Below are 55,009 nucleotides of genomic sequence, written 5' to 3'. Positions count from 1 at the left end.
CCAACGGCCTCACCGACGCCCGTCACCACCTCTACTGGGCGGAGGAGGCGCACTACACGGGCCCCCCACAGGACGCCTTCGAGTCCTCACGCCGTGAGTGGGTACCGCTGAAACTGGTCCCGGACATGATCGCCCGGGGTGAGGTGCCCGCGGCGAACATGGCGGCCGCGCTGCTGATGCTGCACCATCTGCGGCTGGGCTGAGGAGCCGGGTGTGCGTGGAGCCGGCCCCGGGGTGTCCGGGACCGGCTCCACGCGGCGCCGCCGGCCGGGTCAGCCGTACGGGTAGAAGCCCGAGCCCGTCTTGCGGCCGAGCCGGCCCGCGTCGACCATGCGCTGGAGCAGCGGGGGAGCGGCGTACAGCGGCTCCTTGTACTCGGCGTACATCGAGTCGGCGACCGAGGCCACGGTGTCCAGGCCGATCAGGTCCGCGAGCTTCAGCGGACCCATCGGGTGGGCGCAGCCCATCTCCATGCCGTTGTCGATGTCCTCCCGGCTCGCGATGCCCGACTCGAACATCCGGATCGCGGAGAGCAGATACGGGATCAGCAGCGCGTTCACGACGAACCCGGACCGGTCCTGGGCGCGGATCGGGTGCTTGCCCAGCACGTCCTGCACGACGGCCTCGGCGCGCGCGATCGTCTCGTCCGACGTGGTCAGCGCCGGGATCAGCTCGACCAGCTTCTGGACCGGGGCCGGGTTGAAGAAGTGGATGCCGATGACCCGGTCCGGGCGCGAGGTCGACACCGCCAGCTTCACCAGCGGGATGGAGGAGGTGTTGGAGGCGAGGATCGCGTCCTGCCGGGTCACCACCTGGTCCAGGACCTGGAAGATCTCCGTCTTGACCTGCTCGTTCTCCACGACGGCCTCGATGACGAGGTCGCGGTCGGCGAACTCCCCGAGGTCGGTGGTGAAGCTCAGGCGGCCGAGGGTCTCGTCCCGCTCCTGCTCGGTGATCTTGCCGCGTTCGGCGGCCTTCGACAGGGAGTTGTGCAGCCGGGTGCGGCCGATCTCCAGCGCCTCGCCGGTGGTCTCGGCGACCTTCACTTCGAGGCCGCTGCGCGCGCACACCTCCGCGATACCTGCGCCCATCTGGCCACAGCCCACCACCCCGACGCGTGCAATGTCGGCCATAGAGTCCGTCACCTCGTGCCTTTCGCTGTTCTCCGTATCGCAGGGTCCCGTCTGATTCCGGTGCCCGCCTCGACCCCACGACGTTACTCCGCGAGCCCACCCCGATGACCTGCGGGTCATCCGGCTACGGAAGGGCATCATCCTGTTACCTACAGCGATGGAGGTGGTGGTCGACGTGAAGGGACGAGTGTGGCGCATGCGACGTAGAGGAATGACCCGGCGGTCGCTGGTGGCGAGTGCGGCCGGACTGGTGGCGGCGATGGCGACGGGCGGTGACGCGCTCGCCTCGCAGACGGCCCGGGCCGCAGGGGGAGGGGACGGCGGCGAGGACCGGTTCGCGCGGGGTGAGCTGCGCGGCATGTGGATCGCCACGGTCGCCAACCTGGACTGGCCCTCCAAGCCCGGCCTGACGGCGGCGGCCCAGCAGGCCGAGCTCGTCGCCCATCTGGACCGGGCGGTCGAGCTGCGGCTCAACGCGGTGGTGCTCCAGGTCCGGCCGGCCGCGGACGCCCTGTGGCCCTCCCCGCACGAGCCGTGGTCCGCCTGCCTCACCGGGGTCCAGGGCAAGGACCCGGGCTGGGACCCGCTCGCCACCGCCGTCCGCGAGGCGCACGACCGGGGGCTCGAGCTGCACGCCTGGTTCAACCCGTACCGGGTGGCCAACCACACCGACCCCACCCGCCTGGCGGCCTCCCACCCGGCCCGGCTCAACCCGGAGTGGGTCCTGCCGTACGGCGGGAAGCTCTACTACAACCCCGGGTTGCCGGAGGTCCGCCGCTTCGTCCAGGACGCCATGCTGGACGCCGTGCGCCGCTACGCGATCGACGCGGTGCACTGGGACGACTACTTCTATCCGTATCCGGTGGCCGGTGAGGAGTTCAAGGACGACGCCGCCTACGAGCGGTACGGCTCCGATTTCCCGGACCGGGCGGCCTGGCGCCGCGACAACGTGGACCGGCTGGTGCGCGAGATGGGCGGACGCATCCGGGAGACCCGGCAGGGCGTCCGGTTCGGCATCAGTCCGTTCGCCGTCTGGCGCAACAAGGACACCGATCCGCTCGGCTCCGACACCCGGGCCGGGGTGGAGACCTACGACGACCTGCACGCCGACACCCGCAAATGGGTTCAGGAGGGGTGGCTCGACTACATCTGCCCGCAGATCTACTGGCACATCGGCCTCGCCTCCGCCGACTACGCCAAGGTCCTCGCCTGGTGGAGCGCGACCGTGCGCGGCACAGGCGTGGGGCTGTACGTGGGGGAGGCGCTGTACAAGGCCGGTGACCCGGCCCAGCCCGCTCCCTGGCAGGACCCGGCCGAGCTCTCCCGCCACCTCACCCTCGCCCGGGACCACGAGGAGGCGGGCGGGCACATCTTCTTCTCCGCCAAGCACGTGGCGGCGGACCGGATCGGCGCGATGGCCCGGGTGGTCGCCGACCACTACCAGGACCGGGTCCGCGCGCCGCGCTGACCGTCGTGTGCGGGGGGCCGGAGCCGCTCGGACTCCGGCCCCGGTCCTGGTCCCGCTACCGTGGCTGCCGGCCCTGGGGCGCCTCGATGTGCTGGACGACGCTGTCGGGTCCCGGGGACATCAGGTGTTCGTGGCCGTCGGGGAAGCGGAGGCGGTACGGAGGGGCGCCCCCGTCCCCGAGCACTTCGATGATCTCTGCGACCCGGTCGTGCCGTCCCACGGTCCTGCCGTGCATCAGCAGCCGGTCGCCCGCGTGTGCCTCCATCGGGAGTGACCTCCTCAGGGGTGGCGGTCCGCCTGTCGTCACGGCCCAGTCTATGACCGTACGGGCCCGGTTTCCCCCGCTGGCCGGGGACGGGCCGCCCTGCTCCGGCCCGTCCGCTGGGTGGCGGCGATACAGACCAGCACCGCCACCGCCGCGAGGGGGGCCGCCGCCGACACCTCCTCGCCGAGCACCAGGAAGGACCACGCCAGCGTCAGCAGGGGCTGCGCGAGTTGCAGCTGGCTGGCCCGCGGGACGCCGATCTCGGCCATGCCCCGGTACCAGACGTACAGCCCGAAGAAGGTCGACCCGGCGGCCACCCAGACCAGGCCGAGGACGCCGTGCGCGGTGAGGTGGACCGGCTCCAGCGGCAGCGCCACGGCGCTGCCCGCCAGCGCGAGCGGCAGGCACAGGATCAGCGCCCAGCCGATCACCTGCCACCCCGGCATCACCCGGGCCAGCCGACCGCCCTCCGTGTACCCGGCGGCGCACACCAGCAGGGCGCCGAACAGATACGCGTCGCCCGAGGTCAGGGCGCCCCCGCTCTGCTGCACGGTGAAGCCCATGACGACGGCCGCACCGGCCAGCGCCGCGACCCAGAACGCACGGGAGGAGCGTTCCCCGGTACGCAGGGAGCCCAGCACCGCCGTCGTCAGCGGCAGCAGGCCCACCACCACGGCGGCGTGCGAGGTGGTGGAGGTCTGCAGGGCCAGGGTCGTCAGCAGCGGAAACCCCACCACCACGCCGCCCGCCACCACCGCGAGCCCGCCCCAGTGGCGGCGCGCGGGCACCGGAGCCCGCACCGCCAGCAGGAAGCCGCCGGCGATCAGGGCGGCGAGGGTGGAGCGCACGGCGACGAGGGACCAGGGGCCGAAGCTCTCCAGGCCCCAGGCGGTGGAGGGGAAGGTGAGGGAGAACGCGATGACGCCGAGCGCGGCGAGCAGGGTGCCGCGGCGGGTGGGGCCGGGGTCCCGCGCGGTGGCGCGGGGGCCGGCGGCCGCTCGGGAGACGTCCGCCTCCACCGCGGGGCGCCGGCCGCCCGCAGCCGACGCGCGGGAGGTCTCAGGGCCGGTGACCGCTATCGTTCCCGGTGCGGTAGCGCTATCCTGTGCTCTCATGCAAGAGCGTAGCAGCGTCACCGAACTGGCCGCATCCCTCCGGGCTGAGCTCAACCGCTACTCACCAGGTGGAAAGCTGCCGTCCAGCCGTGCGCTCGTCGAGCGCTTCCGGGTCAGCCCCGTCACCGTCTCGCGCGCCATCGCCCAGCTCGCCGCCGAAGGCCTCGTCACCACCCGCCCCGGCTCCGGCGCCTTCCGGGCCGAGCCCCGCGCCGAGCTCCCCGTCCCCGGTGACACCTCCTGGCAGGAGGTGTCGCTGAGCGGCGACGGCGGATCCGAGGTCGTGCCCCGTACCGTCGACGCCTCCGGGGTCCTGGCCACCCTCGCCGCACCGCCGCCCGGCACGATCGAGTTCAACGGCGGCTACCTCCACGCCTCCCTCCAGCCCGAGCGGGCCCTTTCCGCCGCCCTCGCCCGGGCCGGCCGCCGCCCGGGCGCCTGGGGCCGTCCGCCCACGGACGGACTGCCCGAACTGCGGTCCTGGTTCGCCCGCGAGATCGGCCCGGCCGTCTCCGGCGCCGACGTCCTGATCACCGCGGGCGGCCAGAGCGCGCTGGCCACCGCGCTGCGCGCCCTCGCCCCGCCCGGCGCCCCGGTCCTCGTGGAGTCCCCCACCTACCCCGGGATGCTCGCGGTCGCCCGTGCCACGGGGCTGCGCCCGGTCCCCGTCCCGATGGACGCGGACGGGGTCCGGCCCGAGCTGCTCGCCGACGCCTTCCGCGCCACCGGGGCCCGGGTCTTCGTCACCCAGCCGCTCTTCCAGAACCCCACCGGAGCCACCCTCGCCCCCGCCCGCAGGCCCGAGATCCTGGCGATCGCGCGGGCGGCCGGCGCGTTCGTCGTCGAGGACGACTTCGCCCGGCGGCTCGTCCACGAGGACGCGGGCCCGCTCCCGGCACCGCTGGCCGCGGCCGACCCGGACGGCGTGGTCGTCCACGTCTGCTCGCTCACCAAGGTCACCTCGCCCAGCCTCCGGGTCGGCGCGCTGGCCGCCCGGGGGCCGGTCCTCGAACGCCTGCGCGCCATCCAGGTCGTCGACAGCTTCTTCGTCCCGAGGCCGCTCCAGGAGGCCGCGCTCGAACTCGTCGGCTCCCCGTCCTGGGGCCGCCACCTGGCCGCGGTGGCGGCGGAACTGCGCCACCGCCGTACGGTGATGGCCGCCGCCCTCCGCACCGAACTGCCCGCGCTCACGCTGCCCCACGTCCCGGCGGGCGGCGGCAGCCTCTGGTTCCGCATCCCGGCCACCGGCGCCGGAACGGGCCCCGACGAGGCCGCCATCGCCTCCGCCGCCCTGCGCGCCTCGGTCGCCATCGCCCCGGGCAGCCCGTACTTCTGCGCCGAGCCGCCGGCCGGCCACGTACGGCTGAGCTTCGCCGCGGTCTCCGGCGCGGCCGAGATCGCGGAGGGCGTGCGCCGGCTCCGTACCGCGTACGACGGACTCCGGGCACCGGGTGCCTCCGGCGGCTGACCGGGCAGGCCCGTACCTGGGCGGCGCCTCCGTAAACCCCGGGCGGGCGCCGCGTCCGGAAATCGACGGGGCACGCCTGCCCACCCCGTGGCCCTCTTGACCGGACACCCGTTCGGCACCACCATCCGGCCATGACGCATCCGGCCATGACGCTTCGGGTCACCCTGGTCGCGGCGGCGCGCACCTCGCCCCGCCTGGCCGAGCGCTTCGACGACGACCGGCCGCTCGACCATGCCGGCTGGCACGAGGTGCAGCTCGTCGCCCACACCCTGGTCCCGCTCGGGGCGGCCGAACTGCGTTACTGCTCACCCACCCCGCGCAGCCGCGCCACCGGCGACGTGCTGGGCTACGCCCCGATGGCGCAGCCCGCCCTGCGGGACTGCGACATGGGCCGCTGGCGCGGTATGACCCTGGCCGAGGCCGCCGCCCGGGAACCCGCCGCCGTCGACGCCTGGCTCGCCGACCCGGGCAGCGCCCCGCACGGCGGGGAGTCCCTTCTCGGCTTCATCGGGCGGATCGGGGGCTGGCTGGACACCCGGCCGGCCTGTGACGGGTTCATCGTCGCGGTCGCCGAACCGGCGGTGATCCGGGCGGCCCTCGTCTACGCGTTGAACGTGCCGCCGTCGGCGTACTGGAGCATCGACGTCCGCCCGCTCTCCACGATCACGCTCGCCGGGGCGCCCGGCCGCTGGAGTCTGAGCCTGGAGTCCGGCATCCGCTGACCCCCGTCCGGCTCGCGCCCTTCCCTCCGGTCCGACCGGTCGGTACGTTGCGGGGGCATCGGTCCTGCCCGCATCGAAGGAGGCCACGTGCCGCAGATCCACGGCCATTGCGACGACCGGTTCGCCGCGGTCCGCGCCGCCTTCGAGGAGAACTTCACGACCCGAGGCGAACTCGGCGCGGCCGTCACCGTGCTCGCCGACGGTATACCGGTGGTGGACCTCTGGGGCGGCTGGGCCGACGAGGCACGCACCCGGCCGTGGGAGCGGGACACCCTGGTCAACGTCTGGTCCACGGGCAAGGGACCCACCGCGCTCTGCGCCCACATCCTGGCCGACCGGGGGCTGCTCGACCTCGACGCCCCCGTCGCCGCGCACTGGCCGGAGTTCGCGGCCAACGGCAAGCAGTGCGTCCTCGTACGCCACCTCCTCTCACACCGCTCCGGGGTCGCCGGCGTGGGCACACCCCACACCCTGGACGAGCTGTACGACTGGGAACTGACCTGCGCCAGGCTGGCCGCGACCGCCCCCCTGTGGGAGCCGGGAACCCGGTCGGGCTACCACGCGATCTCGTACGGGTTCCTCGTCGGCGAGGTGGTCCGCAGGGTCAGCGGGGTGCTGCCGGGGGAGTTCCTGCGCCAGGAGGTGACCGGCCCGCTCGGGATCGACTTCACCTTCGGCCTCCCGGAGCAGGAGACCCAACGGCTTGCCGAACTCGTCCAGGAGCGCGCCGACCGCGCCGCCCAGGCCGCGCTCCTGGCCCGGATGGCACCGGTGGCCGTCGCCTCCCTGCTCAACCCGCCCACCGGCCGGGCCGCCGCCAACACGCCCGGGTGGCGGGCCGCCGAGATCCCCGCCGCCAACGGCCATGGCACCGCCCGCGCGGTCGCCGCGCTCTACGGCATCCTCGCCGGACGCGGCAGCATCGGCGGTCATCGCGTCCTCTCCGAGCAGGCCGCCGAACGCGTGCGCGAGGGGCAGGGCGCCTGCCGCGACCTCGTCCTCGGCGACGCCTTCGCCCACGAGACGGAGATCGCCCTCGGCCTCTGGCTGAGCGGCCGCAACCGCTCCTACGGGCCCAACCCGCGGGCGATGGGCCACGACGGGGCGGGCGGCTCCTGCGGACTGGCCGACCCGGAAGCCGGCCTCGCCCTCGGCTACGTCATGAACCGCATGGGCTCCGGTGTCGCCGACGACCCGCGGAAAAGGGCCCTGGTCGACGCGGTCTACGCGGCCCGCCGGGACGCCGCCCGGGGGTGAGGGGGCGCGGCATCCACGGCGCCGGACCCAACCCGGGTTTCGCCTGCGGTTGCCAGGAATGTGAGGATGTCACCATGACAACCAAGGTCTACTTCGACATCACCATCGACGACGCGCCCGCAGGGCGGATCACGTTCAACCTGTTCGACGACGTCGTCCCCAAGACGACGGAGAACTTCCGCGCCCTCGCCACCGGTGAGAAGGGCTTCGGCTACGCCGGCTCCTCCTTCCACCGCGTCATCACCGACTTCATGCTCCAGGGCGGGGACTTCACCCGCGGCGACGGCACCGGCGGCAAGAGCATCTACGGCGAGAAGTTCGCCGACGAGAACTTCAAGCTGAAGCACGACCGCGTGGGCCTGCTCTCGATGGCCAACGCAGGACCGAACACCAACGGCTCGCAGTTCTTCATCACCACGGTGCTCACCCCGTGGCTGGACGGCAAGCACGTGGTCTTCGGCGAGGTCGCCGACGACGACAGCCTGGCCCTGGTCCGCAAGATCGAGGCGCTCGGCTCCTCCAGCGGCCGCACCCGCGCCAAGGTCACCATCGCCGAGTCCGGCGTCCTCTGACCGACGCGGGGCCCTCGGGCCCGGCAGACGGGAAGCCCGGCCGACGCACCGCGTCGGCCGGGCTTCCCGTTCCTCGTCCGCTGCCGTCAGCTCGACCGGGCGGCGCGCTCCGCGTTGCGCTCCTTGATCCGGGCGGCCTCCTTGCGGACCTCCCCCTGGGTGGCGCGCTCCTTCCGGAGCCACTCGGGCATCTCGTCCTTCAGCGCGTCGACCTGCTCGGTGGTGAGGGCGTCGGTGACCCCGCCGCGGGCGAGTCCCGCGATGGAGATGCCGAGCTTCGCGGCGACCACCGGACGGGGGTGCGGTCCGGTGCGGCGCAGCTCGACCAGCCACGCGGGCGGGTCGGTCTGGAGGGCGTTGAGCTCGGTGCGCGAGACGGCACCCTCCTGGAACTCGGCGGGGGTGGCCTGGAGGTACACACCCAGCTTCTTCGCCGCGGTGGCGGGTTTCATGGTCTGGGCGGTCTTGTGCGACGTCATGGGTCCAGGGTATCGACCATGGGACAAACCTCCGACCACCGACCGAGGGCCCACCAGCGACCGAGGGCCCGGCTGCCGGCCGAGGGCCCGGCCGCCGGCCGACGGCCCGGCCACCGGCGGGGCGGGCGGCCACCCACCGGCCGAGGGCCTGGCCGCCAACCGAGTGCCTGACCGCCGGCCGAGGGCCCGGCCACGACCGACGGCCCGCCACCGGCCGACGGCCCGCCACGGCCGACGGCCCGGCCACCGTCGGGGCGGGCGGCCACCGGCGGGGCGGGCGGCCACCGACCGGTAGCCTGAACCCGTGACCGGCTCCGTTGATCCCTCTGCTGCTCCCTCGTCCTTCAGGCTCGCGTACGTCCCCGGTGTGACGCCGGCCAAGTGGGTGAGGGTCTGGCACGAGCGGATGCCCGGCACCCCCCTGGAGCTCGTCCAGATTCCGGCCGCCGACGCCTCGCGGCTGCTGGCGGACGGCGGGGCGGAGGCCGGACTCGTACGGCTGCCGGTCGACCGGGACGTCCTCAGCGCGATCCCCCTCTACACCGAGACGACCGTCGTGGTGATCCCCAAGGACCACGTCGCCACGGCGGCGGAGGACGTGACGCTCACCGATCTGGCCGACGAGATCGTCCTGCACCCGCTCGACGACGTCCTCGACTGGGAGACCCTCCCCGGCCGCCCCGCGATCGAGCGCCCCGCCACCACGGCGGACGCGATCGAGCTGGTGGCGGCGGGCGTGGGCGTGCTCCTCGTCCCGCAGTCCCTGGCCCGTCTGCACCACCGCAAGGACCTCACCTACCGGCCGGTCCTCGATGCCTCCGAGTCCCGCGTCGCCCTGTCGTGGCCGCAGGAGGAGCCCACCCCCGATCTGGTGGAGGAGTTCATCGGCATCGTCCGGGGGCGCACGGTCAACAGCACCCGGGGCCGCGCGGCCACCCCGCCGCAGCCGAGGGCGAAGGAGAAGGCGAAGGCCGAGCGGGCCGGTACGGGCGGCGGCACCGGGCGCAAGCCCGCCCCGGGCAAGCAGGCGGGCACCGGCCGACGCGCGGGCGCCCCCAAGGGCGGCCGGTCGGGTCAGGCGGGCGGCAAGCGCGGAAAGCCGCGCGGCCGGTAGCACTCCGGGTCAGGCGGGCGGCAAGCGCGGAAAGCCGCGCGGCCGGTAGCACTCCGGAGGTACCCACCACCCCGGTCCGCGGCGCCGCGAGGGGATCACCGGCCCCGGCTCGCCCCGAGGCGCCACCCCACGGCGCCGCTCTCGTTGGTGAGGTAACCGCCTTTACCGCAGGGGAGCGTCCGTCCGATGCGAAGCATCCGCAGTACCAAGCACCTCGGCCTCGTCGGGATGCTGCTGATCGCCGCGGCCTTCGCCGGGCTCCAGCTGACGGCCGTCACCGGACGGGCCTCGCCCGACACGAAGAACTACCTCTCCTACGCCCTGTCCCTCAGCGGCGAGAGCCGGGCCGAGTCGGGCCGCCGGGCCATCGCGTACTCCTGCGACAGCGCCCAGCACGCACCCCTGAACACGATTCCCTGGACGAGCAGGAAGGTCTCCGAGGAGTCGGAGGCCCAGTGTGTGCGCCGACTGGGCGACGCGGTCGCCCACTGGTCCCGCAACGGCAACACCTCGGGAATGATCGCGCCCTTCGCGAACCATCGCTTCATGGCCATCTTCGAGGCCCGCCCCGGGTATCCGCTGTTCCTGGTCCCGTTCGTCACCCTGTTCGGCGCGGTGTGGGGCCTCTGGCTCGCCGGTCTCGTCGTCGCGCTGGCCGGAAGCGTCTGCGTCCTCCTCACCCTGCGCCGCGCGGGCGCGTCCTGGCGCGCGGGGCTGGCCGGGCAGGCGCTGTACCTCGCTCTGCCCACCGGCACGGTCGCCATGAACCCGCTGAGCGACGGGCTCTCCCTGGCTCTGGGCACGGCGGTCGTCCTCGGGTGCACTCTGCTCCCGCTGGACCGCCCCCGTACGGGTGTGGCGCTCGTCGTGGGCGGCCTGGCCCTGATGTTCCTGGTGCGCTACTCGCAGGCGCTGCTCCTGGCAGCAGCGCTGACGGTCGGATTCGCCCTCTGGTGGGGGTGGCTGCGCCGATGCCGCCGGCCGGCGGGTCGGACGGGCCGGGCGGCGGTACTGTGCGGGCTCCTGGCGGTCTCCGTCTACGCTGGCGCTCATCTGCTCTCCTGGCCGATGGGGCAGGACAGCGCCCAGGACCTGCTGACCGACCATTACCGGCGGCCCGATCTGCCCAACCCCTGGCCCGAGTTCTTCGCCCAGGAGCGGGTCTTCTGGACGGCCTGGCTGCGCCGCCAGGTCACGTACCCCGTACTCCCCGTCCTGCTCGCCCTCTCCGTCCTGGCGCTGTGGAAGCGGCGGTCCGTGCTCCTGCCGGTGGCCCTCGCGGCGGCGGCCGCCGGTCTCCTCAACCAGGCGGGCCACCCGAACCTGGACCAGCTGCTCGGTCACCGGCTCATCGTGTTCGTCTGGCTGCTGCCCGTCCTGGCGATTCCGTTGCTGCTGGACAGCCCCGCGCACCGGCCGCGTACGCCGGACCCCGGGTGGACCTCACCCCTTGACGGCCTCCGCGATCCGCTGGGCCGCCCCGGCGGGCGGGAGGCGCGCGGCGTCGATGACCTCAGCCTCGCTGTGCGGCCACGTGCGGGCGGCCTCGGCGTAGGGCTCGGGGTACCGCAGCCGGAACGGTGAAGGGCCCCAGCATGGTGTCGCCCTCCGCGGCGCTCGGGGTCGGGCAGCGGCGATTCTGATGCCCGAGGGTGAGCGGCGATGGCGGCTCAGCTCGGCTTCTCACCGCCAACCGTGCACGGACTCCGACGGAGCCCTCCTCCCCCTGAGGCCTGTCCCTCGAAGGACCTTCGGAGGCCAAAGGATCGGCCGCCCGACCGGTCGGCACCCATTGCATAAAAGTGCAGCGCTGCGTATAGTCATGCCATCGACGAGGAGGGTTCCGATGGTGGTACGCGCAGCGGTTGCAGGGGCGAGCGGATACGCCGGCGGTGAGCTGCTCCGACTCCTGCTGGCGCACCCCGAGGTCGAGATCGGCGCTCTCACCGGGCACTCCAACGCCGGGCAGGCGCTCGGCTCGCTCCAGCCGCATCTGCGGCCGCTGGCCGGGCGGGTGCTGGAGCCCACCACCGCCGAGGTCCTCGCCGGGTACGACGTCGTCTTCCTGGCGCTGCCGCACGGGCAGTCCGCCGCCGTCGCCGAGCAGCTCGGGGACGACGTGCTCGTCGTCGACATGGGGGCCGACTTCCGGCTCAAGGACGCCGGTGACTGGGAGAAGTTCTACGGGTCCCCGCACGCCGGGACCTGGCCCTACGGGCTGCCCGAGCTGCCGGGCGGGCGGGCCGCGCTCGCCGGGTCCAAGCGGATCGCCGTGCCCGGGTGCTACCCGACCGCGGTGTCCCTAGCGCTCTTCCCGGCCTACGAAGCGGAGATCGCCGAGCCGGAGGCCGTGATCGTCGCCGCGTCCGGCACCTCCGGGGCGGGCAAGGCGGCCAAGCCGCATCTGCTCGGCTCCGAGGTGATGGGGAACATGACCCCGTACGGCGTCGGCGGCGGACACCGCCATACGCCCGAGATGATCCAGAACCTCAGCGCCGCCGCCGGTGAGCCGGTCACCGTCTCCTTCACGCCCACCCTCGCGCCCATGCCGCGCGGCATCCTCGCCACGTGCAGCGCGAAGGCCAAGCCGGGCGTGAGCGCGGAGTCCCTGCGCGCGGTGTACGAGAAGGCGTTCGCGGACGAGCCGTTCGTGGACCTCCTGCCCGAGGGGCAGTGGCCCGCCACCGCCGCGGTGTACGGCTCCAACGCCGTACAGGTCCAAGTCGCCCACGACCCGGCCGCCGGACGGATCGTGGTCATCTGCGCCATCGACAATCTCGCCAAGGGCACCGCGGGCGGCGCCCTGCAAAGCATGAACATCGCCCTCGGACTTCCCGAGGACACAGGTCTCACGACGATCGGAGTTGCACCGTGAGCGTCACGGCAGCACAGGGATTCTCGGCGGCGGGCATCGCCGCGGGGATCAAGGAGAGCGGTAACCCGGACCTGGCCCTCGTGGTCAACCACGGACCGCGTCGCGCCGCCGCGGGCGTCTTCACCTCCAACCGCGTCAAGGCCGCCCCGGTGCTCTGGTCGGAGCAGGTCCTCAAGGGCGGCGAGGTCACCGCCGTCGTCCTCAACTCCGGTGGTGCCAACGCCTGTACGGGACCCCAGGGGTTCCAGGACACGCACGCCACCGCCGAGAAGGCCGCCGAGGTGCTGGAGGGCCACAGCGCGGGCGAGGTCGCCGTCGCCTCCACCGGGCTCATCGGCATCCTGCTCCCCATGGACAAGCTGCTCCCCGGCATCGAGAAGGCGGCCGCCGCGCTCAGCGAGCACGGCGGTGAGAAGGCCGCCATCGCCATCAAGACCACCGACACCGTGCACAAGACGGCCGTCGCGGGCGGCGCGGGCTGGACCGTCGGCGGCATGGCCAAGGGCGCGGGCATGCTCGCCCCGGGCCTCGCCACCATGCTCGTCGTCCTCACCACCGACGCCGATGTGGAAGCCCCCGCGCTGGACACCGCCCTGCGCGACGCCACCCGCACCACCTTCGACCGGATCGACTCCGACGGCTGCATGTCCACCAACGACACCGTGCTGCTGCTCGCCTCCGGCGCCAGCGGCATCACCCCGGAGCAGGGGGCGTTCGCCGAGGCCGTACGGGCCGTCTGCGACGATCTCGCCCGGCAGCTCATCGGGGACGCCGAGGGCGCCTCCAAGGACATCCGGATCGAGGTGATCAACGCGGCCACCGAGGACGACGCCGTCGAGGTCGGCCGGTCCATCGCCCGCAACAACCTGCTCAAGTGCGCCATCCACGGCGAGGACCCCAACTGGGGCCGGGTCCTCTCCGCGATCGGCACGACGAAGGCCGCCTTCGAGCCGGACCAGCTCAACGTCGCCATCAACGACGTCTGGGTCTGCAAGAACGGGGGAGTGGGCGAGGACCGCGACCTGGTCGACATGCGCTACCGGGAGGTCAAGATCACCGCCGACCTCGCGGCGGGCACCGAGTCCGCCGTCATCTGGGCCAACGACCTCACCGCGGACTACGTCCACGAGAACAGCGCGTACAGCTCATGAGCGCCGCGCGGAAGCACACCGCACTCCCGAAGGCGCAGATCCTCATCGAGGCGCTGCCCTGGCTGACCCGGCACAACGGCAGGACCGTCGTCATCAAGTTCGGCGGCAACGCCATGATCGACGAGGAGCTGAAGGCCGCCTTCGCGCAGGACGTCGTCTTCCTGCGCCACGCCGGCCTCAAGCCCGTCGTCGTGCACGGCGGCGGCCCGCAGATCAGCGCCCAGCTCGACAAGCAGGGCCTGGTCAGCGAGTTCAAGGCCGGGCTGCGGGTCACCACCCCCGAGGCGATGGACGTGGTCCGGATGGTGCTCGCCGGACAGGTCCAGCGCGAACTGGTCGGCCTCCTCAACCAGCACGGCCCCCTCGCCGTCGGCATGACCGGCGAGGACGCCCACACCATCACCGCCACCCAGCACCGGCCCACCATAGACGGCGAATCCGTCGACATCGGCCGGGTCGGCGAGATCACCGCCATCGACACCGGGGCCATCCAGGCCCTGCTGGACGACGGCCGCATCCCGGTCGTCTCCTCCATCGCCCGCTCCGCCGACGACCACCACGTCTACAACGTCAACGCCGACACCGCGGCCGCCGCGCTCGCCGCCGCCCTGAACGCCGAGACGCTCATGGTCCTCACCGATGTCGAGGGGCTCTACGAGGACTGGCCCAACAGCGACGACGTGATCAGCCGGCTCACCGCGAGCCAGCTGGAGAAGCTGCTGCCCGAGCTGTCCAGCGGCATGGTCCCCAAGATGCAGGGCTGTCTGCACGCCGTGCGCAACGGCGTCGAGACCGCCCGCGTCATCGACGGCCGGGTCCAGCACTCGATCCTGCTGGAGATCTTCACCGACGAGGGCGTCGGCACGATGGTCGTGCCGGACGCCCCCATCGCCGTACACACAGGGCCTGAACAGGGGGAATCATGACCGGCACAGATGCTGCGGGACTCACCTCGCGCTGGCGGGGCGCGCTGATGGACAACTACGGCACGCCCCGCCTGTCGCTCGTCCGCGGTGCGGGCGCGTACGTCTGGGCCGAGGACGGCACCCGCTACCTCGACTTCGTCGGCGGGATCGCGGTCAACGCCCTCGGCCACGCCCACCCCGCCGTCGTGGAGGCCGTCGCCACCCAGATCGCCTCGCTCGGCCACGTATCGAACCTGTTCATCGCCGAACCGCCGGTCGCGCTCGCCGAGCGGCTGCTCCAGCTCTTCGGCCGCCCCGGCCGGGTCTTCTTCGCCAACTCCGGCGCCGAGGCCAACGAGGCCGCCTTCAAGATCGGCCGGCTCACCGGGCGCACCCACATGGTCGCCACCGACGGAGGCTTCCACGGCCGGACGATGGGCGCGCTCGCCCTCACCGGCCAGCCGGGGAAGCGGGAGCCGTTCGCCCCGCTGCCCGGGGACGTCACGCATGTGCCGTACGGGGACGTGGACGCGCTGCGGGCCGCGGTGACCACCGAGACCGCCCTGGTCATCATCGAGCCGATCCAGGGCGAGAACGGGGTCGTCGTCCCGCCCAAGGGCTACCTGGAGTCGGCCAGGGAGATCACCCGCGCGACCGGCACCCTCCTCGTCCTGGACGAGGTCCAGACCGGGATCGGCCGCTGCGGCCAGTGGTTCGAGCACCAGGCCCACCAGGGTGTGGAGCCCGACCTCGTCACCCTCGCCAAGGGGCTCGGCGGCGGCCTGCCCATCGGTGCGACCGTCGCGTTCGGACCGGCGGCCGGCCTGCTGAAGCCGGGTCAGCACGGCACGACGTTCGGCGGCAACCCGGTGGCCTGCGCCGCCGGACTCGCCGTCCTGGACACCCTCGCGGCCGACGGGGCGCTCGACGACGTCAAGCGGCTCGGCGAGAAGATCCGCGACGGCGTGGAGGCGCTCGGACACCCGCTGGTCTCCCATGTCCGCGGCAGCGGGCTGCTGCTGGGTATCGTGCTCACCGGACCCCTCGCACCGCAGGTGCAGCAGGCGGCCCAGGGAGCCGGCCTCCTGGTGAACGCGCCCGCCCCCGATGTCGTACGGCTCATGCCGCCGCTGATCATCGGTGACGCGGAGGTGGACGCGCTCCTGGAGATCCTGCCGAGCGCTCTCGACGCGGCACACGGGGACGGACGATCCGGAGCATGACCCTCCGGAGAATGAGGCGACGACGATGACCGAGGCGCAGGAGACCGAGCACGGCGGACCGTCCGTGCCGCAGACCCGCACCGCCCGCCACCGCCGGATCGTGGACATCCTGAACCGGCAGCCGGTCCGCTCGCAGAGCCAGCTGGCCAAGCTCCTCGCCGACGACGGGCTGAGCGTCACCCAGGCGACGCTCTCCCGCGACCTCGACGAGCTGGGCGCGGTCAAGATCCGTAACACCGGCGGCGAGCTGATCTACGCGGTGCCCAGCGAGGGCGGATTCCGCACCCCGCAGGCGCCGTTGGGCGGCTCGGCCAAGGAGGAACGGATGCGCCGGCTCTCGGCCGAACTGCTCATCTCGGCGGAGGCATCGGCCAACCTCGTGGTGCTGCGTACGCCACCGGGCGCCGCCCAGTTCCTCGCCTCGGCCATCGACCAGGCCGAACTGCACGACATCCTCGGCACCATCGCGGGCGACGACACGCTGATGCTCATCAGCCGCGACCCGAACGGCGGCCAGGCGCTCGCCGACCACCTGCTGAGGCTCGCTCAGAACGACCGCTGAGCCTTTTCTAGTAGCGCGTGATCGCGGTCGGGCCCGAGGAGGTCCCGACCGCGATGTGCGGCCGCCGTCCAGGTTCGGCCCAGGCGAGGATCCTCGCCATCGCGTCCGCGGGGACGGAGACGCAACCGGCCGTCGCCCCGCGCCCGTTCACATGCAGGAAGATCCCGGCGCCCCGGCCACGTACCGGTCGCTCGTAGTTGAACCCGATCACCAGCGCGCGGGCGTACTGCGTGCCGTAGGTGACCAGGTGCTCGGCCTCGTCCGCCCGGCAGTCGGCGGGGCGCGGTTCCACCCAGCGGTTGTACGCGCGCGAGGCGTTGTCCTGGCACCACCAGGAGCCCTCGTTCACCTTCCGGTAGGGATACGTGGTCCCGGCCGGGGCCTCCTCGATGCCGAAGGCGTACGGCAGGTCGTACAGCCCGGTCGGCGTGGTGCTGGTGCCCTGTTCGCGACCCCTGCCCTCGGCCAGCCCCTTCGCCCCGAACCGCGCGGGCGCGGACCCGGCCTTCACCCACCTGTGCCCGCGCCGCTCCCACCAGGTCACCGTGCCGGTCGTGGCGGCGGTGTCCGGGGCCTCGGCGGTGATGAGCTGGGAGCCGCCGCCCGTATCCGCCAGCCGGTACGGGAGGGGAGGGCCGTCAAAGGGCCCGGCCCCCAGCGAGCCGGTGGCCAGGGTGAGGAGTACGGCGAGGGTCAGCAGAGGTCGGCGCATGCTCCGGACCGTACGGCGGCCGGGGCCGACGGCCCACCGGACCTGCTCCGTACGGCCCACCGGACCTGCTCCGTACGGCCCAGCGGCGCACTCCGCGAGGGGCGGGCCCGGGCTCACCCCACGAGCCCCGCCGCCCGCAACAGCCGCGCCGCCGCGACCCGCACCGCGCGTGGCCGCCCCGGCGCGGTCCGCTCGCGCAGCAGGGCCTCCGGAATCCTCGCGGCGTCCGGCAACAGGGCCCGGGTGGCCGCCCGCACCACCGCCGGACTCGGGTCGTCCAGCGAGGGCGTCAGCCGCTCCCGCGCCACCGCGTCCAACGCGCGCAGACCGGTGATCGCGTGCAGGCGCACGGCGGGCAGCGGGTGCTCCACCAGCGCCCACAGGGTCCCGGCGTCCGTCGCACGGTCCCCGCACTCACCGAGCCCCGCCGCGGCTCCCGGGTGCGCGCCCGGCTCGGCACACAGGGCGCGGTAGCGGGGCAGCGGGTCGATGCCGCCCTGCCGCAGCACATAACGGGCGCAGGCGCGTACGACGGCGGAGCGGTCGGCGAGGAACGGCTCCGCCTCGCGGTGGAGCCCGGCCCGGCGCAGCGCGGTCACCCCGGCGGCGCGCACCCGGGGAGCGCGAGCCGTCAGCAACCGGTCGAGCACGGCGGCCCCGTCCCCGGCCGGCCCGGTCTCCTCCGCGCGGCCACCGGCTCGTGCGGCTTTCCCGCTCGCGTCCTTTCTGCCCCCGGCCCGCTCCGGCACGGCGGCGACGGCGGCCTCCGCGCAGAGATCCTGGAGAGTGACGTCACCGCAGGTCGCGGCCGCGGTGGCCAGCTCCGTCGGGGTCAGCAGCCCTCGCTCCACCGCGATCCGGTACGCCAGCCGGTACGTCGCCCGGTCCGGGTGGGCCAGTAGCGCCACGACGTCCGCCCCCGGACCCTCCCGCAACGTCCCCTCCAGCAGCGCGCGGGCGAAATCGCCCTGGGCCCGCCGGGACAGCCGCAGGATCAGCTCCGAGTGCGGAAGCAGTTCGCCCGCGGACAGCCCACCGAGCAGCGCCCGGGCCCGTTCGCGTACGGGCTCCACCCAGTCGGCGCACCGCACCACCAGGAGCGGGTGCAGCTCCGGCCCGGCGTCGAACCCCTTCAGTGCCGCCTCCCGGACCCGCCCGTCCGGGTCGCACAGGGCCAGCGCGGGCGGACGGGGCGGCGGGGGAGCGGGCCGGGGGCCGAACAGTGCGGACAGGCGGGGCCACCGCGGCTGCTCCGTGGGGGGCAGGAACCAGGGAGGGCGGGCACGAGCCCGTACGGCGATGTCGAAGGCGACCCACGCCTGTGCCGCCCCGGCTTCCGCCGCCCCGGCTTCCGCCGCCCCGGCTTCCGCCGCCCCGGCTTCCGCCGCCCCGGCTTCCAGGGCCTCGGCCGGCGGAACTCCCTCGGACACCCGCGCCACGGCCTCCAGGGCTCTGCCCCCACCGCTGCTGTTCATCGCGGCCCCTCCCCGTCGTCAGCTGTTGATGCTAGGGCCCTTCCGGCCAAGGAGCACTGGAGATTTCCGCCCGTACGACCGCTCCCACCGCACCGGAGCTGCCGCTTTGACAAAACATACGGAGCACCGCATAGTTATACCCATCAGTGATTGCACCGTAAGGAGAAACCCGTGACCGAGCGCGTCGTACTCGCCTACTCGGGCGGCCTGGACACCTCCGTCGCCATCGGCTGGATCGCCGAGGAGACGGGCGCCGAGGTCATCGCCGTTGCCGTGGACGTCGGCCAGGGCGGCGAGGACCTGGACGTCATCCGCAAGCGCGCGCTCGCCTGCGGTGCCGTCGAAGCCGAGGTCGCGGACGCCAAGGACGAGTTCGCCGAGGAGTACTGCCTCCCGGCGATCAAGGCCAACGCGCTCTACATGGACCGCTATCCGCTGGTCTCGGCCCTCTCCCGGCCGACGATCGTCAAGCACCTCGTCGCCGCCGCCAAGAAGCACGGCGCCGGGATCGTCGCCCACGGCTGCACCGGCAAGGGCAACGACCAGGTCCGCTTCGAGGCCGGCATCTCCGCGCTCGGCCCCGACCTGAGGTGCATCGCCCCGGTCCGCGACTACGCGATGACCCGGGACAAGGCGATCGCCTTCTGCGAGGAGAAGAACCTCCCGATCGCCACCACCAAGAAGTCCCCGTACTCCATCGACCAGAACGTCTTCGGACGGGCCGTCGAGACGGGCTTCCTGGAGGACATCTGGAACGCGCCGATCGAGGACATCTACGAGTACACCTCGAACCCCGCCACCCCGCGCGAGGCCGACGAGGTCGTCATCTCCTTCAAGGAGGGTGTCCCGGTCGCCATCGACGGCCGTCCCGTCACCGTCCTCCAGGCGATCCAGCAGCTCAACGAGCGGGCCGGCGCCCAGGGCATCGGCCGGATCGACATGGTCGAGGACCGGCTCGTGGGCATCAAGTCCCGTGAGGTGTACGAGGCGCCCGGCGCGATCGCGCTGATCACCGCCCACCAGGAGCTGGAGAACGTCACCGTCGAGCGCGAGCTGGCCCGCTACAAGCGGCAGGTCGAGCAGCGCTGGGGCGAGATGGTCTACGACGGCCTGTGGTTCTCCCCGCTGAAGCGGGCCCTGGACGGCTTCATCAACGAGGCCAACCAGCACGTCACCGGCGACATCCGGATGACCCTGCACGCGGGCCGCGCCGTCGTCACCGGCCGGAAGTCCGAGGAGTCGCTGTACGACTTCAACCTCGCCACCTACGACTCGGGCGACACGTTCGACCAGTCCAAGGCGCAGGGGTTCATCGAGCTCTTCGGCCTCTCCTCGAAGATCGCCGCCAAGCGCGATCTGCAGGCGTAGTCCGACGCGACCTCGCCCGGCCCTCCCTCGTTGTACAGCCGCCTCCCCGTCGTCACGCGGCAGGGAGGCGGCCGCATATCCGCACCCGGCCCACGCCTTGGCCTTCGCCTTCGTCTTTTGAGGAGCACGCAGTGAGCAGCAACAACGGTGACGTCCGGCTCTGGGGCGCGCGTTTCGCCGACGGACCGGCCGAGGCGCTGGCCAAGCTGTCGGCCTCCGTCCACTTCGACTGGCGGCTCGCGCCGTACGACATCGCCGGCTCCCGCGCCCACGCCCGCGTCCTCAGCAAGGCGGGCCTGCTCACCGAGGATGAGCTGGCCCGGATGCAGGAGGGCCTCGACCAGCTCGAAGCCGATGTCGCGGACGGCTCCTTCACCGGGACCATCGCCGACGAGGACGTGCACACCGCGCTGGAGCGCGGGCTCCTTGAGCGCCTCGGCCCCGACCTGGGCGGCAAGCTGCGGGCCGGCCGGTCGCGGAACGACCAGATCGCCACGCTCTTCCGGATGTACCTGCGCGACCACGCCCGGATCGTCGGCGGCCTGATCGCCGGCCTCCAGGGCGCGCTGGTCGGCCTCGCGGAGGCCCACCCCGATGTGGCGATGCCCGGCCGCACCCACCTCCAGCACGCCCAGCCGGTGCTCTTCGCCCACCACGTGCTCGCCCATGTGCAGTCCCTCTCCCGGGACGCCGAGCGGCTGCGCCAGTGGGACGAGCGGACGGCCGTCTCCCCGTACGGCTCCGGCGCGCTCGCCGGCTCCTCGCTGGGCCTGGACCCCGAGGCCGTCGCGGCCGACCTCGGCTTCCAGCACGGGTCGGTCGCCAACTCCATCGACGGCACCGCCTCGCGGGACTTCGTCGCCGAGTTCGCGTTCATCACCGCGATGATCGGCGTCAACCTCTCCCGGATCGCGGAGGAGGTCATCATCTGGAACACGAAGGAGTTCTCCTTCGTCACCCTGCACGACGCCTTCTCCACCGGCTCCTCGATCATGCCGCAGAAGAAGAACCCGGACATCGCGGAGCTGGCCCGGGGCAAGTCCGGCCGCCTCATCGGCAACCTGACCGGCCTGCTCGCCACGCTCAAGGCGCTCCCGCTCGCGTACAACCGCGACCTCCAGGAGGACAAGGAGCCGGTCTTCGACTCCTGTGACCAGCTGGAGGTCCTGCTCCCCGCCTTCACCGGCATGATGGCCACCCTCACCGTCAACCGGGAGCGGATGGAGGAGCTGGCCCCGGCCGGCTTCTCGCTCGCCACCGACATCGCGGAGTGGCTGGTGAGGCAGGGCGTGCCGTTCCGGGTCGCGCACGAGGTCGCGGGCGCCTGTGTCAAGGAGTGCGAGCAGCACGGCATCGAGCTCGACGAGCTCACCGACGAGCAGTTCGCCGCGATCTCCGAGCACCTCACCCCGGAGGTCCGCACCGTCCTCGACGTGCGCGGCGCCCTCGCCTCCCGCAGTGGCCGGGGCGGCACGGCCCCCTCCGCCGTCGCCGTACAGCTGGCCGAGGTGAAGAAGGACGTGGAAGCGCAGAACGCCTGGGCGACCGCCCGCCGGTAGCCGTACCACCTCGCGTACGTACGGCGTCGTCGCAGGTGTACGAAAGGTGTCGCGGGCTACGTTGACCGGGGTAGGAGTATCCGCAACCGACCCCGAGGAGCCCGCGATGCCCTTCACCGCCCTGGCCACCGCGACGACCCCGACCGCCCACATCGGACTGGGCCTCGCAGCCGTCGGGAGGCCCGGATACATCAACCTCCACCGCGACCAGGACTTCCCCGACGGCCGGGACGTGGAGGATCTGCGCGCCCGCACCCACGAACTGCTGGACGCGGCGTACGCGCAGGGCGTCCGGTACGTCGACGCGGCCCGCTCCTACGGCCGCGCCGAGGAGTTCCTCGGCGAGTGGCTGGACGCCCGGCCCTCCTTCACCGACCTCGTCGTCGGCTCCAAATGGGGGTACACCTACACCGCCGACTGGAGTACCGAGGCGGAGGTCCACGAGGTGAAGGACCACAGCCTCGCCACCTTCGAGCGCCAGCGCGCCGAGACCCACGACCTCCTCGGCGGCCGGCTCGACCTCTACCAGATCCACTCGCTGACCGCCGACAGCCCGGCCCTCGCCGACAAGGAGCTCCACGAGCGCCTCGCCGCCCTGGCCGCCGACGGGGTCGCCGTCGGCTTCTCCACCAGCGGCCCCGCCCAGGCCGACGCCATCCGGGCCGCGCTCGCCGTCACGGTCGACGGCAACCCCCTCTTCCGTACGGTCCAGGCCACCTACAACGCCCTGGAGACCTCGGCCGCGCCCGCCCTCGCCGAGGCCCACGACGCCGGGCTCACCGTGATCGTCAAGGAGGGCATGGCCAACGGACGCCTGGCCGGGGAGGAGGCCCCCGCCGTGTTCCAGGAGATCGCCGCCGACGCGGGGGTGGGCGGCGACGCGGTCGCCCTCGCGCTCGTCCTGCACCAGCCCTGGGTCGGGGTCGTCCTCTCCGGCGCCGCCACCGTCACCCAGCTCGCCGGGAATCTGCACGCCCCCGTCGTCGGCCTCGACGAGGAGCAACGGGCCCGGCTGGACGCCCTGGTGGAGGAGCCGGAGTCGTACTGGCGCCACCGCGCGGGCCTTCCCTGGCACTGAGGAAGACCGCGCGGCTTCAGGAGCTCGTCAGGACGGCGAGCTCCTGGGTCGCCCGCGTCATCGCCACATACCGGTCGACCGCCCCTTCGACGCCCTCGCCGAACGCCTCCGGGTCGACCAGCACCACCAGGTCGAACTCGAGGCCCTTCGACAGTTCCGGCGTCAGCGACCGCACGCGGGGCGTCGACCGGAACGCGGGGTCACCGATGACGCACGCGATCCCGTCCGGGTGCGCGGCGAGCCACGCGTCGAGGAGCGGCGCCAGGTCCGCGACCGGTCCGTGGACCACGGGCCGGCCGCCGGAGCGGATCGACGTCGGCACACGGGCGTCCGGCAGCACCGCCCGGATCACCGGCTCGGCCTCCGCCATGACCTCCTTCGGCGTCCGGTAGTTGATGCTCAGGGAGGCCACGGCGACCCGGTCGAGCCCGACCCGCTCCAGACGCTCCCGCCACGACTCCGTGAACCCGTGCCGGGCCTGGGCCCGGTCCCCGACCACGGTGAAACTCCGGGACGGGCACCGCGCCAGCAGCATCTGCCACTCCGCGTCGGTCAGCTCCTGCGCCTCGTCCACGACGATGTGCGCGAACGGGCCGGCCAGCCGGTCCGGTTCGACGCCGGGCGATCCGTCCGGGTCGACCAGGGTGTCCCGCATGTCCTGGCCGCGCAGCATCACCAGTGCGCCCTCGCTGTCGGCGTCGGCGTCGGCCAGGGTCTCGTCGGCGAGCAGGGCGTCGATGACCTGGGCCATGCTCGCGCGTTCGGCGGCCGCGGCCGCCTTCTGCCGATGCCTGCGCCGCGACGCCTGCGGGTCTCCGACCCGCTGCCGCGCCGCGTCCAGGATCGGCAGATCGGCCACCGTCCAGGCCTGGGAGTCCGCGCGCCGCAACAGCCCGACCTCGTCCCGGCCGAGCCAGGGAGCGCACTTGCGCAGGTACGCGGGGACCGACCACAGGTCCCCGACGACTTCGGCCGCGTCCAGCAGCGGCCACGCGCGGTCGAAGGCGGCGGCCAGCTCCCGGTCCTGTCCCAGCACCTCGCGGACCAGGTCGGGTGACACCCCGTCACCGTCTCCGTCACCGTCTCCGTCGTGCTTCTCCACCAGAAGCGTCAGCAGCTCCTCCCAGACCTGCTCGCGCGCCTCGTTGTGTACGGCCCCGGGTCCGGCCGCCTCGAACGCCACGGCCCAGTCGGCAGCGGTCAGCCGGACGTCGGACCAGGGAGTCGTGACCGTCAGGCTCCGGGTGGGCGGCTCCTCGTAGAACCGCACGGCCGCCTCGACCGCCTTCACCAGGCCCGCCGACGCCTTGAGCCGGGCCACCTCCGGGTCGGCCTCGGCCACCGCCGTCGCCCCCTCGGCGACGAGGTCCCGCAGGGTGCAGGTCTGGACGCCCTCCTCCCCGAGGCTGGGCAGTACGTCGGCGACGTACCCGAGGTAGGGCCGGGACGGGCCGACGAACAGGACGCCGCCGCGCCGGTTGCCGAGCCGGGGGTCGGAGTACAGGAGGTACGCGGAGCGGTGCAGGGCGACGACCGTCTTCCCCGTACCGGGCCCGCCGTCCACGACGAGTGCACCCCGGGAGCTCGCGCGGATGACGGCGTCCTGGTCGGCCTGGATGGTGCCGAGCACGTCACGCATCCGCTCCGAGCGGTTGGCACCGAGGCCGGCGATGAACGCCGACCGGTCGTCGAGCGCGGCATGCCCGTCGAACGCGTCCGGGGTGAACACCTCGTCCCAGTAGTCGCTGATCCGGCCGCCGGTCCAGCGGTATCTGCGGCGGCTCGCCAGGCCCATCGGGTGGGCGTGGGTGGCGCCGAAGAACGGCTCGGCGGCGGGGGAGCGCCAGTCGACCAGCAGCCGGCGGCCCTCGCCGTCGGTGAGGCCGAGCCGGCCGACGTACACGGGTTCGGAGCCGTCCTCGCCGACCATGTGCCCGAGGCAGAGGTCGAGTCCGAAGCGGCGCAGGGTGCGCAGGCGGGCGGTGAGCCGGTGGATCTCCGCGTCCCGGTCCATCGCCTGCCGACCCGTGCCGCCGGGAGCTCTGCGCTCGGCCTCCAGGCGGCCGGTCAGCTCGGCGACCGACTCGTCCAGACAGCGCGCGATGGCCGCGAAGTGCTGCTCGTCGGCGCCGATCAGCGCCGGGTCGGCCTTGGGGGAGAGGCGGTCGGGGAGGTGGAAGGCGCTGGTGGGCAGAGGGGGCACGTGGTCCGTTCCGTTCCGGAGTGTCCGTGGGAGGGTGGGCGTCGCGGGGACGGCACTCCTGGTCCCGGCTTCGGCCGCCGATTCTGCGGCACCTGGGGGGTCTTGCCGCAAGGCCCCCCATCCGCTATAAGTTGAGAGTGGCAAGGAGTGGGTTCACCTCCTGACCATCCCGCCGCTCGCAGGACACCAGCTCCTCGCGGTCTCCTCCCGCACCGCTCACGCGGCGTCCGGACGTCCCCGTCCCCGCCTCCTCCTGGATCTCCCTCGGTCACCCCTTTCCGGGCCCCCGCAGGTTCCTCAATGAGACAACGAAGTCTCACATGGGTTAAGGTCGTCTCATGACTCTCGACCGTGAGCAGGTGCTGCGCAGCGCCGCCGCCCTGCTGACCCACAAATCGACCGCCACCATGGACGAGGTCGCCAAAGCTGCGGGTATCGGGCGCGCCACCCTCCACCGCCACTTCGCCGGACGTGACGCGCTGGTGAAGGCGCTGGAGGATCTCGGTATCCAGGAGTTCGAGGCGGCCCTGGATGCCGCCCGGCTCGACGAAGGCGCCTCCGACGAGGGGCTGCGCCGCCTGATCGCGGCCGTCGAGCCCAGCGCCGGTCTGCTCTCGTTCCTGGTGACGGAGAACCAGCTCTTCGAGGGCGACCAGGTCAACGAGGGCTGGAACCGGGCCGATGCCCGGGTCTCCGCCTTCTTCCGCCGCGGCCAGGAACGCGGCGAGTTCCGTATCGACCTCACCCCCGCCTGGCTGACCGAGGCCCTCTACGGGCTCATCGGCACCGGGGCCTGGTCCGTCCAGGTGGGGCGGGTCGCCGCACAGGACTTCTCGTACATGATCGTCGAGCTGCTGCTCGGCGGAGCCCGCCGGAGCGTGGAGCAGTGACCAGCATCGACCAGCACCCGAAGAAGACGGACGACGTACGCCGCCCAGGGCGGTGGATCGCGCTCGCCGTGCTCGTCCTCGCCGTCCTGCTGGTGGCCGTCGACGCGACCGTCCTCGGTCTCGCCACCCCCTTCCTCAGCGAGGACCTCGCTCCCACCGGCAACCAGTTGCTCTGGATCGGTGACGTCTACTCCTTCGTCATCGCCGGCCTGCTCGTCTCGATGGGCAGCCTCGGTGACCGCATCGGCCGCAAGAAGCTGCTGCTCATCGGTGCCACGGCGTTCGGGGCGGTCTCCGTGCTCAACGCCTACGCGACCACACCCGAGATGATGATCGTGGCCCGGGCGCTGCTCGGTGTCGCGGGCGCCACCTTGATGCCGTCCACGCTCGCCCTGATCCGCAACCTCTTCCACGACCCGCGCGAGCGCAGCCTCGCCATCGGCATCTGGGGTGCTATGGCCTCGGCGGGCGCGGCCGTCGGCCCGGTCGTCGGCGGGTTCCTGCTCGAACACTTCTGGTGGGGTTCGGTCTTCCTGATCAACCTGCCCGTGATGGCCGTCCTCGTCGTCGTCGGCGTCAAGCTGATCCCGGAGTCCAAGAACCCCGCCCCCGGCCCCTGGGACATGCTCAGCGTCGGGCTCTCCCTGGTCGGCATGATCGGCATCGTGTACGCCATCAAGGAGACGGCCTCGCACGGGCTGGGCTGGGGGCCCGGCGTGGCGGCCGTCCTCGGCGCCGTCGCCCTCGCCTGGTTCGTCCGCAGGCAGCTCCACCTGCCCGCGCCACTGCTGGACATGCGGCTCTTCCACCACCGGGGCTTCTCCGGCGCGGTCCTCGCCGACCTGTTGACCATCCTCGGTCTGTCGGGTCTGGTCTTCTTCCTCTCCCAGTTCCTCCAACTGGTGCAGGGCCGGGGCCCGCTGGAGGCGGGGCTCGCCGAACTGCCCGCCGCCATCGGCGCGGTGACCGCCGGTCTGCTGGCCGGATTCGCCGCCCGCCGGTTCTCGGTGCGCTCGGTCGTGGCGGGCGGACTCGCAGCGGTCGGGCTGGCCCTGGGCACGGTGACCCTGCTCGACCAGCACACCGGCTACCCGCTGCTCGGCTCCATGCTGCTGGTCGTCGGTGTCGGCGCCGGGTTCTCCTTCACGGTCACCGCCGACGTCATCCTCTCCAGCGTCCCGCAGGAGCAGGCCGGTTCCGCGTCCGCCGTGTCGGAGACGGCGTACGAGCTCGGTGCCGCCCTCGGCATCGCCCTGCTCGGCTCCATCGTCACCGGCGTGTACCGGGGCTTCCCGACCCCGGACGGCATCCCCGGCGGAGTCGAGTCGGCGGCCCACGAGTCGCTCGGCGGGGCCGTCGAGGCGGCCGCCACCCTGCCGGCCGCCCAGGCCGGCCCGCTGATCTCCGCGGCCCAGGAGGCGTTCGTCGACGGGATGAGGTCCGCCGCCGGCGTCGGGTCGGCGGTGCTCCTCGCGGCGGCCGTCGCCGCCTGGTTCCTGCTGCGGGGCCAGAAGCTGGAGGACGGCGTCGAGCACCCGTAGTACGCCGTCACGCGGAGGGGCCCGCACCCCGGGATACGGGGTGCGGGCCCCTCCGCGTACGACCGGATCAGGCGGCCTTCGCCTTCGTCGCGTACATGTCCACGTACTCCTGGCCGGAGAGCCGCATCACCTCGGACATCACCGAGTCGGTCACCGCCCGCAGCACGTAGCGGTCGCGGTCCATGCCCTCGTACCGGGAGAACTCCATCGGCTCGCCGAAGCGCACCGTGACCTTGCCCGGCCGGGGCAGTCCGGCGCCGCCCGGCTGGAGCTTGTCGGTGCCGATCATGGCGAACGGGACCACCGGGGCGCCCGTCATCAGCGTCAGCCGCGCGATCCCCGTACGGCCCCGGTAGAGCCGGCCGTCGGGGGAGCGGGTGCCCTCGGGGTAGATCGCGAAGGCTTGGCCCTCCTCCAGCACCCGGCGCCCGGTCATCAGCGCCGCGACCCCGCCCCGGCCGCCGTCCCGGTCCACCGGGATCATGCCGCAACCGGTGAAGAACCAGGCCATCAGGCGGCCCTTGAGCCCCTTGCCCGTCACGTACTCGTCCTTGCCGATGTAGAACACCGGCCGGTCGCAGCAGATCGGCATGATCATCGAGTCGATGAAGGTGAGGTGGTTGCCCGCGAGGATCACCGGCCCGGTCCCGGGAATGTTCTCCGCGCCCTCCACCTGTGGGCGGAACATCAGGCGCAGAATCGGTCCGAGCACTGCCTTGATGACCGTGAGACGGGACAACGGTTCCTCCGGTGTCGTGGCCGGGCCGGCCGGGGTCGGGTGAGGTGGTGCGAGGTGGTGTCCGGTGGGGCGAGGTGTTGGACTGTGCAGGTGAGGACGATACTCGCGGGTACGCACTGATCGCACATCGGGTTCACGGAGTGGATACGCGATGTTGACGTGTGTTTCCGCCATGTTCGCCCCCGATCCGCCCCGTGGTCCGGCCCGCCTGCCTACGATCGGGCCCCGCCCGACCGGGTCAGGACAGCACCGAGCGAGGAGCATTCATGACGGAGCGTGTGACCGGCAGTCCGGGCCGGCGGACCCTTCTGGGCGCCGCCGTCCTCTCCACGGCCGCCCTGGGCCTGACCGGCGCAGCGCAGGCCGCCGAGCGGGGACGCGACGGTCACGGGGGGAGCCACGGCTCCCTGCGGGACCTGCCCGTGCCGACGGTGATCGGCCACCGGGGGGCCAGCGGCTACCGCCCCGAGCACACCCTCGGCTCCTACCAGCTGGCGCTGGACCTCGGCGCGCACATCGTCGAGCAGGACCTCGTGCCCACCAAGGACGGCCACCTGGTCTGCCGGCACGAGAGCGACATCACCGCCACCACGGACGTCGCCGACCACCCCGAGTTCGCCGGCCGCAAGGCCACCAAGAGGATCGACGGCGTCAGCTACACCGGCTGGTTCACCGAGGACTTCACCCTCGCCGAGCTCAAGACCCTGCGGGCCAAGGAGCGCATCCCCGGCAACCGCCCCGACAACACCCTCTACGACGGCCGCTGGACGATCCCCACCTTCGAGGAGGTCCTGCGCTGGGCCGACCGGGAGGGCCGCAAGCGCGGCAAGCCCGTCCGGCTGTACGTGGAGACCAAGCACCCCACCTACTTCCGGAGCCTCGGCCTCGGCCTGGAGGAGCCCCTCGCCCGGCTGCTGCGCCGCTACGGCCGGGACCGCAAGGACTCCGCGCTCATCCTCCAGTCCTTCGAGCCGAGTTCCGTCCAGCGTCTCGCCCGGTTGGTCGCCACCCCGCGCATCGTCCTGCTCTCCGGCCCGACGACGCGCCCCTGGGACTTCGTCGAGTCCGGCGACCCGCGCACGGTGGCCGACCTGGTGAAGCCCGCCGGACTGAAGTGGATCGCCTCGTTCGCCCAGGGCATCGGCCCGACCCTCGACCTGGTCATCCCCAAGGACAACGCGGGCCGCCTGACCGCGCCGACCACGCTGGTGAAGGACGCGCACGCGCGCGGCCTGCTCCTGCACCCGTACACGCTGCGCAACGAGAACAGCTTCCTGCCGGCCGACTTCCGGCGCGGCACCGACCCCAACGCCTACGGTGACGTCTTCGGCGCCTACGCCGCGTACTTCGCCACCGGCATCGACGGCATCTTCGCCGACCACCCGGACACCGCGCTGCTCGCGGCGGCGGACTTCAAGGGGCGCTGAGCCCACGGTTGTACGGCCCGGCGGCCCCGCGGCTACGCGGCGTCAGCCGCCGGGCCGGCAGGTGCCCCGGTCGGGTGGTGCCGTCCGTGCGGGGCAACCGGCCGTGCCACCACCACGTCCGCCGGAACATGACACTTCTCGATCATGAACCCGACCCGGCCGCCGCCACCGCCCTCGTCGTCCGCGCCTTAGCACCCCTGGTGCGAGCGGAGGCGCGGGCCGAGGCCCCCGCCGCCGGTCTCGACCCCGCCGACCTCGAACAGACCGTATGGCTGCGGCTGCTGGAGCGCCCCGCCGCGGCCGGACCGCCGCGCGACCCGGCCCGCTGGGTGCGCGCCACCGTACGCGCGGAGGCCCGCCGAGGGCGCCGCACCCTCCGGCGGGAACGCCCGTACGCCGGAACGGAACCCGCCGCGTCACCCGCCGGCAGCCCGGAGCGGGCCGCGCTCGGTGCCGCCGAACGCCGGGCGCTGCGCGCCGCGATGGCCCGGCTGCCCGAACGCTGCTTCCGGCTGCTGGACGCGATGCTGGCGCCCACCGACCCGACCTACCGCGAAATCGCAGGGGAGTTGGGTATGTCACAGGGGAGTTTGGGCCCGATCCGTTCCCGTTGCCTTGGATGTCTGCGCAGAATGCTGGCGGCGGAGGTTGTCACCCCTGAACTGCGGGGAAGAGGGCGGTAGGCAACCGGGTGGACAGGTGAGCGGGAGGCGTGCACACATGGGCATGAGCGTGATCATCTCGGCGGCGACGGCACAGGACGTGGAGCAGATCTTCCGGCTCCAGTACCTCTGCTTCCAGCGCGAGGCCGAGCTGTACGACAACTACCGGATCGACCCGCTCGTCCAGACCCTCGACGCGGTACGCGGCGAAGTCGCCGACGACCTGGTGTTCGTGGCCCGCCTCGGCGACGAAGTCGTCGGCTCGGTACGCGGATTCACCGACACCGACGGTACGGGCCAGATCGGCAAGCTCTGCGTCCACCCCCGGCTCCAGCGGCACGGCCTCGGCACCCGCCTGCTGAACGCGGCGGAGGCGGCCCTCGCGGCCGACCGCGCGGCAACCCGCTTCCGGCTGCACAGCGGGCACCGCAGCGAGAGCAACCTGCGGCTCTACCGGCGGGCCGGATACGCCCAGGTGGGGAACGCCACGGGTACGGACGGCGTCCGGCTCATCCTGCTGGAGAAGGACGTCGCGGCCCAGGAGTTCGTGGCCAGCGCCTGACCCGGCCGCCCCACCGGGAAGGCCTCATGCCGCGGGTCTCAGGCACGCTCCGCGGGTCTCAGGCACGCTCCGCGGGTCTCAGGCCTGCTTGGCGCGCCGCAGCCAGATCATCCCGGTGACCGGCAGGATCACCGGGATGAACAGGTACCCCATCCCGAAGTCCGACCAGACGGTGGAGTCGGGGAAGGCGGACGGCTCGGCCAGCGTCCAGGCGCCGACGACCAGGACGCCCAGCAGCTCGGCGGCGCAGCACACCAGCGCCGCCCGGCGCGCCTTCTCACCATCGCGCACCAGCGAGTACGTGATGAACCCGTAGACCGCGGCGGCGACGGCCGACAGCGCATAGGCCAGTGGCGCCCGGTCGAAGCCCCGGATCACCTCGACGACCGAGCGCGAGGCCGCCGCGACCGTGAACACCCCGTAGAACCACACGAGCACCCGGCCCGGGCCGGTGCCCAGCTCGAAGGACGGCTTGGCGGGGGACCGGTCCGGGCGGCGGTCGGTGTCACTCACGTCAGTTTCCCCAGATGTCGTAGAGCCGTACTTCGAGGACCGCCAGGACGAGAGCGCCCGCCGCCACCGTCACCGAGCCCCAGCGGGTCCGCTCGGACAGGGACAGGAAGCCGGCCGCCGGTACCGCCGCGAACGAGCCGATGAGATACGCGATGAACACCGCCATCCCCTGCTCCGGCCGCTCCCCGCGCGCCAACCGCACGACGCCCACCACCAGCTGGGCCAGAGCCAGGACGGTCACGACGGCCATCCCGATGAAGTGCCAGTCCTTCGTCGGCTGGTCCTTGTAGGCGGCGTGTCCGCACCAGGCGGCTAGGGCGAGCGCGGTCACGGCGACCGCGATCGTCAGGGCGTCAAGCATGTAGCGAGGGTATTACGGCCGGACCGCCCGCCCGCGTGCGGCCCCGCCCCGGGCCGGCCCGACGGCGCCGATCGTGGCCTTGGCCACAACGACCCCCCGGACCCGCCCGGCGGGCGGCTGCCCCCGGAACCGTACGCACCCGCCCGGCACCCCTGTCAGTGCAGGTCAGAGCCCTGTGGCCGGACGCCGACGAGACGGCCCGGAACACCTCGGCCGACCATCCACGGCTGTCCGGAATACGGACAGCCGGGTTCGCGCCGACGTGGACGTCTGTTTTACTTGGGCCCATGACCACGACGAGCAGCCGCACCCTTGCGACCGAGGCGATCAGCACGCCCGGTGCTCGTTGTATGTGTCGAATGCGCGCCTTCTGAGGGCCCCCGCCTGAGCCTCGCGCCCCGAAGCGAGACCCGAGCCCGGGCCGTTCGCACCCTGTGGAACGAGCCCGCCCGCGCATGCGCTGTTTCCCGGCCGACCGCCGCACCCAGCCGTGCCGAGACGTAACCGGACGACCGGCCCGAACAGTCTCTCCAGACGATTGCCCCGTGCCCGGCGGACACCGCGCCGCGCACTCGACAGTGACGGAAACCCCTGTGATCACCACGACGGGCCTCACGAAGGTCTACCAGTCGCGCGACCGTGAGGTCACCGCGCTCGACGGAGTCGACCTCCACGTCCGCGAGGGCGAGATATACGGCGTCATCGGACAGAGCGGCGCCGGGAAGTCCTCCCTGATCCGCTGCGTCAACCTGCTGGAGCGCCCCACCTCCGGCACGGTGACCGTGGCCGGCCAGGACCTCACGGCCCTCGCCGGACGCGGCCGGCGGGCGAGCGCGGAACTGCGCGCCGCCCGCACCCGGATCGGCATGGTGTTCCAGCACTTCAACCTGCTGGACTCCCGCACGGTCCTGGACAACGTGGAACTCCCGCTGGAGATCCTCGGAGTCTCCGGCCAGGAGCGCACCCGCAAGGCCAAGGACCTGCTCGACCTGGTCGGCCTCGCCGACAAGGCGAGGTCCTACCCCGGTCAGCTCTCCGGCGGCCAGAAGCAGCGTGTGGGCATCGCCCGCGCGCTGGCGGGCGACCCCAAGGTGCTGCTCTCGGACGAGGCGACCTCCGCCCTCGACCCCGAGACCACCCGCTCCATCCTCCAGCTGCTGCGCGACCTCAACCAGCAGCTCGGCCTGACCATCCTCCTGATCACCCACGAGATGGACGTCGTCAAGACGATCTGCGACTCCGCCGCCCTCATGCAGCGCGGCCGGATCGTGGAGTCCGGCACGGTCGGCGGACTGCTCGCCACCCCCGGCTCCGAGCTGGCGAGCGAGCTGTTCCCGGTCGGCGGGACCGCCTCCGGGCCCGACCGCACGGTCGTGGACGTCACCTTCCACGGGGAGGCCGCCGCCCGGCCGGTGATCTCCCAGCTCTCGCGTACGTACAACATCGACATCTCGATCCTCGGCGCCGCCATGGACACCGTCGGCGGCAAGCAGATCGGGCGGATGCGCATCGAGCTGCCCGGCCGGTTCGACGAGAACGTCGTCCCCATCGGCTTCCTGCGCGAGCAGGGCCTCCAGGCCGAGGTCGTCGAGGACGAGAACGGACCCAGGCCCCGCCCGGCACCCGCCGCAGCCGCCGTACCGGAGCAGACGCCCGCCCCGATCACCAAGGAGGTCGTCAAGTGACCTGGTCCGAAATGCAGCCCCTGCTGACCCAGGGCACCCTCGACACCCTCTACATGGTGCTGTGGTCCGCGCTGGTCACCGTCGTCGGCGGACTGCCGCTCGGCGTCCTGCTGGTCCTCACCGACAAGGGCGGACTGCTCCAGAACACCGCGGTGAACAAGGTCATCGGCGTGATCGTGAACATCGGCCGCTCGCTGCCGTTCATCATCCTGCTGATCGCCCTGATCCCCTTCACCACCTGGGTCGTCGGCACCTTCATCGGCCCCACCGCGATGATCGTGCCGCTCGCCGTCGGCGCCATCCCGTTCTTCGCCCGGCTCGTCGAGACGGCGATCCGGGAGGTCGACCACGGGCTCGTGGAAGCGGTGCAGTCGATGGGCGGTTCCATCCCCACCATCGTCCGCAAGGTGCTCCTGCCACAGGCCCTGCCCTCGCTCGTCTCGGGTGTCACCACCACCCTCATCGTGCTCATCGGCTACTCCGCGATGGCCGGCGCGGTCGGCGGCGAAGGGCTCGGCTCCAAGGCCGTGACCTACGGATTCCAGCGCTTCGACAACCAGTTCATGCTGATCACGGTCGCGCTCCTCATCGTGCTCGTCAGCGTGATCCAGCTGATCGGCGACATCACCGTCCGGCTGCTGGCCCGCCGAGGCCGCACCGCCTCCTGAAGGCCGCCGGACCCCTGAGGCATCCAGAACCCTGAAGGCCTCAGCCCCCTGAACCTCCCGTCCCCATCAAGCCCGAACTCCTTGTCCGGGCGCACCACCACCAGTGAGAAAGAGGCACTTTTCGTGCGCAGGAACATCAAGATCACCGCAGCTGTCGCTTCCGCCGCCGCCCTCGCCCTCGGCCTGAGCGCCTGCGGCACGGACTCCGACCCGGCCGCCAAGAGCGAGAGCGGCGCGAAGGCCGACACCTCCAAGGCCCTGGTCGTCGCCGCGTCCCCGACGCCGCACGCCGACATCCTGAACTTCGTCAAGAAGAACCTGGCGGAGAAGGAGGGCCTCAAGCTGGAGGTCAAGGAGTTCACGGACTACGTCCTGCCGAACACCGCCACCCAGTCCGGCCAGGTCGACGCCAACTTCTTCCAGCACAAGCCCTACCTGGACGACTTCAACGCGAAGAACAAGACCACCATCGTCCCGGTCGTCAACGTGCACCTGGAGCCCCTGGGTCTCTACTCCAAGAAGATCAAGGACCTCAAGGACATCAAGGCCGGCCAGACCATAGCCGTCCCCAACGACACCACCAACGGCGGCCGCGCCCTCCAGCTGCTCGCCGAGAACGGCCTGATCACGCTCAAGGACGGCGTCGGCACCACCGCCAAGCTGAGCGACATCACCGACAAGAAGGGCCTGGAGTTCAAGGAGCTGGAGGCCGCCACCGTGCCCCGCGCCCTGAACGACGTGGACGCCGCCGTCATCAACGGCAACTACGCCCTGGAGGCCAAGCTCTCCCCGGCCGAGGACTCCCTCGCGCTGGAGAAGGCCGAGGGCAACCCGTACGCCAACTTCCTGGCGGTCAAGGACGGCAACGAGAAGGACCCGCGCGTCGAGAAGCTGGCGGGGCTCCTCAACTCCGACGAGGTCAAGAAGTTCATCGAGGACACGTACAAGGGCTCGATCATCCCGTCCTTCGGCGCCCCGGCCGCATCCTGACCCCCGCCAAGTCCTGACCCACGTCGGGCACTTGACCGACACAGCCCCGCCCCTTCCGCCGGGAAGGCGCGGGGCTGCGCCGTGCGGACCCGCCCATGCACAACGCGGACCCGATGCTGCATGCTGTGCTTTTACCCGGTCTTCTGCATGGAGCTGCGCATGACTACCACCTTTCCGTCCATCTCCATCAGCACGGACAGGTTGGTGATGCGCCCCTTCGACATGGCCGACATCCCCGCGTACATCGAGATGATGAACGACGAGATGGTCACCGCCTGGACCGACGGGCCGCACCCGTACACCCAGGTCGACGCCGAACGCTGGGTCCGCCGAATCGCCCCCGGGGAACGCACCTCGGGCCACGGCATCGTCCTCGCCGTCACCGAGTTCCTCACCCAGCGGCTCGTCGGAAGCGTCCACCTCCTCAACACCGACTGGCGCACGCTGGCCACCGAGGTCCGCTACATCACCGCCCCCTGGGCGCGCGGTGAGGGGTACGCCACCGAATCCGTGCTGGCCGTCGCCGAATGGCTCTTCCGCGACCAGGGCTTCGAACGCATCGAACTGCGCACCCCCGCCGACAACACCGCCTCCCAGCAGGTCGCGCAGAAGCTGGGCTGCATCAGCGAGGGCGTCCTGCGCAACGCCCGGATCGCCCGGACCCAGACGGAGGACGGCGGCTGGACCGACGTCCGCACCGACCTGATCGTCTGGGGACTCCTGCCCGAGGACCTCGAGGGCGTGGCCGAGCAGCTGGCCGACGCCGGCGGCTACGGCACGTACGACGACTGGAACTGATCCCGCGCCCCCGGTACGAGGCCCCCGGCCGGGTCCCGGCCCGGACCAGGTACTGTCACCCCTGCCCGCCACCGCAGGGCAAGCCCCGCCCCCTCCGACACCCCCAGGAGACAGACGACGATGGCCGACCGGGTCACGGTGATCGGCTGGGACGGCTCGCCACTGACCAGAGCGGCCACGGCCGCGCTCTCGGCCGCCACGCTCGTCGCGGGCGCCGCGCACCACCTGGCCCTGCCCGAAGTGCCCAGCGGCGCGGAGCGCGTCCGCCTCGGCAGCGTCGACCTGGCCGCCCGCCGCATCGCCGGCCACCGCGGCAGCGCCGTCGTCCTCGCCGACGGCGACCCCGGCTTCTTCGGTGTCGTCCGCACCCTGCGCGCCCCCGAGCACGGACTCGAAGTCGAGGTCGTCCCCGCCGTCTCCGCCGTGGCCACCGCCTTCGCCCGGTCCGGAATGCCCTGGGACGACGCCCAGATCGTCGTCGCCCACCCCCGCACCCTGCGCCGTGCGGTCAACGTCTGCCGGGCCCACCACAAGGTCGCCGTCCTCACCTCACCGGGCGCCGGCCCCGCCGAACTGGCCCTCCTCCTCGAAGGCGTCCACCGCACCTTCGTGATCTGCGAGGAGCTGGGCACCGACCGCGAGCGCGTCACCGTCCTCACCTCCGACCGGGCCGCCGACCACACCTGGCGCGACCCCAACGTCGTCATCGTCATCGGCGGCGGCCCCGAGACCACCGCCACCGGCGCCTGGTTCGCCGGCCGCCAGCCCGCCTACCCGCAGGGCATCCGGGGCTGGGCCCTGCCCGCCGAGGCCTACCGGGCGGCCGGCGCGGAAGGTGTGCGGGAGTCCGGCGAGGGGGAGTCCCCCAGCCTGCGCGCCGCCCAGCTGGCCCGCCTCGGCCCCCGCACCGGCGACCTGATGTGGGACATAGGCTCCGGCAGCGGCGCCCTGGCCGTGGAGGCGGCCCGTTTCGGCGCGGCGGTCCTCGCGGTGGACGCCGACCCCGGGGCCTGCTCCCGCACGGACGCCGCCGCCCGGGCCTTCGGTGTGAACCTCCAGATCGTCTGCGGCCGGGCCCCGCACGTCCTGGAACGGCTCCCCGAACCCGATGTCGTACGGGTCGGGGGCGGCGGCGTCCCGGTGGTCAGGGCGGTCATGGACCGCCGCCCGGAACGCATCGTCACGCACGCCTCCACCCGGGACGAGGCCGAGGCCCTCGGCGCGGCGCTCACCGGCAACGGCTACACCCTCGAGTGCTCGCTGCTCCAGTCCGTCGACCTGGACACCGAGGTGTGGACCGAGCGTGAACGGTCCGTCGTGTTCCTTCTCTCCGCACGGCGTTCGGACCTCGCCCCCTGACCTTCCCCTCCGGTACGGGAGGTAGGCTGGCCGATTGTTGTACCGCGTCCGGACGTTCGTCACTTCGTTCGTCAATGTCCGGAAAAGTGGACTGTTTTGGTCCGCTCTGTGGTACGGCACCAACCGGGGGACGCGCGACGTGGCGTAGTCCACAGCGAGCCGTGGCGGAACTTCCTGCCGCGGCGGCGAACGGCCGCGAGAATAAGAAGAGGTCCGCGGGCGTTTCGTGCCGCGCGGCGAGCCCGCTCGTTCTTCAGGACGAGCACCGGCGTGCCGTGGTTCGGCGTCCCGGGCGAAGGGCCGAAGGAGCACTGACGATGGGCGAGGGGTACGCATGACTGACACCGGCCAGATCCCGGGCGAGGGACTGCCGGAGAACGCAGGCATGGTGGAGCAGCCGGGCATCCCCGCCCCGGACGCCTACACCTTCCTCGACCCCTCCGAGCACGCACCCGAGGACGACGACCTTCTGCTGATGCCGACCTCCCAGGGCGCGTGGAGCGACCCGCAGACGGCCCAGACCCAGGCGACGACCTCCCAGGCCGTCTCCGCCCCGGCCCCGCAAGCCGTCTCCGCCCCCGCTCCTCAGGCCGTCGCCGGCCCGGCCGCGCAGGACGGCGCACCGGCTCCCGCCGTGTCCGCTGCTCCGGAGCAGGCCGCTGACCAGTTCCAGGCCCAGCCGCAGTACGCGACGCAGCCGCAGGTTCCCGCGCAGGCGCAGGAGGCCCGGGTCCCCGCCGAGGCGCACGGCACCCATGAGTCCGGAGGACGGGACTCCGGCTCCGTCGACCTCAACGGTGTACGGATCGCGGCTCCGGCCCCCGTACAGGCGCCCGCCCCGGTCGGCGCGCACGCGGCGGCCCCCGCCCCCGCCCCGGTCCGCCGCCCGCTGCACCGGGGCCCGGCCTCGGCCGAGGCCCCGTCGTACGGGGGCGGCACGCAGGGCGCCGGAGTGGTCCGCTCGCTGGCCGACCGAGGCCCCGCCGGAGCGGTGAGGACCGCACCCCCCGCCCGCCACGCGAGCCCGCCGGCGGCCGGCCCCGAGTACGTCAACGTCCCGGCGCCGGAGGCCCCGGTGCCGCCGGGCCCGCAGCAGGGCGAGATCCCGCCGCAGGGCGCGTCCCCGTGGGGCCCGCCGCCGCAGCCGCAGCCGGAGGCGGAGGCGACGGTCCAGGCGGAGGCGGTGGCGGTGGCTGAGCCCGTCGTCGAGCCCGGGGTGGCGGTGGCTGAGCCCGTCGTCGAGCCCGGGGTGGCGGTGGCTGAGCCCGTCGTCGAGCCCGGGGTGGCGGTGGAAGCTGAGGAGGATGCGGCGCCGGAAACGGAGGTCCAGCCTGGGGCTGTGACCCCGGAGGTGGCGGTCGAGGCGGAGCAGGCCGAGCAGCAGGCGGTGGAGTTCGCGCCCGCGGTCGAGTCACCGGTTGAGCCGGTGGAGCCCGAGGTACCCGCCGAGCCGGTCCAGCCCGAGGTGGCAGTCGAGCCCGAGGCGGCTGCGCCTGCCGAGCCGACACAGCCGGAGCAGTCGACACAGCCGGAGCAGCCGGAGCAGCCGGTTCAGGCCGAGGTGATCGCTCCGGTCGTCGTGGAGCAGCAGCCGGTCGAGCCCGAGCAGGTCGCTCCGGAGCCTGAGCAGGCGCAGCAGGCGGCGGCTCCGGCAGAAACGGTCGTTCCCGAGCCGGTCACCGCCGCGCAGCCGGAGGCTCCGGCGGAGTCGGTGGTCCAGGCCATGGACGAGGAGCCGGTCGTGCCGCTCGCCGTGGCCCCGACGGAGCAGCTCGCCGAGGCGCCGGTGGAGGTGCCGGACGCTCCCACCGATGTTCCGGCCGAGTCCGGCCCAGTGGAGGCTTCCGCGCCGGAGCCCGTGGCTCCCGTACAGCCGATCGAGGCCGTTGCTCCGGCTCCGGCCCCGACCATCGACGAACACCCGGAGATGGAGGTCGTCGAGGCCCCCGAGGAGGTCGAGCCCGACACTGGCACCGCGACCGCCGCGACCGCCGCGACCGCCGCGACCGCCGCGACCGCCGAGCCCGTCGCACCAGCCGAGGTCGCAGAGCCCGCCGAGGTCGCAGAGCCCGCAGAGCCCGTCGCGCCCGCCGAGGTGGCAGAGCCTGTCGCGCCCGCCGAGGTCGCAGAGCCCGCAGAGCCCGTCGCGCCCGCCGAGGTCGCAGAGGCAGAGGTCGCTGCCGTCGCCGAGCCCGCAGAGGTCGCGTCCGAACCGGCAGCGGTGGCCGAGCCCGCCACGGCGGAGCCGGAGCCCGTACACCTCCCCGCCGATCCCGATCCCGATCCCGCGCCCGCAGCCGTGACCGACGCCGAGGACGGCACCGGCCCCGAGGTGATCGAGACCCCGGAGCTGGAGGGTGACCCGATCGGTCGGCCCACAGCCGAGACGGCCCCCGCGGAACCGTTCACCCCGCCCGCGCCCGGCTACGACGACGCCGAGCGCGAAGCGGTGCTGCGCGTCATGCGTGAGCGCCGGGACATCCGCAACGGCTTCCGCGGCGACCCGATTCCGCACGAGGTCCTGCTCCGGGTCCTGGAGGCCGCGCACACCGCGCCGAGCGTCGGCCACTCGCAGCCCTGGGACTTCGTCGTCATCCGGTCCGCCGAGACCCGCCGTTCCATGCACGAACTGGCCCAGCGCCAGCGGGACGCCTACGCCAAGTCGCTCCCCAAGGGCCGGGCGAAGCAGTTCAAGGAACTGAAGATCGAGGCGATCCTCGACACCCCGGTCAACATCGTCGTCACCGCCGACCCCACGCGTGGCGGCCGGCACACCCTCGGCCGCCACACGCAGCCGCAGATGGCTCCGTACTCCTCGGCGCTCGCCGTGGAGAACCTGTGGCTGGCGGCCCGTGCCGAGGGCCTCGGCGTGGGCTGGGTGAGCTTCTTCGACGAGCGCGAGATGGTCCGCGCGCTCGGCCTGCCGGAACACCTCGAAGTGGTGGCGTACCTCTGCGTCGGTTACGTCGACGAGTTCCCCGAGGAGCCCGAGCTGCTGCAGGCGGGCTGGTCCAAGCGGCGCCCGCTCTCGTGGGTCGTCCACGAGGAGACGTACGGCCGGCGGGCGCTGCCCGGCGAGGAGCCGCACGACCTGCTCCAGGAGACGATCACCGCGATCCGCCCGCTGGACGCGAAGGCGCTCGGTGAGGCGTGGGAGCGGCAGAAGCGGATGACGAAGCCCGCCGGTGCGCTCGGCATGCTGGAGATCATCTCGGCGCAGCTGTCCGGTCTCTCCCGGATGTGCCCGCCGCCGATCCCCGAGCCCGCGGCCGTCGCGATCTTCGCCGGTGACCACGGGGTGCACGCTCAGGGTGTCACCGCCTGGCCGCAGGAGGTCACCGCGCAGATGGTGGCGAACTTCCTCGGCGGGGGAGCCGTGTGCAACGCGTTCGCCGCGCAGGTCGGCGCGGAGGTCTGCGTCGTCGACGTCGGCGTCGCCGCGGACCTGCCCGCCACCCCGGGCCTGCTGCCCCGCAAGGTACGCAAGGGCACCGCGGACTTCACCACGGGCCCCGCCCTCGGCCGGGACGAGGTCCTGGCCGCGATCGAGGTCGGCATCGAGACCGCCCGCGACCTGGTGGCGGCGGGCAACAAGGCGCTGCTCACCGGTGAGATGGGTATCGCCAACACCACCGCTTCGGCGGCCCTGATCTGCGTCTACACCGGGATCGACGCCTCCGAGGTGACCGGCCGGGGGACCGGCATCAACGACGAGATGCACGCCCGCAAGGTCGACGTCGTACGCCGAGCGCTCGACCTCCACCAGCCGGACGCGTCCGACCCGATCGGCGTGCTCGCGGCCGTGGGCGGTCTGGAGCACGCCGCCATGGCGGGCTTCCTCCTCGGCGGAGCCTCCCTGCGTACGCCGGTGATCCTGGACGGCGTGAGCGCGGGCGCGGCGGCCCTGGTCGCCCGGGCCATCGCCCCCGAGGCGCTCGCGGCCTGCATCGCGGGCCACCGCAGCGCGGAACCCGGCCACGTGGCAGCCCTGAACAAGCTGGGCCTGCGCCCCCTGGTCGACCTTGACCTCCGCCTGGGCGAGGGCACCGGCGCGCTGCTGGCACTGCCGATCGTGCAGAGCGCGGCACGGGCGATGCACGAGGTGGCGACGTTCGACGCGGCGGGAGTGACGGAGAAGTAACCCGCCCCCGGTGCGGCTGCTCCAGCCGCACCGGGTTCGCCGGCCCATCCCCTCCGGCGTTCGAGGAGCGGGGCCCGGGGCGGAGCCCCGGTTTCGGGAAGGGGCGGGAAGGGGACAGGCCCGCCGCGGGCGCCCCACCCCCGCCGCCCCCCCCGGCCCAGGCCCCGGCCCCAGCCCCCACCCCCCACCACCCCGTATCGTGTTCCCCACCCAGCACCCCCCACTTCCGCACGTCACAGCCGCTCCACCGCCGCAGCGGCCCCTACGCAGCACCCCGCACGAGGAGCCCGCACCGCCATGGCCGAGCACGCAGACCACGCAGGTCACGCCGAGAGCGCTGGTCGCACCGACCACGCCGATCACCCCGCGTACCCCGTCGGACTGCGCCTGCACGGCCGCCGCACCGTCGTCATCGGCGGCGGCCAGGTCGCGCAGCGCAGGTTGCCGCAGCTCATCGCCACCGGCGCCGTCATCACGCTGGTCTCCCCGTCCGCGACCCCATCCGTCGAGGCCATGGCGGACGCCGGCGAGATCCGCTGGGAGCGCCGCCGCTACCAGGACGGCGACCTCGCCGACACCTGGTACGCCCTGGTCGCCTCCTCCGACACCGCAGCCAACGACGCCGCATCCGCCGAGGCCGAGCGCACCCGCACCTGGTGCGTCCGGGCCGACGACGCCGAGGCCGCGACGGCCTGGACCCCGGCCACCGGCCGCATCGGGAACATCACCGTCGCCGTCCTCAACACCACCCCCCAGGGCCGCGACCCCCGGCACTCCGCCGCCCTCCGCGACGCCATCGTCGAGGGCCTGCGCGACGGCACCATCGCCGCCCCGCACCACCGGAACCACGCCCCCGGTGTCGCCCTGGTCGGCGGTGGCCCCGGCCACCCCGACCTGATCACGGTCCGCGGCCGCCGCCTCCTGGCCGAGGCCGACGTGGTCATCGCCGACCGCCTCGGCCCCCGTGACCTGCTCGACGAGCTGCCCCCGCACGTCGAGGTGATAGACGCCGCGAAGATCCCGTACGGCCGGTTCATGGCCCAGGAGGCGATCAACCAGGCGCTGATCGAGCACGCCAAGGCGGGCAAGGCCGTGGTCCGGCTCAAGGGCGGCGACCCGTTCGTCTTCGGCCGCGGCATGGAGGAGGCCCAGGCGCTGGCCGCCGAGGGCATCCCCTGCACGATCGTCCCCGGCATCTCCAGCACCATCTCCGTCCCCGGAGCGGCCGGCATCCCGGTCACCCACCGAGGGGTGGCCCATGAGTTCACCGTGGTCAGCGGCCACGTCGCCCCTGACGACCCGCGCTCGCTGGTCGACTGGGAGGCCATCGCCCGGCTGCGCGGCACCCTCGTCCTGCTGATGGCCGTCGACAAGATCGGCGCCATCGCCGCCGCCCTGATCGCGCACGGCAAGGACCCGGCCACCCCGGTCGCCCTCGTCCAGGAGGGCACCACCGCCGCCCAGCGCCGGGTCGACGCGACCCTCGCGGACGTCGGCGAACGAGCGGTCGCCGAGGACGTGCGGCCGCCCGCCGTGATCGTCATCGGCGATGTCGTCGCGGTCGGTCCTCACTCCGCACCTCAGCCGGACCAGCCGCCGGCCGGATGACCACGGCCCCCGGCACCCGCCGCACCGGCCCCCGGCACCCGCCGCACCGCAACACCCCCGCAACCAAGTAACCCGCGGTTACGCATCTCATCCCAGGCGTTGGCACCGCACACCGGACAAGGCAGTATCACCCTGTGGCAGATCTCATCACCGTCGACGACCCCGACGACCCGCGCCTGAGCGACTACATCGGTCTGACCGACGTCGAGCTGCGGCGACGGCGCGAGCCCGCCGAGGGTCTGTTCATCGCCGAGGGCGAGAAGGTCATCAGACGTGCCCGCCACGCCGGGTACGAGATGCGCTCGATGCTGCTCTCCGCCAAGTGGGTCGACGTCATGCGCGACGTCATCGACGAGGTCCCGGCCCCGGTGTACGCAGTCGCCCCCGAGCTCGCCGAACGCGTCACCGGCTACCACGTCCACCGCGGTGCGCTCGCCTCCATGCAGCGCAAGCCGCTGCCCACCGCCGACGAACTCCTCACCACCGCCCGCCGGGTGGTGGTCATGGAGTCGGTCAACGACCACACCAACATCGGTGCGATCTTCCGCAGCGCGGCCGCCCTCGGCATGGACGCCGTCCTGCTCTCCCCGGACTGCGCCGACCCGCTCTACCGGCGTTCGGTCAAGGTCTCGATGGGCGCGGTCTTCTCCGTCCCCTACGCCCGGTTGGAAGCCTGGCCCAAGACCCTGGAGACGGTACGGGAAGCGGGCTTCCGGCTCCTCGCCCTCACCCCCGACCCCAAGGCCACCAGCATCGACGAGGCGGCCCCGCACCGGCTGGAGCGGGTCGCGCTGATGCTCGGCGCCGAGGGTGAGGGGCTCTCCACGAAGGCGCTGATGGCCGCCGACGAGTGGGTCCGCATCCCGATGGCGCACGGCGTCGACTCACTGAACGTCGGCGCGGCGGCCGCGGTCGCCTTCTACGCGGTGGCGACGGGCCGCCCGGAGAGCTGACACGGGTCAGACGGACCCGGCCCGCATCTGCGGCACCCGCTCCGGTTGCTCGCTCCCGCCCAGCCCCCGCGCCGGCCCCTGGCACCCCTGCGCGGCCGCGATCCCCAGCGCCACCAGCAGCGTCACCACCACGAAGACCACCAGCCGCTGGCGCAGCAGCCGAGGATTGGCCGGACGGCGCCCCGCCGAGGTCGTACGGGCCGCCCCGGAACGGGTCCCCGGCCTGCCGTTCGTCGCGCCCGGCCGCTTCCCGGACCCCGTGGTGGAGCGCTGCGGCCGGGACCCACCGGTGCGGGGCGCCCCCGAACGCGAGGGCGCGGGACGCCGGCCCTGCTGCGGGCGGCCGGTCGAAGGTCCCTCCGCGCGGCGGGGGTGCTGCTCGGTGTACGGGCCCTCCAGCCGGCCGGTGGGCCGGTCGGCCTCCTGGGCCGAGCGCTGGGCGGGCGGCCGGCCCTCGTGCAGGCCCTGCGCCTCGCGCGCCGCGATCTCCTTGAGCCGCATGGACAGTTGGAGCGTGCTCGGCCGCTCCTCCGGGTCCTTCGCCAGACAAGCGCTGATCAGAGGAGCCAGCGCGTCGTGCACCCCGTGGAGCTGCGCCTCCTCGTGCACCACGCGGTAGAGCATCACCTCGGAACTGCCGTGCCCGAAGGGGGAGTCGGCCATCGCCGCGTACGCCAAGGTCGCGCCGAGCGAGAAGACGTCGGTGGCGGGTGTCACCGCCGCGCCCCGGACCTGCTCGGGTGCGAGGAAGCCGGGCGACCCCACCGCCGTACCGACGTGGGTCAGCGTGCTGGCCCCGGTCGACCAGGCGATGCCGAAGTCGATGATGCGGGGGCCCTTGGGGGAGAGGAGGATGTTCGACGGCTTCAGATCGCGGTGGACCACGCCCGCCTCGTGCACCGCGACCAGGCCCTCGGAGAGCGCCGCGCCGATCGAGGCCACCTCGGCCGCGGCCAAGGGGCCCTCCTCGGCGACCTTGTCGTGCAGGGAGGGGCCGGGGACGTACTGCGTGGCGAACCACGGGCGGTCCGCCTCCAGGTCGGCGGCGACCAGCCGGGCCGTACAACCGCCCCGGATCCGCCGCGCGGCGGACACCTCGCGGGCGAACCGCGAACGGAACTCCTGATCCTCCGCCAGGTCGGGCCGGATCACCTTCAGCGCCACCCGCTGGCCGCGCCGGTCGGAGCCCAAGTAGACCACTCCCATGCCGCCCGCGCCGAGCCGTCGGTGCAGCCGGAACGAGCCGACGAGACGCGGGTCCTCGCGCCGGAGCCGCATCATCGCCATCGTCTGCCCATCCCCGCTGCCTCGTCCGCCTGACGAGGCACAGCTTACGTACCCCGCGCCCGGCGCGCTCAGAGGCCGCGCCCTCGCCCGGGATTCGATTGCCCGCGCCCGGCGGGAGACGTGAAGAACGGTCAGGGGGCGGTCCTGCCCGGCTCGTCGGCCCGGGCGGCGCGACAAAGGGCTGTCGAACAAGGGGCGTTGGATCGAGCCACGGTGGCCGGGACGAGCCGGTCGGGGAGATCACGGATACCACCGGGACGTACTCGGTGACGGCCTTGAGGGGCTACCGAGGAGCGCAACCCCCCCTCCTTCGGAGGGCGCGGGAAGTGAGTGAAGTCACCCGACGGAACCCTTCCCCGGGTGCTGTCCCCCCTGCGACCCCTCCGGGATGACCCCGGGGTCGCGTGGACCGTCTCCACCCAGGGGAGTACGCCGACTGCCGATGGCTCATCCTCCGGGAGGCCCAGCATTCGGTACGCGGGCATGACGCCCTGTGCTCGCCGGTTACCTAATGTTGGGATCAAGCGGCGGGTGCAGCACTCGTCCCCCCGAGGTCACACGCCCGCCGCTCCACATCAGGTCAGGAGAGAAACCATGTCGGACACGGCATCGCGGACCATGATCCGCACGCAGGGACGCAGGGCCTATGCCTCGTTCGGCGCCCGCCCGTCCGGCACCCGTCATCCCTTGGTGGCTACGGCCATGGTTCTTCCCCTGGCGGCCCTGCTCGTGGTCGCCTTCGGCGGCTGGGACGCGGTGGTCACACAGGCGTCGTCCGTGGCTGTGATGCTGGGGCGCTGAGCGGCGCCCGGGGTCCGGAAGAGCGGTCCGGACCCGGGTATCGGGCCAACAGCCCCGTGGGGACGGGGGTGCGGCGGACGGCAGCGTTTGTCCGGTCAGCTGGGGAGCTGACCGGGCATCGCGCTGTCCGGGACCGGTTTCCCGTAGGGGTCGGGTGCCCGCCGCTACGAACCGGGCGAGGCCGGCCCCTGCCCGCAGCCGCACGACCCCACGTCCGCACACGACAAGCCGCACGGTCTGTGGCCGCACGCGCCAGGCCGCACGCCCTCACAGGCCGCACGGCCCCTGCCGCCCTCCGCCCCGCCCGCGGCGTACGCTCAGCAGGGACCGGTGGCAGGGCCGGGACCGACCGCCGCCGCCGGGGGAGCTGTTGAGTACCACGTCAGCCGACCGAGAACCGACCGACCGCGGGTCAGCCATCCGCGAGGCAGCCGACCGAGAGCCGGCCGTCCGCGGGCCGGCCGACCTCGGGTCAGCCACCCACGACACAGCCGACAGAGGGTCGGCCGATAGTGGGCCGGTCGACCTCGGGCCAGCCACCCACGAGACAGCCGACAGCGGGTCGGCCGATAGCGGGCCGGCCGACCTCGGGTCAGCCACCCGCGAGACAGCCGACAGCGGGCCGGCCGGCCATGAGGCGGCCACCCACCAGTCGGCCGCTCACAGGGCGGCCCTCCGTGAGACGGCCCTCCGTGAGACGGCCCTCCGTGACACGGCCCTCCGTGACACGGCCCTCCGAGACACGGCCCTCCGTGACACGGCCCTCCGTGACACGGCCCTCCGTGACACGGCCCTCCGTGACACGGCCCTCCGTGACACGGCCCTCCGTGACACGGCCCTCCGTGACTCAGCCGCTCGCGCGTCGGTCATCCGTGAGCTGGGCACCCTGGCGCACCGCCTGCACCACCCCTCGGCCACTCCCTGCGCCTGCCGGCCGCCCCAGCTTCTGGCGGACCGGCCGGACGGCACCGTGGTCCGCAGCGGCCCGGTCGTGGCCAAGGCCCACCCCGCCGACTCCGACCGCGATGCCCTGGCGGCCCGTCTCGCCCTCGCCTCCGCGCCGCAGCTGACCGGCATCCTCCTCCCGCCGCTCAGCACCCCGGAGACGTCCGGTACGAGGACGACCACCCCCCGCCCCGTCACCTTCTGGCCGTACGGCGTCCCCGTCGACCCCAAGGACCCCGACGCCGCCCCCTGGGCCGAAGCCGCCGTCCTGCTCGCCCGCCTCCACCGGACCCTCCCGCCGCTCCCGCTCCCGCCGATGCGCGGCCCGGTCAAGGCGGTACGGGCGGTCGCCCGGATGACCGCCGCCCTCCCCGGCGACGGAGCGGTCCTCCCCGTACAGGCCGCCTGGAACGCCCTGCCCGCCTGGGCCCGGGGGGAGGCCGTGCCCCCCGCCGCGCGATCCCGCTTCCTCTGCCACGGGGACCTGCACCTGGGACAGCTCGTCCGCCATCCCGCCCCGGACGGGCCTTGGTTGCTCATCGACGTGGACGACGCGGGTCAGGGGGACCCGGCTTGGGACCTCGCCCGCCCCGCCGCCTGGTACGCGGCCGGGGTGCTGGCCCCGGAGGACTGGCTGCTGTTCCTGGACGCCTACCGGTCCGCCGGGGGGCCTGCCGTGCCCGCCGCGGGGGACCCGTGGGCGCACCTGGACGTCCCCGCCCGCGCGCTGACGGTCCAGACGGCCGCCGTCGCCCTCGTCAAGTGCGCCGCGGAGAACCGGGAGCCGGACGGGATGGAGCAGCTGATGATCGATTCCTGTGCGCGAATCGCTACGATCCCGCCCGAGTTGGCGACCGGGCCGACGACGTAGGGTGAACGGACCGCGGCCGGGTAGACATTCCGGCGGCGGCACAACGAGGGCGAGGAGCCGAGCCGATGATGCAGTGTCCCAAGTGTCACGCGCAGATGCAGACGTACAACCGCAACGGGGTCCAGATCGAGCAGTGCAGCGGCTGCCGGGGGATATTCCTGGACTACGGCGAGCTGGAGTCGCTGACCCGCCTGGAGTCGCAGTGGGCCCAGCAGGCCCCGCCCCCGCCGCCCGCCCCGCAGCAGGCCTACCCGCAGGCGGCCCCGCCCGCCCACGCCCCCGCCTGGGGCGCCCCGCAGCACGGCGGCGGGTACGGCGGGCACTACGGCCACCACCGCCAGAAGGGCTTCGGCCGGATGCTGTTCTCCTCCTGAAACTCCGGGGAGGACCGAGTACGACGCAAGAACCCCCGGCCGTGGAGACGGCCGGGGGTTCTCGGTGGTGCGCGATACTGGGATTGAACCAGTGACCTCTTCCGTGTCAGGGAAGCGCTCTCCCGCTGAGCTAATCGCGCGGGGTGGCCCTGCGTGTACTGCTGGTGCACTGCGTGCGCGATACTGGGATTGAACCAGTGACCTCTTCCGTGTCAGGGAAGCGCTCTCCCGCTGAGCTAATCGCGCGGGGATCCTCGCGGACCCATGATCCTTGCGGACCGGTGGACGATACTGGGATTGAACCAGTGACCTCTTCCGTGTCAGGGAAGCGCTCTCCCGCTGAGCTAATCGTCCTTGGAGGTGGAGACGGGATTTGAACCCGTGTAGACGGCTTTGCAGGCCGTTGCCTCGCCTCTCGGCCACTCCACCAGGGACGGGGGTTCGGGAAGATCCCCCATCTTCTGCGAGCGGACGACCAGGTTCGAACTGGCGACCTCAACCTTGGCAAGGTTGCGCTCTACCAACTGAGCTACGTCCGCTTGTCTTTCCCGGACCGCTTGCGCGTCCCGGCGACGTGTTGAACTCTAGCGGATTCCTGGGCCAGTACAAAAACGCGTTTGCGCAGCTTGCCGCCGTACCATCGTCCCGACGCAGGTCACCGCGGGCGGTCCTAGACTCGTCAGGGTGTTCCCCCTCGCTCCCATGGCCCGCTTCGGTGGCCTCGTCGCCTCAGGTCTCCAGGACGTGACCAACGATCCCACGGCGCTTGACTCGTCCGGTTTCTGGGCGGTATGCGCCGATTTCGAGGGCCGTACCGTCTGTGCCCGCTTCTCCTCCGTACACCGGGAGGAGGTGCCCGCCCCCGTGCCCGGAGCCTGGCGCGGGCCCGCCGACGGGGAGTGGGCGAGCTCGCTGGACCGGGCCGCCTACACGGCGGGCGTACGGCGGATCCGCGCGTACATCGCGGCGGGCGAGGTCTATCAGGCCAACCTCTGCCGGGTCCTCTCCGCTCCCCTGCCCGACCCCGCCCGCGCAGATGTCGACGCGCTGACCGCCCTGCTGGCGCGCGGCAACCCGGCGCCGTACGCGGGAACGATCCGGCTGCCCGGGCACGGGGTGGAGGTCGCCACCGCGTCGCCGGAGCTCTTCCTCCGCCGCGACGGGCGGACCGTCGAGTCCGGGCCGATCAAGGGGACCGGGCGCACCGAGGACGATCTGCTGGAGAAGGACCACGCCGAGAACGTCATGATCGTCGACCTGGTCCGCAACGACCTGGGCCGCGTCTGCGCGACCGGCAGCGTCACCGTCCCCGATCTGTGCGTGGTGGAGAAGCATCCGGGCCTCGTCCACCTCGTCTCCACCGTGCGGGGCGAGCTGGCCGGCGGGGCGGGGTGGCCGGAGCTGCTGGCCGCGGCGTTCCCGCCCGGCTCCGTCACCGGGGCGCCGAAGTCCAGCGCGCTGCGGATCATCGAGGAGCTGGAGCGGTCCCCGCGCGGTCCCTACTGCGGCGCGGTCGGCTGGGTGGACGCCGACCGGGGCGCCGCCTCGCTGGCGGTGGGCATACGGACCTTCTGGATCGACCGGACCGGTTCCGCGCCGATCCTGCGCTTCGGGACCGGCGCCGGCATCACATGGGGCTCCGACCCGGAGCGCGAATGGGACGAGACCGAACTGAAGGCGTCGCGGCTGCTGGCTGTAGCGTCGGGCACGTTCGAGGAGACAGGAAGGACCACGTCATGAGGATTTGGGTCAACGGCGGACTGCGGGATGCCGATGATGCCCGGCTGTCGGTGCTCGACCACGGGCTGACCGTGGGCGACGGCATCTTCGAGACGGTCCGCACCAGCGAGGGCCGGCCCTTCGCCCTCACCCGCCACCTGGACCGCCTCACCCGTTCCGCGCGCGGCCTCGGTCTGCCCGACCCGGACCTGGACGAGGTCCGGCGCGCCACGGCGGCGGTCATCGACGCCAACCCCGTAGCGCTGGGGCGGCTGCGGATCACCTACACCGGCGGGCTCTCCCCGCTCGGCTCGGACCGGGGCACCGCCGGGCCCAGCCTCGTCGTCGCACTCGACGGGGTGAGCCGTCGCCCAGACACCACCGCCGTGATCACGGTCCCCTGGACCCGTAACGAGCGCGGTGCGCTCACCGGGCTCAAGACCACCTCGTACGCCGAGAACGTCGTCGCCCTCGCCCGGGCCCACGAGCGGGGCGCCTCGGAGGCGCTCTTCCCGAACACGGCCGGCCGGCTCTGCGAGGGAACCGGGTCCAACGTGTTCGTCGTGCTGGACGGCCGCATCCACACCCCGCCGGTCGCCTCCGGGTGTCTCGCGGGAATCACCCGCGCGCTCGCCGTGGAGTGGACCGGGGCCGAGGAGAGCGACCTCCCGATGGAGGTGCTCGCCGAGGCCGACGAGGTCTTCCTGACCTCCACCCTCCGCGACATCCAGGCCGTGCACCGCGTCGACGACCGGGAGCTGGCGCCGGAGCCCGGGCCGGTCACGGCCAAGGCCATGCGCATCTTCGACGAACGGGCCGGGAACGACCTGGACCCGTGACGGGCACGCGGCGGGGCCGGAAAAACGCGTGACGCGGGGCCGTCCAGGGGATACAAACCCTTGATGACCACGACACTCCGGCCGTCCGGGCCGCTTCAGCAAGGCGCCGCGGGCTCGCGGGCGCGCACCTACGACGTGTGCGACAACGGCCGGCCCGTCGGCGCCGTCTCGATCAGCACCGACGACGCGTTCGGCGCCTCGGCCGGGGTGGTGCGCTCCCTGAGCGTCGAGGAGGACCGGCGCAGGCGCGGCCGGGGCACCATCGCCGCGCTCGCCGCCGAGGAGGTGCTGCGGGGGTGGGGCTGCACCCATGTGCGGACCGAGGTCCCGGCGGAGAACGAGCCCGCCCGGCGGCTGGCGGCCGCACTCGGCTACACCGAACGCAGCCGCAACATGGTCAAGGACCTCGGCCCGGACACCACCCCGCTCCCCGGGGGCCTGACCTCGCGTCCGATGAGCGAGCAGGAGTACGCGGACTGGCTGCGCGAGGCGGTACGGGCGTACGCGCAGCAGTGGATGGACCGGGGCGTACCGCCCGAACATGCCCGGCTCAAGTCTGAGGCCGACCACGCCGGGAACCTGCCGGACGGTCTGGCCACCGAGGGGGTGCGGTTCCGGGTCCTGGTCCACGGTGGCGAGGTGGTCGGCCGTCTCTGGCTGGCCCTGCGGGAGCTGGAGCCGGGAGGGACAGCCGGGTTCGTCTTCGACGTCGAGGTGCGCGAGGAGCACCGGGGCCGCGGCTTCGGGCGGGCCCTGATGCTCCTGGCCGAGGACGAGACCCGCTCCCAGGGCCTCGGCCGGCTCGGCCTGCACGTCTTCGCCGCCAACACCCCGGCGCTGCGGTTGTACGAGTCCCTCGGCTACGCGACGACGCGGTACAACCTGGCCAAGGCGCTGTAGGCCCTCAGCCCGCCGGAGGCCGGCGTCAGCCCCGCGCGGCCAGCCGGGCGTCGATGATCTCCTCGATCCGCTCGCGCAGCCCCTCCTGGCTCTTGCCGCCGTCCAGCCGCTCGTCGCCGATCACATAGGTGGGCGTGCCGGTGACCCCGATCGCCTTGCCCTCGGCCTGGTCGGCGTCGACGATCAGCAGATGCCGGCCGTCGATCAGGGCGGTGTCGAACTCCTCTACGTCCAGGCCCAGTTCGCGGGCCACGTCGAGGAGGACCGGCTCACCGGACGCGGCGAGGTCCCCGGTCCTGGCCAGGAGCGCCTCGATGTACGGCCAGTCCTGCCCCTGGACGGTGGCCTCCTCGGCGGCCTGCGCCGCGGCATAGGCGTACTTGTGCTTCTCCAGCGGGAAATGCCGCAGCCGGATCTCCACGCGGTCCCCGTAGCGGGCGCGTACGGCGCGCACATCGCTGAGGGCCTGGTGGCAGTCGGGACATTCGAGATCGCACCAGATGTCGAGGACGACCGGTGCCGAGGGGATGGAATCGCTCATGGAACCAGTCTTCCAGGCCCGGCGGACAGCTTGAGACCGGCACCGCGACCGACGCCCGCAGGCCTACGCGGGCAGGCCCGTGCCCGCAGGCTTACGCAGGCAGGCCTACGCAGGCAGGCCCACGCAGGCAGGCCCACGCCGCGACCCGTGCCCGCGACCCGTGCCCGCGACCCGTGCCCGCGGTCCCGCGCCCGCAGACCGGTGACCAGGACCTGCGGAGGAGCCCGGCCCTGAAATGTCCCTGAAGTGGACCGGCGCCGTGGCCCCGACACCGGTGGTCGGTGCAGGATGGAAGGGACGTTCCCCCGTGCGCCTGGAGGCCCCGATGCTTGCCGAGACCATCTGTTCCGCGGCGTCGGCGGCGGGCCTGGGCATCGCCGCGGTCACCGCCTACCGCAAGCGCTTCCTCACCGCGACCAGGATCGCGGCCTACTCCCTCGTACCCGTCGGGCTCGTCCTGACCGGCGTCGTCGCGTGGGTATCGGGCATCGCCCTCAAGCCGAGCGTCTGGATCGGCTTCGGCGTTCTCGGCCTCGCCTGGGTGCTCTTCATGACCACGCGTGCCGTCGAACGCCGCCGTGGCAGCACCCGCGCGGAGCGCAAGGCCGCGCGGGCCGCCGAGCGCAACGAGGCCGTCGCCCCCGGCGCCTCCGCGCCCTCGCTCGGCGCCGGGAGCCAGGCCCGGCCGGCGGCAGCGGCGGCGAAGCCCAGGAAAGGGCAGGAGGCCGCGGCCCCCGGCGACGACTTCAGCGACATCGAGGCGATCCTCAAGAAGCACGGCATCTGACCACCCGTGCCATCCACCGGGCGAGAACCCCTCGAATACCCGACGGCAACTCGGACGCCGGAGCGAATCCTGAGGGCCACGGGACGGTGAACTCCCGGGTGAATCACGACGGTTGGCCGCCAACCGGGTCCCGGGTGAGTCATGATCACCCCGAGATGGTGGACACATCCCGGGGCGAAGCCCCCGCACCCCCTGCCGAAGAGCCCCGTGGCTGCCTCTTCGCGCTCTCCCAGCCACCCCTGATGATCTTCCTGACGGTCATCGGAAGTCTGCTGCTGATGGCGGCGCTGCACGACCTCTTCCTCTTATGACCCGGCCTCCCGGCGCCGGGCCCGGTACGCGGCGACGTGGAGCCGGTTGCCGCAGGTGCGGCTGGAGCAGTAGCGGCGGGAGCGGTTGCGCGAGAGGTCGACGAAGGCGTGCCCGCAGGCCGGCGCCTCGCAGCGCCGCAGCCGCTCCTGTTCGCCGGCCACGATGATGAAGGCCAGGGCCATGCCGCAGTCCGCCGCGAGGTGGTCGGCGAGTGAGGCGTCCGGCGCGAAATAGTGCACGTGCCAGTCGTAGCCGTCGTGGTCGGTGAGCTGCGGCGTGGTCCCGGCCGCGGCGACGATCCGGTTGACGAGGTCGGCCGCGGTACGGGCGTCGGGCGCCGCGAAGACCTCCGCGAACCGGCTCCGTACGTCCCGCACGGCGTTCAGGTCCCTCTCGCCGAGCGTGCCGACGCCGCTGATGTCGTGCCGCTCCGCGAACGCGTACAGCGCCGCGAGATCGGCGAGCCCGTCCTCCGGACCGTCCATGAGTCCGTCCGTCGGGCCGTCCTCCGGCAGCTCGCTCTCCGGTGCGGTGTTCACCAGATCGACCACCGTGTCGAGGGCGATCCGGGTGTCGTGAGGGATCAGCACGCTTCGCTCCCTGGCCGTCCGGCGGGCGGGCGCCTGCCGGTGGCGGCTGACTCTACTGGCTCGCCCGGCCGCCCCCGGCCCGGTGCGGGCCCGCGGAGGGAGCAGGGGTGCCTGTAAGGGCCACCGGCCCGCTCCCGGCCTCATGGCGCACGCACCGGCGCCGTCACCGCGGTGGTTTCCGCGGCGCCGGCGCCGGTGCCTGCCCTATGTGGTTGTCCGCGCGACGCCGTCTCCCCGAGTCGGACGGCGCCGGGCAGCTCTCGGCCTGGCTCAGCTCTCGGCCAGGATGTGGGAGAGCTCCGTGTCGAGATCGAAGTGGCGATGCTCGGTGCCGGGCGGAACCGCGGCGTCGGTCCTCTTCAGGAACGACTCCAGGGCCCGCGCCGGAGCTTCGAGCAGGGCTTCGCCCTCCGGGGAGCTCAGTGCGATGCATACGACGCCTTGACCGTGACTTCGTGATGGCCAGACGCGGACGTCTCCGGTGCCGGTGGGCCGGTGCAGCCCCTCGGCAAGGAGGTCACGGGCGAAAACCCACTCGACCGTCTCCTCCGCTCCGGTGTGGAAGGTGGCGTGCACGGCATAGGGATCGGCCGTGTCATACCGCAGGCCCGCGGGTACAGGCAGTGAGGACTCGCTCGACACAACGAGGCGCAGGTGCAGCTCGCAGCTGACCGTGGTGTTCATAAGCGCCAGGGCCTTTCGCTCAGTGTGCGCTCGGGGATTCGCACGTCGGCGAAATCGACATGCCACCTACGGTGGTGTTGTAAACCCCTCTGACCCATTTGTGATGCTTCGGGTCCCTCGTCCGGCGGTGTGTAACTTTGAGTCATGCGCCCATTCAAGTGACGATGACGGGTCGGGTAGGTTGAGCTCCATGAACGCGGAGAGTGACGAGCGGATCGAGACCGCCGACAACGCGGCCCCGGGGTCCGCCACGGGGGGCACGACGAAGGTGGAACGCGAGCTGGGTTCGCGCGCGCCGGGCTTCATCAAGGCGTCCAAGCCGCTGCACCTGAGCTGGCAGGTCGGCGTCTTCGTCGTCGGCCTCGGTGTCGTGGTGGCCGGTGTGCTGATGCTGGTGCTGCCGGGGCCCGGCTGGCTGGTGATCTTCGGCGGCATGGCGATCTGGGCGACCGAGTTCGTCTGGGCCCAGCTGGTGCTGCGCTGGACCAAGCGCAAGGTCACCGAGGCCGCCCAGCGGGCCCTCGACCCCAAGGTCCGGCGGCGCAACATCATCCTCACCACGGCGGGGCTGGTGATCATGGCGGTGCTGGTCGGGATCTACGTCTGGAAGTTCGGCCTCGCCCTGCCGTGGGCGGTGGGGAAGTAGCGCTGGGCGCGGTCCGAGGGCACCGCTGACATGGGGTAATGTTTGCGGTGCGCCCGGGCGATTAGCTCAGTGGGAGAGCGCTTCGTTCACACCGAAGAGGTCACTGGTTCGA

General features: G+C 72.9%; 52 protein-coding genes and 6 tRNA genes (2 of these 58 only partly in view). 39 read left to right on the top strand and 19 right to left on the bottom strand.

Annotated elements, in window-relative coordinates; genetic code table 11:
• Nucleotides 1-203, top strand: partial view of an NUDIX domain-containing protein gene (locus tag ACIQAK_RS15635; protein ID WP_366389801.1) — the 3' portion only. Its footprint begins 328 nt before the window's first position; only the last 203 of its 531 coding nucleotides appear in the window; its start codon lies beyond the left edge, outside the window; it ends in the stop codon at nt 201-203.
• 69 nt (nt 204-272) lie between these two features.
• Here the strand turns inward: ACIQAK_RS15635 and ACIQAK_RS15630 are convergent, their stop codons facing one another.
• The gene (locus ACIQAK_RS15630; protein WP_366389802.1) at nt 273-1,133 is read right to left on the bottom strand and encodes a 3-hydroxybutyryl-CoA dehydrogenase; all 861 of its coding nucleotides are present in this window, start codon (nt 1,131-1,133) and stop codon (nt 273-275) included.
• A 229-nt stretch (nt 1,134-1,362) separates the two neighbouring features.
• Between ACIQAK_RS15630 and ACIQAK_RS15625 the strand changes: the two genes are divergently transcribed.
• The gene (locus tag ACIQAK_RS15625) at nt 1,363-2,601 is read left to right on the top strand and encodes a family 10 glycosylhydrolase (RefSeq protein ID WP_366389897.1); all 1,239 of its coding nucleotides are present in this window, start codon (nt 1,363-1,365) and stop codon (nt 2,599-2,601) included.
• Between the two features lie 55 nt (nt 2,602-2,656).
• On the opposite strand, the gene ACIQAK_RS15620 is transcribed toward ACIQAK_RS15625, so the two are convergent.
• A complete protein-coding gene (locus ACIQAK_RS15620) occupies nt 2,657-2,866 on the bottom strand; it encodes a DUF1918 domain-containing protein (protein ID WP_366389803.1) in 210 nt (69 codons plus the stop codon).
• 50 nt (nt 2,867-2,916) lie between these two features.
• The gene (locus ACIQAK_RS15615; protein ID WP_366389804.1) at nt 2,917-3,981 is read right to left on the bottom strand and encodes a DMT family transporter; all 1,065 of its coding nucleotides are present in this window, start codon (nt 3,979-3,981) and stop codon (nt 2,917-2,919) included.
• Between ACIQAK_RS15615 and ACIQAK_RS15610 the strand changes: the two genes are divergently transcribed.
• From ACIQAK_RS15610 to ACIQAK_RS15595, 4 genes are all read left to right on the top strand, one after another.
• The gene (locus ACIQAK_RS15610) at nt 3,980-5,449 is read left to right on the top strand and encodes a PLP-dependent aminotransferase family protein (protein WP_366389805.1); all 1,470 of its coding nucleotides are present in this window, start codon (nt 3,980-3,982) and stop codon (nt 5,447-5,449) included. The two genes, ACIQAK_RS15615 and ACIQAK_RS15610, sit on opposite strands and share 2 nt — an antisense overlap.
• 146 nt (nt 5,450-5,595) lie before the next feature.
• Nucleotides 5,596-6,171, top strand: a complete 576-nt coding sequence (locus ACIQAK_RS15605) for a histidine phosphatase family protein (RefSeq protein ID WP_366389898.1) — start codon at nt 5,596-5,598, stop codon at nt 6,169-6,171.
• Between the two features lie 87 nt (nt 6,172-6,258).
• Nucleotides 6,259-7,428, top strand: coding sequence for a serine hydrolase domain-containing protein (locus ACIQAK_RS15600; protein ID WP_366389806.1), 1,170 nt, complete (start codon nt 6,259-6,261; stop codon nt 7,426-7,428).
• Nucleotides 7,429-7,502: 74 nt separating this feature from the next.
• A complete protein-coding gene (locus ACIQAK_RS15595; protein WP_128852354.1) occupies nt 7,503-8,000 on the top strand; it encodes a peptidylprolyl isomerase in 498 nt (165 codons plus the stop codon).
• An 86-nt stretch (nt 8,001-8,086) separates the two neighbouring features.
• On the opposite strand, the gene ACIQAK_RS15590 is transcribed toward ACIQAK_RS15595, so the two are convergent.
• Nucleotides 8,087-8,479, bottom strand: coding sequence for a DUF5997 family protein (locus tag ACIQAK_RS15590; protein ID WP_366389807.1), 393 nt, complete (start codon nt 8,477-8,479; stop codon nt 8,087-8,089).
• Nucleotides 8,480-8,783: 304 nt separating this feature from the next.
• Between ACIQAK_RS15590 and ACIQAK_RS15585 the strand changes: the two genes are divergently transcribed.
• From ACIQAK_RS15585 to ACIQAK_RS15555, 7 genes are all read left to right on the top strand, one after another.
• Nucleotides 8,784-9,593: a LysR family transcriptional regulator substrate-binding protein gene (locus ACIQAK_RS15585; protein WP_366389808.1), complete on the top strand. Its 810-nt coding sequence runs from the start codon at nt 8,784-8,786 to the stop codon at nt 9,591-9,593.
• 186 nt (nt 9,594-9,779) lie between these two features.
• Nucleotides 9,780-11,177, top strand: coding sequence for a hypothetical protein (locus ACIQAK_RS15580; RefSeq protein ID WP_366389809.1), 1,398 nt, complete (start codon nt 9,780-9,782; stop codon nt 11,175-11,177).
• Nucleotides 11,178-11,439: 262 nt separating this feature from the next.
• Nucleotides 11,440-12,468 (top strand): N-acetyl-gamma-glutamyl-phosphate reductase, encoded by a 1,029-nt coding sequence (argC, locus tag ACIQAK_RS15575; RefSeq protein ID WP_366389810.1) that lies wholly within the window; start codon nt 11,440-11,442, stop codon nt 12,466-12,468.
• On the top strand, nt 12,465-13,619 hold the full coding sequence (gene argJ, locus ACIQAK_RS15570; RefSeq protein ID WP_366389811.1) for a bifunctional glutamate N-acetyltransferase/amino-acid acetyltransferase ArgJ: 1,155 nt from the start codon (nt 12,465-12,467) through the stop codon (nt 13,617-13,619). Before argC ends, argJ begins: the two co-directional genes overlap by 4 nt.
• Nucleotides 13,616-14,545, top strand: a complete 930-nt coding sequence (gene argB / locus ACIQAK_RS15565; RefSeq protein ID WP_366389812.1) for an acetylglutamate kinase — start codon at nt 13,616-13,618, stop codon at nt 14,543-14,545. The genes argJ and argB overlap by 4 nt, the downstream gene beginning before the upstream one ends.
• Nucleotides 14,542-15,747: an acetylornithine transaminase gene (locus ACIQAK_RS15560; RefSeq protein WP_366389813.1), complete on the top strand. Its 1,206-nt coding sequence runs from the start codon at nt 14,542-14,544 to the stop codon at nt 15,745-15,747. The genes argB and ACIQAK_RS15560 overlap by 4 nt, the downstream gene beginning before the upstream one ends.
• Before the next feature lie 25 nt (nt 15,748-15,772).
• Nucleotides 15,773-16,309, top strand: a complete 537-nt coding sequence (locus tag ACIQAK_RS15555) for an arginine repressor (RefSeq protein WP_019764598.1) — start codon at nt 15,773-15,775, stop codon at nt 16,307-16,309.
• Between the two features lie 7 nt (nt 16,310-16,316).
• On the opposite strand, the gene ACIQAK_RS15550 is transcribed toward ACIQAK_RS15555, so the two are convergent.
• Both ACIQAK_RS15550 and ACIQAK_RS15545 read right to left on the bottom strand, forming a co-directional pair.
• On the bottom strand, nt 16,317-17,021 hold the full coding sequence (locus ACIQAK_RS15550; protein WP_366389814.1) for a L,D-transpeptidase family protein: 705 nt from the start codon (nt 17,019-17,021) through the stop codon (nt 16,317-16,319).
• A 113-nt stretch (nt 17,022-17,134) separates the two neighbouring features.
• Nucleotides 17,135-18,496: a hypothetical protein gene (locus ACIQAK_RS15545; RefSeq protein ID WP_366389815.1), complete on the bottom strand. Its 1,362-nt coding sequence runs from the start codon at nt 18,494-18,496 to the stop codon at nt 17,135-17,137.
• A 171-nt stretch (nt 18,497-18,667) separates the two neighbouring features.
• Between ACIQAK_RS15545 and ACIQAK_RS15540 the strand changes: the two genes are divergently transcribed.
• From ACIQAK_RS15540 to ACIQAK_RS15530, 3 genes are all read left to right on the top strand, one after another.
• Nucleotides 18,668-19,864 carry an argininosuccinate synthase gene (locus ACIQAK_RS15540; protein WP_366389816.1) on the top strand — a complete coding sequence of 399 codons (1,197 nt, stop codon included), beginning with the start codon at nt 18,668-18,670 and terminating at the stop codon, nt 19,862-19,864.
• Nucleotides 19,865-19,995: 131 nt separating this feature from the next.
• Nucleotides 19,996-21,423, top strand: a complete 1,428-nt coding sequence (gene argH / locus ACIQAK_RS15535; RefSeq protein WP_366389817.1) for an argininosuccinate lyase — start codon at nt 19,996-19,998, stop codon at nt 21,421-21,423.
• 106 nt (nt 21,424-21,529) lie between these two features.
• Nucleotides 21,530-22,501 (top strand): aldo/keto reductase, encoded by a 972-nt coding sequence (locus ACIQAK_RS15530; protein ID WP_366389818.1) that lies wholly within the window; start codon nt 21,530-21,532, stop codon nt 22,499-22,501.
• A 16-nt stretch (nt 22,502-22,517) separates the two neighbouring features.
• Here the strand turns inward: ACIQAK_RS15530 and helR are convergent, their stop codons facing one another.
• Nucleotides 22,518-24,704 carry an RNA polymerase recycling motor ATPase HelR gene (gene helR / locus ACIQAK_RS15525; protein WP_366389819.1) on the bottom strand — a complete coding sequence of 729 codons (2,187 nt, stop codon included), beginning with the start codon at nt 24,702-24,704 and terminating at the stop codon, nt 22,518-22,520.
• Between the two features lie 338 nt (nt 24,705-25,042).
• Here helR and ACIQAK_RS15520 point away from each other — a divergent pair, with 338 nt between their 5' ends.
• Nucleotides 25,043-25,594, top strand: a complete 552-nt coding sequence (locus tag ACIQAK_RS15520; protein WP_366389820.1) for a TetR/AcrR family transcriptional regulator — start codon at nt 25,043-25,045, stop codon at nt 25,592-25,594.
• Nucleotides 25,591-27,135: an MFS transporter gene (locus tag ACIQAK_RS15515; protein WP_366389821.1), complete on the top strand. Its 1,545-nt coding sequence runs from the start codon at nt 25,591-25,593 to the stop codon at nt 27,133-27,135. The genes ACIQAK_RS15520 and ACIQAK_RS15515 overlap by 4 nt, the downstream gene beginning before the upstream one ends.
• A gap of 67 nt (nt 27,136-27,202) precedes the next feature.
• Here ACIQAK_RS15515 and ACIQAK_RS15510 read toward each other — a convergent pair whose 3' ends face one another.
• Nucleotides 27,203-27,874 carry a 1-acyl-sn-glycerol-3-phosphate acyltransferase gene (locus ACIQAK_RS15510; protein ID WP_073881854.1) on the bottom strand — a complete coding sequence of 224 codons (672 nt, stop codon included), beginning with the start codon at nt 27,872-27,874 and terminating at the stop codon, nt 27,203-27,205.
• A gap of 266 nt (nt 27,875-28,140) precedes the next feature.
• Here ACIQAK_RS15510 and ACIQAK_RS15505 point away from each other — a divergent pair, with 266 nt between their 5' ends.
• The 3 genes from ACIQAK_RS15505 to ACIQAK_RS15495 all read left to right on the top strand — a co-directional run bounded on the left by ACIQAK_RS15505 (nt 28,141) and on the right by ACIQAK_RS15495 (nt 30,525).
• Nucleotides 28,141-29,301 carry a glycerophosphodiester phosphodiesterase gene (locus tag ACIQAK_RS15505; RefSeq protein ID WP_366389822.1) on the top strand — a complete coding sequence of 387 codons (1,161 nt, stop codon included), beginning with the start codon at nt 28,141-28,143 and terminating at the stop codon, nt 29,299-29,301.
• A 128-nt stretch (nt 29,302-29,429) separates the two neighbouring features.
• Nucleotides 29,430-29,984 carry a sigma-70 family RNA polymerase sigma factor gene (locus tag ACIQAK_RS15500; RefSeq protein WP_366389823.1) on the top strand — a complete coding sequence of 185 codons (555 nt, stop codon included), beginning with the start codon at nt 29,430-29,432 and terminating at the stop codon, nt 29,982-29,984.
• A gap of 37 nt (nt 29,985-30,021) precedes the next feature.
• Nucleotides 30,022-30,525 carry a GNAT family N-acetyltransferase gene (locus ACIQAK_RS15495; protein ID WP_366389824.1) on the top strand — a complete coding sequence of 168 codons (504 nt, stop codon included), beginning with the start codon at nt 30,022-30,024 and terminating at the stop codon, nt 30,523-30,525.
• Nucleotides 30,526-30,603: 78 nt separating this feature from the next.
• Here the strand turns inward: ACIQAK_RS15495 and ACIQAK_RS15490 are convergent, their stop codons facing one another.
• Entirely contained in the window at nt 30,604-31,038 is a 435-nt protein-coding gene (locus tag ACIQAK_RS15490; protein WP_366389825.1) for a hypothetical protein, read from the bottom strand.
• A 1-nt stretch (nt 31,039) separates the two neighbouring features.
• Nucleotides 31,040-31,399: a hypothetical protein gene (locus ACIQAK_RS15485; protein WP_366389826.1), complete on the bottom strand. Its 360-nt coding sequence runs from the start codon at nt 31,397-31,399 to the stop codon at nt 31,040-31,042.
• A gap of 593 nt (nt 31,400-31,992) precedes the next feature.
• Here ACIQAK_RS15485 and ACIQAK_RS15480 point away from each other — a divergent pair.
• The 8 genes from ACIQAK_RS15480 (at nt 31,993) to ACIQAK_RS15445 (ending at nt 43,601) form a co-directional block, all read left to right on the top strand.
• A complete protein-coding gene (locus ACIQAK_RS15480) occupies nt 31,993-33,084 on the top strand; it encodes an ATP-binding cassette domain-containing protein (protein WP_366389827.1) in 1,092 nt (363 codons plus the stop codon).
• Entirely contained in the window at nt 33,081-33,752 is a 672-nt protein-coding gene (locus ACIQAK_RS15475) for a methionine ABC transporter permease (RefSeq protein ID WP_366389828.1), read from the top strand. The genes ACIQAK_RS15480 and ACIQAK_RS15475 overlap by 4 nt, the downstream gene beginning before the upstream one ends.
• 123 nt (nt 33,753-33,875) lie before the next feature.
• A complete protein-coding gene (locus ACIQAK_RS15470; protein WP_366389829.1) occupies nt 33,876-34,742 on the top strand; it encodes a MetQ/NlpA family ABC transporter substrate-binding protein in 867 nt (288 codons plus the stop codon).
• Nucleotides 34,743-34,862: 120 nt separating this feature from the next.
• The gene (locus ACIQAK_RS15465; protein WP_366389830.1) at nt 34,863-35,540 is read left to right on the top strand and encodes a GNAT family N-acetyltransferase; all 678 of its coding nucleotides are present in this window, start codon (nt 34,863-34,865) and stop codon (nt 35,538-35,540) included.
• A 120-nt stretch (nt 35,541-35,660) separates the two neighbouring features.
• A complete protein-coding gene (gene cbiE, locus ACIQAK_RS15460) occupies nt 35,661-36,899 on the top strand; it encodes a precorrin-6y C5,15-methyltransferase (decarboxylating) subunit CbiE (RefSeq protein WP_366389831.1) in 1,239 nt (412 codons plus the stop codon).
• A gap of 334 nt (nt 36,900-37,233) precedes the next feature.
• Nucleotides 37,234-41,040 (top strand): nicotinate-nucleotide--dimethylbenzimidazole phosphoribosyltransferase, encoded by a 3,807-nt coding sequence (cobT, locus tag ACIQAK_RS15455; RefSeq protein WP_366389832.1) that lies wholly within the window; start codon nt 37,234-37,236, stop codon nt 41,038-41,040.
• Nucleotides 41,041-41,337: 297 nt separating this feature from the next.
• Nucleotides 41,338-42,648: a uroporphyrinogen-III C-methyltransferase gene (gene cobA / locus ACIQAK_RS15450; RefSeq protein ID WP_366389833.1), complete on the top strand. Its 1,311-nt coding sequence runs from the start codon at nt 41,338-41,340 to the stop codon at nt 42,646-42,648.
• 134 nt (nt 42,649-42,782) lie between these two features.
• Nucleotides 42,783-43,601, top strand: a complete 819-nt coding sequence (locus ACIQAK_RS15445) for an RNA methyltransferase (protein ID WP_366389834.1) — start codon at nt 42,783-42,785, stop codon at nt 43,599-43,601.
• Nucleotides 43,602-43,607: 6 nt separating this feature from the next.
• Here ACIQAK_RS15445 and ACIQAK_RS15440 read toward each other — a convergent pair whose 3' ends face one another.
• The gene (locus tag ACIQAK_RS15440) at nt 43,608-44,888 is read right to left on the bottom strand and encodes a protein kinase domain-containing protein (protein WP_366389835.1); all 1,281 of its coding nucleotides are present in this window, start codon (nt 44,886-44,888) and stop codon (nt 43,608-43,610) included.
• A gap of 594 nt (nt 44,889-45,482) precedes the next feature.
• Between ACIQAK_RS15440 and ACIQAK_RS15435 the strand changes: the two genes are divergently transcribed.
• The 3 genes from ACIQAK_RS15435 to ACIQAK_RS15425 all read left to right on the top strand — a co-directional run bounded on the left by ACIQAK_RS15435 (nt 45,483) and on the right by ACIQAK_RS15425 (nt 47,879).
• On the top strand, nt 45,483-45,689 hold the full coding sequence (locus tag ACIQAK_RS15435; protein ID WP_366389836.1) for a hypothetical protein: 207 nt from the start codon (nt 45,483-45,485) through the stop codon (nt 45,687-45,689).
• A gap of 868 nt (nt 45,690-46,557) precedes the next feature.
• Complete coding sequence (locus tag ACIQAK_RS15430; RefSeq protein ID WP_401848215.1) at nt 46,558-47,505, top strand: phosphotransferase family protein; 948 nt, start codon at nt 46,558-46,560, stop codon at nt 47,503-47,505.
• Nucleotides 47,506-47,570: 65 nt separating this feature from the next.
• On the top strand, nt 47,571-47,879 hold the full coding sequence (locus tag ACIQAK_RS15425) for a zf-TFIIB domain-containing protein (RefSeq protein WP_366389837.1): 309 nt from the start codon (nt 47,571-47,573) through the stop codon (nt 47,877-47,879).
• A 65-nt stretch (nt 47,880-47,944) separates the two neighbouring features.
• Here ACIQAK_RS15425 and ACIQAK_RS15420 read toward each other — a convergent pair.
• From ACIQAK_RS15420 to ACIQAK_RS15400, 5 genes are all read right to left on the bottom strand, one after another.
• Nucleotides 47,945-48,019: transfer RNA gene (locus tag ACIQAK_RS15420), tRNA-Val, on the bottom strand.
• 34 nt (nt 48,020-48,053) lie between these two features.
• Nucleotides 48,054-48,125: transfer RNA gene (locus tag ACIQAK_RS15415), tRNA-Val, on the bottom strand.
• Between the two features lie 36 nt (nt 48,126-48,161).
• A tRNA-Val gene (locus ACIQAK_RS15410) sits at nt 48,162-48,233 on the bottom strand.
• A 1-nt stretch (nt 48,234) separates the two neighbouring features.
• Nucleotides 48,235-48,308, bottom strand: a tRNA-Cys gene (locus tag ACIQAK_RS15405).
• 37 nt (nt 48,309-48,345) lie between these two features.
• Nucleotides 48,346-48,418 (bottom strand) — tRNA-Gly (locus ACIQAK_RS15400).
• Nucleotides 48,419-48,581: 163 nt separating this feature from the next.
• Between ACIQAK_RS15400 and ACIQAK_RS15395 the strand changes: the two genes are divergently transcribed.
• The 3 genes from ACIQAK_RS15395 (at nt 48,582) to ACIQAK_RS15385 (ending at nt 51,337) form a co-directional block, all read left to right on the top strand.
• Nucleotides 48,582-49,619, top strand: coding sequence for a chorismate-binding protein (locus tag ACIQAK_RS15395; RefSeq protein ID WP_366389900.1), 1,038 nt, complete (start codon nt 48,582-48,584; stop codon nt 49,617-49,619).
• The gene (locus ACIQAK_RS15390; protein WP_366389838.1) at nt 49,616-50,437 is read left to right on the top strand and encodes an aminodeoxychorismate lyase; all 822 of its coding nucleotides are present in this window, start codon (nt 49,616-49,618) and stop codon (nt 50,435-50,437) included. The genes ACIQAK_RS15395 and ACIQAK_RS15390 overlap by 4 nt, the downstream gene beginning before the upstream one ends.
• A 63-nt stretch (nt 50,438-50,500) precedes the next feature.
• Nucleotides 50,501-51,337, top strand: coding sequence for a GNAT family N-acetyltransferase (locus ACIQAK_RS15385; protein ID WP_366389839.1), 837 nt, complete (start codon nt 50,501-50,503; stop codon nt 51,335-51,337).
• Between the two features lie 25 nt (nt 51,338-51,362).
• Here the strand turns inward: ACIQAK_RS15385 and ACIQAK_RS15380 are convergent, their stop codons facing one another.
• Nucleotides 51,363-51,878 (bottom strand): DsbA family protein, encoded by a 516-nt coding sequence (locus ACIQAK_RS15380; RefSeq protein WP_366389840.1) that lies wholly within the window; start codon nt 51,876-51,878, stop codon nt 51,363-51,365.
• A 325-nt stretch (nt 51,879-52,203) separates the two neighbouring features.
• On the opposite strand from ACIQAK_RS15380, the gene ACIQAK_RS15375 reads away from it, so the two are divergent.
• Nucleotides 52,204-52,665, top strand: a complete 462-nt coding sequence (locus tag ACIQAK_RS15375; protein WP_366389841.1) for a hypothetical protein — start codon at nt 52,204-52,206, stop codon at nt 52,663-52,665.
• Nucleotides 52,666-52,820: 155 nt separating this feature from the next.
• On the top strand, nt 52,821-52,976 hold the full coding sequence (locus ACIQAK_RS15370; protein ID WP_164711272.1) for a hypothetical protein: 156 nt from the start codon (nt 52,821-52,823) through the stop codon (nt 52,974-52,976).
• On the opposite strand, the gene ACIQAK_RS15365 is transcribed toward ACIQAK_RS15370, so the two are convergent.
• On the bottom strand, nt 52,971-53,567 hold the full coding sequence (locus tag ACIQAK_RS15365) for a CGNR zinc finger domain-containing protein (RefSeq protein ID WP_366389842.1): 597 nt from the start codon (nt 53,565-53,567) through the stop codon (nt 52,971-52,973). The genes ACIQAK_RS15370 and ACIQAK_RS15365 overlap by 6 nt on opposite strands.
• 270 nt (nt 53,568-53,837) lie before the next feature.
• Nucleotides 53,838-54,251: an SsgA family sporulation/cell division regulator gene (locus tag ACIQAK_RS15360; RefSeq protein WP_003959770.1), complete on the bottom strand. Its 414-nt coding sequence runs from the start codon at nt 54,249-54,251 to the stop codon at nt 53,838-53,840.
• 190 nt (nt 54,252-54,441) lie between these two features.
• On the opposite strand from ACIQAK_RS15360, the gene ACIQAK_RS15355 reads away from it, so the two are divergent.
• Nucleotides 54,442-54,897, top strand: a complete 456-nt coding sequence (locus tag ACIQAK_RS15355; RefSeq protein ID WP_366389843.1) for a TIGR02611 family protein — start codon at nt 54,442-54,444, stop codon at nt 54,895-54,897.
• A 55-nt stretch (nt 54,898-54,952) separates the two neighbouring features.
• Nucleotides 54,953-55,009 (top strand) — tRNA-Val (locus ACIQAK_RS15350) (it continues 15 nt past the right edge of the window).

The sequence above is a fragment of the Streptomyces sp. NPDC088706 genome (assembly GCF_044752765.1).
Lineage (GTDB): Bacteria > Actinomycetota > Actinomycetes > Streptomycetales > Streptomycetaceae > Streptomyces.
This window is presented reverse-complemented; position numbering and strand designations above follow the sequence as displayed.

Excerpts from the sequence above, each read along its gene's own strand:
- ACIQAK_RS15375 (WP_366389841.1), top strand. The coding sequence starts at position 52,204 with ATGCTTGCCGAGACCATCTGTTCCGCGGCGTCGGCGGCGGGCCTGGGC.
- cbiE (WP_366389831.1), top strand. The coding sequence starts at position 35,661 with ATGGCCGACCGGGTCACGGTGATCGGCTGGGACGGCTCGCCACTGACC.
- ACIQAK_RS15385 (WP_366389839.1), top strand. The coding sequence starts at position 50,501 with ATGACCACGACACTCCGGCCGTCCGGGCCGCTTCAGCAAGGCGCCGCG.
- cobA (WP_366389833.1), top strand. The coding sequence starts at position 41,338 with ATGGCCGAGCACGCAGACCACGCAGGTCACGCCGAGAGCGCTGGTCGC.
- ACIQAK_RS15610 (WP_366389805.1), top strand. The coding sequence starts at position 3,980 with ATGCAAGAGCGTAGCAGCGTCACCGAACTGGCCGCATCCCTCCGGGCT.
- ACIQAK_RS15595 (WP_128852354.1), top strand. The coding sequence starts at position 7,503 with ATGACAACCAAGGTCTACTTCGACATCACCATCGACGACGCGCCCGCA.
- ACIQAK_RS15355 (WP_366389843.1), top strand. The coding sequence starts at position 54,442 with ATGAACGCGGAGAGTGACGAGCGGATCGAGACCGCCGACAACGCGGCC.
- ACIQAK_RS15590 (WP_366389807.1), bottom strand. The coding sequence starts at position 8,479 with ATGACGTCGCACAAGACCGCCCAGACCATGAAACCCGCCACCGCGGCG.
- ACIQAK_RS15425 (WP_366389837.1), top strand. The coding sequence starts at position 47,571 with ATGATGCAGTGTCCCAAGTGTCACGCGCAGATGCAGACGTACAACCGC.
- cobT (WP_366389832.1), top strand. The coding sequence starts at position 37,234 with ATGACTGACACCGGCCAGATCCCGGGCGAGGGACTGCCGGAGAACGCA.
- argB (WP_366389812.1), top strand. The coding sequence starts at position 13,616 with ATGAGCGCCGCGCGGAAGCACACCGCACTCCCGAAGGCGCAGATCCTC.
- ACIQAK_RS15500 (WP_366389823.1), top strand. The coding sequence starts at position 29,430 with ATGACACTTCTCGATCATGAACCCGACCCGGCCGCCGCCACCGCCCTC.
- ACIQAK_RS15550 (WP_366389814.1), bottom strand. The coding sequence starts at position 17,021 with ATGCGCCGACCTCTGCTGACCCTCGCCGTACTCCTCACCCTGGCCACC.
- ACIQAK_RS15630 (WP_366389802.1), bottom strand. The coding sequence starts at position 1,133 with ATGGCCGACATTGCACGCGTCGGGGTGGTGGGCTGTGGCCAGATGGGC.
- ACIQAK_RS15580 (WP_366389809.1), top strand. The coding sequence starts at position 9,780 with ATGCGAAGCATCCGCAGTACCAAGCACCTCGGCCTCGTCGGGATGCTG.
- ACIQAK_RS15465 (WP_366389830.1), top strand. The coding sequence starts at position 34,863 with ATGCTGTGCTTTTACCCGGTCTTCTGCATGGAGCTGCGCATGACTACC.
- ACIQAK_RS15505 (WP_366389822.1), top strand. The coding sequence starts at position 28,141 with ATGACGGAGCGTGTGACCGGCAGTCCGGGCCGGCGGACCCTTCTGGGC.
- ACIQAK_RS15440 (WP_366389835.1), bottom strand. The coding sequence starts at position 44,888 with ATGGCGATGATGCGGCTCCGGCGCGAGGACCCGCGTCTCGTCGGCTCG.
- ACIQAK_RS15390 (WP_366389838.1), top strand. The coding sequence starts at position 49,616 with ATGAGGATTTGGGTCAACGGCGGACTGCGGGATGCCGATGATGCCCGG.
- ACIQAK_RS15360 (WP_003959770.1), bottom strand. The coding sequence starts at position 54,251 with ATGAACACCACGGTCAGCTGCGAGCTGCACCTGCGCCTCGTTGTGTCG.
- ACIQAK_RS15605 (WP_366389898.1), top strand. The coding sequence starts at position 5,596 with ATGACGCTTCGGGTCACCCTGGTCGCGGCGGCGCGCACCTCGCCCCGC.
- ACIQAK_RS15560 (WP_366389813.1), top strand. The coding sequence starts at position 14,542 with ATGACCGGCACAGATGCTGCGGGACTCACCTCGCGCTGGCGGGGCGCG.
- ACIQAK_RS15380 (WP_366389840.1), bottom strand. The coding sequence starts at position 51,878 with ATGAGCGATTCCATCCCCTCGGCACCGGTCGTCCTCGACATCTGGTGC.
- ACIQAK_RS15370 (WP_164711272.1), top strand. The coding sequence starts at position 52,821 with ATGGTGGACACATCCCGGGGCGAAGCCCCCGCACCCCCTGCCGAAGAG.
- ACIQAK_RS15520 (WP_366389820.1), top strand. The coding sequence starts at position 25,043 with ATGACTCTCGACCGTGAGCAGGTGCTGCGCAGCGCCGCCGCCCTGCTG.
- argC (WP_366389810.1), top strand. The coding sequence starts at position 11,440 with ATGGTGGTACGCGCAGCGGTTGCAGGGGCGAGCGGATACGCCGGCGGT.
- ACIQAK_RS15530 (WP_366389818.1), top strand. The coding sequence starts at position 21,530 with ATGCCCTTCACCGCCCTGGCCACCGCGACGACCCCGACCGCCCACATC.
- ACIQAK_RS15495 (WP_366389824.1), top strand. The coding sequence starts at position 30,022 with ATGGGCATGAGCGTGATCATCTCGGCGGCGACGGCACAGGACGTGGAG.
- ACIQAK_RS15395 (WP_366389900.1), top strand. The coding sequence starts at position 48,582 with ATGGCCCGCTTCGGTGGCCTCGTCGCCTCAGGTCTCCAGGACGTGACC.
- ACIQAK_RS15435 (WP_366389836.1), top strand. The coding sequence starts at position 45,483 with ATGTCGGACACGGCATCGCGGACCATGATCCGCACGCAGGGACGCAGG.
- ACIQAK_RS15620 (WP_366389803.1), bottom strand. The coding sequence starts at position 2,866 with ATGGAGGCACACGCGGGCGACCGGCTGCTGATGCACGGCAGGACCGTG.
- ACIQAK_RS15545 (WP_366389815.1), bottom strand. The coding sequence starts at position 18,496 with ATGAACAGCAGCGGTGGGGGCAGAGCCCTGGAGGCCGTGGCGCGGGTG.
- ACIQAK_RS15485 (WP_366389826.1), bottom strand. The coding sequence starts at position 31,399 with ATGCTTGACGCCCTGACGATCGCGGTCGCCGTGACCGCGCTCGCCCTA.
- ACIQAK_RS15615 (WP_366389804.1), bottom strand. The coding sequence starts at position 3,981 with ATGAGAGCACAGGATAGCGCTACCGCACCGGGAACGATAGCGGTCACC.
- ACIQAK_RS15555 (WP_019764598.1), top strand. The coding sequence starts at position 15,773 with ATGACCGAGGCGCAGGAGACCGAGCACGGCGGACCGTCCGTGCCGCAG.